General features: G+C 62.5%; 43 protein-coding genes, 1 tRNA gene and 1 pseudogene (1 of these 45 running past the window's edge). 34 read left to right on the forward strand and 11 right to left on the reverse strand.

From position 1 onward, the window contains the following. Positions 1–166: 166 nt before the first annotated feature. Genes U1R88_RS00005 through U1R88_RS00015 form a run of 3 tightly spaced genes read right to left on the reverse strand, consistent with a single transcriptional unit; the run spans position 167 to position 2,873 of the window. Complete coding sequence (locus tag U1R88_RS00005) at positions 167–1,402, reverse strand: NAD(P)/FAD-dependent oxidoreductase (RefSeq protein WP_322429477.1); 1,236 nt, start codon at positions 1,400–1,402, stop codon at positions 167–169. A 4-nt stretch (positions 1,403–1,406) separates the two neighbouring features. Further along, the gene (locus U1R88_RS00010; RefSeq protein WP_068287531.1) at positions 1,407–1,721 is read right to left on the reverse strand and encodes a MocE family 2Fe-2S type ferredoxin; all 315 of its coding nucleotides are present in this window, start codon (positions 1,719–1,721) and stop codon (positions 1,407–1,409) included. A 36-nt stretch (positions 1,722–1,757) separates the two neighbouring features. Then, positions 1,758–2,873, reverse strand: coding sequence for a fatty acid desaturase family protein (locus U1R88_RS00015; RefSeq protein ID WP_322429478.1), 1,116 nt, complete (start codon positions 2,871–2,873; stop codon positions 1,758–1,760). Positions 2,874–3,023: 150 nt separating this feature from the next. Here U1R88_RS00015 and U1R88_RS00020 point away from each other — a divergent pair, with 150 nt between their 5' ends. From U1R88_RS00020 to U1R88_RS00045, 6 genes are all read left to right on the forward strand, one after another. Beyond that, a complete protein-coding gene (locus U1R88_RS00020; protein WP_322430470.1) occupies positions 3,024–4,052 on the forward strand; it encodes a LacI family DNA-binding transcriptional regulator in 1,029 nt (342 codons plus the stop codon). A 282-nt stretch (positions 4,053–4,334) separates the two neighbouring features. After that, on the forward strand, positions 4,335–5,165 hold the full coding sequence (locus tag U1R88_RS00025; RefSeq protein ID WP_322429479.1) for a TIM barrel protein: 831 nt from the start codon (positions 4,335–4,337) through the stop codon (positions 5,163–5,165). 175 nt (positions 5,166–5,340) lie between these two features. Beyond that, complete coding sequence (locus U1R88_RS00030) at positions 5,341–6,267, forward strand: sugar ABC transporter substrate-binding protein (RefSeq protein ID WP_068287544.1); 927 nt, start codon at positions 5,341–5,343, stop codon at positions 6,265–6,267. Positions 6,268–6,406: 139 nt separating this feature from the next. Next, positions 6,407–7,936 carry a sugar ABC transporter ATP-binding protein gene (locus tag U1R88_RS00035; protein WP_068287547.1) on the forward strand — a complete coding sequence of 510 codons (1,530 nt, stop codon included), beginning with the start codon at positions 6,407–6,409 and terminating at the stop codon, positions 7,934–7,936. Between the two features lie 76 nt (positions 7,937–8,012). Further along, complete coding sequence (locus U1R88_RS00040) at positions 8,013–9,059, forward strand: ABC transporter permease (protein ID WP_105865301.1); 1,047 nt, start codon at positions 8,013–8,015, stop codon at positions 9,057–9,059. A 338-nt stretch (positions 9,060–9,397) separates the two neighbouring features. Further along, positions 9,398–10,156: a hypothetical protein gene (locus U1R88_RS00045; protein WP_322429480.1), complete on the forward strand. Its 759-nt coding sequence runs from the start codon at positions 9,398–9,400 to the stop codon at positions 10,154–10,156. 567 nt (positions 10,157–10,723) lie between these two features. On the opposite strand, the gene U1R88_RS00050 is transcribed toward U1R88_RS00045, so the two are convergent. Both U1R88_RS00050 and U1R88_RS00055 read right to left on the reverse strand, forming a co-directional pair. Beyond that, positions 10,724–10,936: a hypothetical protein gene (locus tag U1R88_RS00050; RefSeq protein WP_068287560.1), complete on the reverse strand. Its 213-nt coding sequence runs from the start codon at positions 10,934–10,936 to the stop codon at positions 10,724–10,726. 265 nt (positions 10,937–11,201) lie between these two features. Beyond that, positions 11,202–11,277 (reverse strand) — tRNA-Phe (locus tag U1R88_RS00055). Between the two features lie 356 nt (positions 11,278–11,633). Between U1R88_RS00055 and U1R88_RS00060 the strand changes: the two genes are divergently transcribed. The 8 genes and pseudogenes from U1R88_RS00060 to U1R88_RS00095 all read left to right on the forward strand — a co-directional run bounded on the left by U1R88_RS00060 (position 11,634) and on the right by U1R88_RS00095 (position 26,316). Next, positions 11,634–16,859, forward strand: coding sequence for an alpha-2-macroglobulin family protein (locus U1R88_RS00060; protein WP_322429481.1), 5,226 nt, complete (start codon positions 11,634–11,636; stop codon positions 16,857–16,859). Positions 16,860–16,870: 11 nt separating this feature from the next. Next, entirely contained in the window at positions 16,871–18,991 is a 2,121-nt protein-coding gene (gene pbpC / locus U1R88_RS00065) for a penicillin-binding protein 1C (RefSeq protein WP_322429482.1), read from the forward strand. A gap of 143 nt (positions 18,992–19,134) precedes the next feature. Continuing rightward, complete coding sequence (locus tag U1R88_RS00070; RefSeq protein WP_322429483.1) at positions 19,135–20,292, forward strand: LysM peptidoglycan-binding domain-containing protein; 1,158 nt, start codon at positions 19,135–19,137, stop codon at positions 20,290–20,292. A 356-nt stretch (positions 20,293–20,648) separates the two neighbouring features. After that, on the forward strand, positions 20,649–21,464 hold the full coding sequence (locus U1R88_RS00075) for a GntR family transcriptional regulator (protein WP_322429484.1): 816 nt from the start codon (positions 20,649–20,651) through the stop codon (positions 21,462–21,464). Positions 21,465–21,554: 90 nt separating this feature from the next. Beyond that, positions 21,555–23,101 (forward strand): annotated as a pseudogene (locus U1R88_RS00080) (putative N-acetylmannosamine-6-phosphate 2-epimerase). A 25-nt stretch (positions 23,102–23,126) separates the two neighbouring features. Further along, on the forward strand, positions 23,127–24,470 hold the full coding sequence (locus U1R88_RS00085; protein WP_425545368.1) for an extracellular solute-binding protein: 1,344 nt from the start codon (positions 23,127–23,129) through the stop codon (positions 24,468–24,470). Between the two features lie 155 nt (positions 24,471–24,625). Next, positions 24,626–25,489, forward strand: coding sequence for a carbohydrate ABC transporter permease (locus U1R88_RS00090; RefSeq protein WP_322429485.1), 864 nt, complete (start codon positions 24,626–24,628; stop codon positions 25,487–25,489). Further along, positions 25,486–26,316, forward strand: coding sequence for a carbohydrate ABC transporter permease (locus tag U1R88_RS00095; protein WP_322429486.1), 831 nt, complete (start codon positions 25,486–25,488; stop codon positions 26,314–26,316). Before U1R88_RS00090 ends, U1R88_RS00095 begins: the two co-directional genes overlap by 4 nt. Before the next feature lie 97 nt (positions 26,317–26,413). Here U1R88_RS00095 and U1R88_RS00100 read toward each other — a convergent pair whose 3' ends face one another. Further along, positions 26,414–27,292 (reverse strand): MurR/RpiR family transcriptional regulator, encoded by an 879-nt coding sequence (locus U1R88_RS00100; protein WP_068287580.1) that lies wholly within the window; start codon positions 27,290–27,292, stop codon positions 26,414–26,416. A 119-nt stretch (positions 27,293–27,411) separates the two neighbouring features. On the opposite strand from U1R88_RS00100, the gene U1R88_RS00105 reads away from it, so the two are divergent. The 9 genes from U1R88_RS00105 (at position 27,412) to U1R88_RS00145 (ending at position 40,686) form a co-directional block, all read left to right on the forward strand. Further along, on the forward strand, positions 27,412–28,215 hold the full coding sequence (locus U1R88_RS00105; protein WP_322429487.1) for an N-formylglutamate amidohydrolase: 804 nt from the start codon (positions 27,412–27,414) through the stop codon (positions 28,213–28,215). Between the two features lie 113 nt (positions 28,216–28,328). Then, on the forward strand, positions 28,329–29,921 hold the full coding sequence (locus U1R88_RS00110) for an amino acid permease (protein ID WP_322429488.1): 1,593 nt from the start codon (positions 28,329–28,331) through the stop codon (positions 29,919–29,921). A 99-nt stretch (positions 29,922–30,020) separates the two neighbouring features. Continuing rightward, complete coding sequence (locus tag U1R88_RS00115) at positions 30,021–31,394, forward strand: glutamine synthetase family protein (RefSeq protein ID WP_322429489.1); 1,374 nt, start codon at positions 30,021–30,023, stop codon at positions 31,392–31,394. Between the two features lie 171 nt (positions 31,395–31,565). Next, complete coding sequence (locus U1R88_RS00120; RefSeq protein ID WP_322429490.1) at positions 31,566–32,951, forward strand: aldehyde dehydrogenase family protein; 1,386 nt, start codon at positions 31,566–31,568, stop codon at positions 32,949–32,951. Positions 32,952–33,046: 95 nt separating this feature from the next. After that, positions 33,047–34,213: an iron-containing alcohol dehydrogenase gene (locus U1R88_RS00125; protein ID WP_068287596.1), complete on the forward strand. Its 1,167-nt coding sequence runs from the start codon at positions 33,047–33,049 to the stop codon at positions 34,211–34,213. 136 nt (positions 34,214–34,349) lie between these two features. Further along, a complete protein-coding gene (locus U1R88_RS00130; protein ID WP_322429491.1) occupies positions 34,350–35,243 on the forward strand; it encodes a phosphotransferase in 894 nt (297 codons plus the stop codon). Positions 35,244–35,631: 388 nt separating this feature from the next. Further along, positions 35,632–36,339, forward strand: coding sequence for a hypothetical protein (locus U1R88_RS00135; protein ID WP_322429492.1), 708 nt, complete (start codon positions 35,632–35,634; stop codon positions 36,337–36,339). Positions 36,340–37,063: 724 nt separating this feature from the next. Further along, complete coding sequence (locus U1R88_RS00140; RefSeq protein WP_322429493.1) at positions 37,064–38,347, forward strand: porin; 1,284 nt, start codon at positions 37,064–37,066, stop codon at positions 38,345–38,347. 986 nt (positions 38,348–39,333) lie between these two features. After that, positions 39,334–40,686, forward strand: a complete 1,353-nt coding sequence (locus U1R88_RS00145) for a porin (RefSeq protein WP_322429494.1) — start codon at positions 39,334–39,336, stop codon at positions 40,684–40,686. A 134-nt stretch (positions 40,687–40,820) separates the two neighbouring features. Here the strand turns inward: U1R88_RS00145 and U1R88_RS00150 are convergent, their stop codons facing one another. Next, a complete protein-coding gene (locus U1R88_RS00150) occupies positions 40,821–42,500 on the reverse strand; it encodes an ATP-grasp domain-containing protein (RefSeq protein WP_322429495.1) in 1,680 nt (559 codons plus the stop codon). Positions 42,501–42,798: 298 nt separating this feature from the next. On the opposite strand from U1R88_RS00150, the gene U1R88_RS00155 reads away from it, so the two are divergent. Continuing rightward, entirely contained in the window at positions 42,799–43,992 is a 1,194-nt protein-coding gene (locus U1R88_RS00155; RefSeq protein WP_322429496.1) for a porin, read from the forward strand. 29 nt (positions 43,993–44,021) lie between these two features. On the opposite strand, the gene U1R88_RS00160 is transcribed toward U1R88_RS00155, so the two are convergent. Continuing rightward, entirely contained in the window at positions 44,022–46,100 is a 2,079-nt protein-coding gene (locus U1R88_RS00160; RefSeq protein ID WP_322429497.1) for a lytic transglycosylase domain-containing protein, read from the reverse strand. A 365-nt stretch (positions 46,101–46,465) separates the two neighbouring features. Here U1R88_RS00160 and dapA point away from each other — a divergent pair, with 365 nt between their 5' ends. Further along, positions 46,466–47,356, forward strand: coding sequence for a 4-hydroxy-tetrahydrodipicolinate synthase (gene dapA / locus U1R88_RS00165; RefSeq protein ID WP_322429498.1), 891 nt, complete (start codon positions 46,466–46,468; stop codon positions 47,354–47,356). Positions 47,357–47,492: 136 nt separating this feature from the next. Further along, positions 47,493–47,966, forward strand: a complete 474-nt coding sequence (gene smpB / locus U1R88_RS00170) for an SsrA-binding protein SmpB (protein ID WP_068287624.1) — start codon at positions 47,493–47,495, stop codon at positions 47,964–47,966. Between the two features lie 32 nt (positions 47,967–47,998). Here the strand turns inward: smpB and U1R88_RS00175 are convergent, their stop codons facing one another. Continuing rightward, on the reverse strand, positions 47,999–48,643 hold the full coding sequence (locus tag U1R88_RS00175; RefSeq protein ID WP_322429499.1) for a uracil-DNA glycosylase: 645 nt from the start codon (positions 48,641–48,643) through the stop codon (positions 47,999–48,001). Positions 48,644–48,866: 223 nt separating this feature from the next. Then, positions 48,867–49,535 carry a LabA-like NYN domain-containing protein gene (locus U1R88_RS00180; protein ID WP_082979707.1) on the reverse strand — a complete coding sequence of 223 codons (669 nt, stop codon included), beginning with the start codon at positions 49,533–49,535 and terminating at the stop codon, positions 48,867–48,869. Positions 49,536–49,968: 433 nt separating this feature from the next. Here U1R88_RS00180 and rpoZ point away from each other — a divergent pair, with 433 nt between their 5' ends. Together rpoZ and U1R88_RS00190 are read left to right on the forward strand one after the other, a co-directional pair. Next, a complete protein-coding gene (rpoZ, locus tag U1R88_RS00185; RefSeq protein ID WP_068287631.1) occupies positions 49,969–50,346 on the forward strand; it encodes a DNA-directed RNA polymerase subunit omega in 378 nt (125 codons plus the stop codon). Between the two features lie 179 nt (positions 50,347–50,525). Further along, positions 50,526–52,718, forward strand: a complete 2,193-nt coding sequence (locus U1R88_RS00190; RefSeq protein WP_156771507.1) for a RelA/SpoT family protein — start codon at positions 50,526–50,528, stop codon at positions 52,716–52,718. A gap of 44 nt (positions 52,719–52,762) precedes the next feature. Here U1R88_RS00190 and U1R88_RS00195 read toward each other — a convergent pair whose 3' ends face one another. After that, complete coding sequence (locus U1R88_RS00195; protein WP_322429500.1) at positions 52,763–53,107, reverse strand: hypothetical protein; 345 nt, start codon at positions 53,105–53,107, stop codon at positions 52,763–52,765. A 234-nt stretch (positions 53,108–53,341) separates the two neighbouring features. On the opposite strand from U1R88_RS00195, the gene pyrE reads away from it, so the two are divergent. The 6 genes from pyrE to rnc all read left to right on the forward strand — a co-directional run. Continuing rightward, positions 53,342–53,932 carry an orotate phosphoribosyltransferase gene (gene pyrE / locus U1R88_RS00200; RefSeq protein WP_322430472.1) on the forward strand — a complete coding sequence of 197 codons (591 nt, stop codon included), beginning with the start codon at positions 53,342–53,344 and terminating at the stop codon, positions 53,930–53,932. A 3-nt stretch (positions 53,933–53,935) separates the two neighbouring features. Continuing rightward, on the forward strand, positions 53,936–54,703 hold the full coding sequence (locus U1R88_RS00205) for a pyridoxine 5'-phosphate synthase (protein ID WP_322429501.1): 768 nt from the start codon (positions 53,936–53,938) through the stop codon (positions 54,701–54,703). Then, the gene (acpS, locus tag U1R88_RS00210; RefSeq protein WP_322429502.1) at positions 54,700–55,107 is read left to right on the forward strand and encodes a holo-ACP synthase; all 408 of its coding nucleotides are present in this window, start codon (positions 54,700–54,702) and stop codon (positions 55,105–55,107) included. Before U1R88_RS00205 ends, acpS begins: the two co-directional genes overlap by 4 nt. Positions 55,108–55,484: 377 nt before the next feature. Then, complete coding sequence (lepB, locus tag U1R88_RS00215) at positions 55,485–56,285, forward strand: signal peptidase I (RefSeq protein ID WP_068287645.1); 801 nt, start codon at positions 55,485–55,487, stop codon at positions 56,283–56,285. A gap of 71 nt (positions 56,286–56,356) precedes the next feature. Then, on the forward strand, positions 56,357–57,037 hold the full coding sequence (lepB, locus tag U1R88_RS00220; RefSeq protein WP_322429503.1) for a signal peptidase I: 681 nt from the start codon (positions 56,357–56,359) through the stop codon (positions 57,035–57,037). Further along, positions 57,034–57,671, forward strand: partial view of a ribonuclease III gene (gene rnc, locus U1R88_RS00225; RefSeq protein ID WP_322429504.1) — the 5' portion only. 76 nt of this gene lie beyond the right edge of the window; only the first 638 of its 714 coding nucleotides appear in the window; it begins with the start codon at positions 57,034–57,036; its stop codon lies beyond the right edge, outside the window. Before lepB (U1R88_RS00220) ends, rnc begins: the two co-directional genes overlap by 4 nt.

Raw genomic sequence — 57,671 nt, forward strand, 5'->3', positions numbered from 1 at the left:
AACCGCTAGAAATTATCTCGCCGTCGTAACTCTCGCTGCTACTGTCCTATGGATCAGATAAGTGTCCACAATTCCTAAGGCGTCTTGCGATTTGACGGCATTGCCGGAAATCGCAAAGCAACGTTGAAACAAAGAGGAGGGCAAAGGGGCTGGTAAGCGCTTTGCCCTAGGCGGCGAGAAGGGATTTGAGGCGGGTATTGGGATCGCCAAGCCTGTCCTTGTCAGGATGGGCGCGCTTGGCGATCAGCATTTCGCACAGCCTGATATCGCGGGCGATCGCATTGCCGGGACCGATGCCACTGGCAGCGACCAGGCGCCCGTTATCGTCGAGATGACAGAGGATGAAGGAGCCCTCCGCACCGTCGCGGCGAATGGTGTGACGCCCTTCGTCGACCAGCCCGGCGACCTGCAGGGAGAGGTCATACTGATCCGACCAGAACCAGGGCACGGCGTCGAAGGCGGCTTCCTCGCCCAGCATGGCGCGGGCGGCATGGGCGCCTTGTTCCTGGGCATTGCGCCAGGATTCCAGGCGCACGCGCCGTCCACCATAGACGGGCAGGGGAAAGGAACAGCAATCACCGGCGGCGAAGATGGCTTGGTCGCTGGTGCACAGCCTGGAGTCGACGGCGACGCCATTGTCGATCACAAGGCCTGCAGCCTCCGCCAGCGCCGTGCTGGGCGAGGCGCCGACACCGAGAACGACGAGATCGGCGAGCACCAATTTGCCGCTGGTGAGGCGGACAGCGAGGCCGTCGGGCTCCTCCTCGATGGCGGTGATGCCTTCACCGCACAGCAAGGTGCAGCCCGCGGCGCAATGGCGCTCTTGCACAACCTCCGCGATAGCGGCCGGCACCCCCCGGCTGAGCAGGCGCGGAAGGGCCTCGATAATGGTCACCGCCGCACCGCGCTGGCGGGCGCTGGCCGCAAGTTCCAGGCCAATGAACCCGCCGCCGATGATGGCAATCTCCGCCCCCGGGCGAAAGCGTTCCCGCAGATGCAGGGCATCCTCGAAACGCCGCAGCGTCACGCATCCAGGCCTGTTCGCGCCTGCCAGCGGCAGCCGTCGCGGCGCGGCACCGGTGGCAAGAAGCAGTTTCTCATAGGCTAGGGCATTGCCGTCATCGAACCGAACCAGCCGCCGCTCCGGTTCGATCGCCACCACGCTTCGCTTGGCCAGATGGGTGATGGCTTCGGCCTCGAAACGCTCCTCGGCTACGATATAGCGCGGGGAGGGGCCGGTCTCGTCGAGCAGCGCCGCCTTCGACAAGGGCGGTCGCTCATAGGGGGCGTGAACTTCGTCCCCGACCAGGGTGATGGAGCCGGCCCAGCCGTTCTCGCGAAGGGCGAAGGCTGCCCTGGCGCCTGCCTCGCCGGCGCCGACGATGACCATGCCCGGCTGCATCGGATCAACCCAGCTGGATCTGAAGCTTGCCGTCGGCGAGCCGGACGGCATAGGTCTTCAGGTTGATGCAGACCGGCGCGCCCTTGGCTTCGCCGGTCTTGTAGTTGAACCGGCCATTGTGCTTGGGGCATTCGATGATGTCGTCCATCACCAGGCCGTCGGCCAGGTGGATCTGCTCGTGGGTGCACAGCCCGTCGGTGGCAAAATATTCGTCGTCCGGACTGCGGTAGAGCGCATAGGTGCGGCCGCCATGATCGAAGCGCAGAACGTCTTCCTGCTCGATATCGTCGGCATCGCAGGCGTCGATCCAGTTGCTCATTTTCTCCTCCCGATATGGTCTTGTGTCTTTTGTCTGTCAGTGGTGCTGGCCGGCAAAGCGGGCACGCGGGTCGTCGGGCATGACCACTTCACCATGTAGATCAGGGCGATAGGGGCGAGCGCTGGACGGCAGCATACGGCGCACGAAATACTCCGGATCCTTCATCTGGCGGCGCAGGGCCGGGATGATCTCGCGATAGGCCTGGATCGTGCTGCGATAGGGCGTCGGCGTGTCGGCCAGCATGGCCTTATGCAGTTCCGGCAGCGCGTGATAGGGCACCATCGGGAACATGTGGTGTTCGACATGATAGTTCATGTTCCAATACACGAAGCGGAAGAACGGGTTCATGTAGACGGTGCGGGAGTTCAGGCGGTGGTCGAGCACGTTCTCGGCCAGGCCGGCATGCTGCGTCAGCCCGAAATAGAGGGTCAGCCAGCCGCCATACATGGTGGGCAGGACACCGACGAACATCATCGGCAGCCAGGAATGCAGTGCCAGCGAAAGCGCGACGGTGGCGGCGTGAATGGCGAGCCAGATGCGTGCGACCAAATAGACCTTGCCGCGTTCCATCTCCGGCACGAAAGTTTCTTCCTCCTGGCTGAGCCGGCCTGTGGCATGCAGGACCAGGCCCTTGAGGGCAGCCCAGGTCGAGGCGATCGCGAAGATATTGCAGAGGAGGCGCAAGATTGCCGGTGGGCGCATGGCGGCGATCTCAGGGTCGCGGCCGACGATGATGGTGTCGGTGTGGTGACGTGTATGGCTCCAGCGCCAGATCGTCGGCTCGCGCATGATCATGAAGCAGGCGATATGATAGACGACGTCGTTCATCCAGCGCGTGCGGAAGGCGGTGCCATGCCCGCATTCGTGCCAGCGCGAGTCCGAGGCCGAGCCATAGAGAATGCCGTAGAGCGCGAAGAACGGCACGCACCACAAGCTTCCCCATAGCAGCCCGGCGGCGAGGCCGCTCAGCAGCAGGCCGGCAAGCCATAGGGCGGTGTCGCGGATCGCCGGCGCGTCCTTGCGCTGCATGAGTTCCTTCATGCGCTTGCGGGGAATGTCGCACCGATACCACTCGGCGGCGGCAAGGCCGCTCTCGACGGCGGCCTGGGCATCGCGTCCGATCAGACTGTAGTCGCGCCGGGTCGGCCTCATCGCATGCTCCCTTGTCCAGCCTGGTTTCGACCGGGCCTCATCCTTGGTTCCGATGCTATGTCGCACCGGTTCGGGGCTCAATGGGGTGTTGACAGTTTCTATCAAAGTGCATCAGAACGACTATCATCATGATGTAATTTCATCAGAGCTATCATGGCCAGGCCGACGATCCAGGATGTCGCGAGGGAGGCGGGCGTCAGCCCCGCGACGGTCGACCGCGTGCTGAACGGCCGGCTTCCGGTCCGGCCGGAGACTGCCCGTCGCGTAGCGGAGGCAGCCAAGACGCTGGGCTATTACGCCGCCGGCCTGATCCAGCAGCGCCTCGACCGCGACATGCCGCATCTGCGCTTGGGATTCCTGCTGCTCAAATCCGCCTCGCCCTTCTACGGCCTGCTGGCGCAATCCATTGCGGAGGCCGCAGCCTCGGCATCGGGCTTTCGCATCTCCGCCATCATCGAGCACCACGGCGACACCTCGCCGGCGGCCGTGGCCGAGCGGATGCATAGCCTCGCCGAGCGCTGCCAGGCCTTGGCGGTCGTGTCCGTGGACCATCCCCTGATTACTGTGGCGGTTGCGGAACTGAAGGCCCGCAACGTACCCGTCTTCGCGCTGCTGTCGGATTTTGCCGCCGAACATCGAGCCGGTTATGTCGGCCTCGACAACCGCAAGGCCGGCCGGACGGCGGGCTGGCTCATCGCCCACACCGCTCGCCAGCCTGGCAAGATCGGCATCATCCTTGGCAGTCATCGCTTCCATGGTCACGAGCTGCGCGAGATCGGGTTGCGCAGCTATTTCCGCGAGCATGCCCCGGATTTCGAAGTGCTGGACAGCCGCGTCAATCTGGAAGAGTCGAGCATAGCCTATGAAGCGACCTTCGGGCTGATCAGGCGCTATCCGGACCTAGCCGGTCTCTATGTGGCCGGAGGCGGCATGGAAGGGGTGATAGCCGCCCTGCGGGAGGAGAAGGCGAAGGGACTGGTGGCCGTTTGCCCGGAGCTGACGCCGGATTCGCGCCTTGCCTTGAGCGAAGAGGTGATTTCCTTCGTCATCGCGACACCGCTGCCGCAACTGCCCGTGGAACTCGTCCGCGTCATGGCACAGGCCTGCCTTGCCGGCAGCGTGGAAGGAACCGGACAGAGCTTCCTGCCCTTCAATCTCTATCTTCCCGAAAATATCTGAAAAGGCTGAGGCTTGCCTGATCTTGCATGGCGCAGCCCAGGAGATTGCCGGGTTCTGTCACCTGCAAGGCGCATTGTCGGGCCCGATAGCGGCCGCGCGCGAGCGAGCGCGCGACTGAAATGCGCACTTGACAGGGCAGTGCAAAAATAGAATATTAATTCCAATTAAGTTCAAAAACGGTCCAATCATTCTATTTTTGATGATCGGTACCGGAGCACATGGCGCTACAAACGGCGCCGGCGTGGTTGGAAATAGGGCGCTTGCGCCTGCAAGGAGTGTTTCATGACAAGCGGAGCCGAACCCTTCGCTCTCAACCATATGGCCGCGCCGAAGCTACGGCCTGCCGAATTCTTCGCACTTGCCCGCAATCTGGGAATTGCCAGGGTCGAGATCCGCAACGATCTTGCCGGCAACGCCATCCTCGACGGGACGCCAGCAGCCTCGGTAAGGGAGGAGGCGCAGCGCGCCGGTGTCGAAATCCTGTCGATCAATGCCTTGCAGCGCTTCAACGATTGGAGCGAGGCACGCGCATCGGAAGCCGAAGAGCTTGCCGATTATGCGGCCGGTGCGGGCGCCAGGGCCCTGGTGCTCGTGCCCCGCAACGATGGCGAAGGGCGCGGCGACGAGGAGCGCCTTCCCCGCCTGATCGAGGCTCTGGCAGCGCTGAAGCCGATCCTGTTGGAGCGCAGGCTGACCGGCTTCGTCGAACCCCTCGGTTTCGAGATCTGTTCCCTGCGCTTGAAGTCCGAAGCCGTCGCCGCCATCGATGCCGTCGATGGTGCACAGACCTTCAAACTGGTGCATGATACGTTCCATCATCATCTCGCGGGCGAGGCGGCGTTGTTCCCGGACCGCACAGGGCTGGTTCATATCTCCGGCGTGGACGATGCGTCCGTGGCAGTGGGGGAGATGCGCGACAGCCATCGCGGTCTCGTGGGAGCGGATGATCGTCTGGGCAATGTCGCTCAGATCGAGGCGCTGCGTGCCGGCGGTTATGCCGGTGCGCTCTCCTTCGAGCCTTTCGCCGAAAGCATCCAGCAAATGGACGCCAAACAGGTCCAGGCTCGCCTTGCCGCGAGCATGGCACTGATTACGGCGGGCTTGGTTTCCTAGGGCAAAGCGCGTTCATCCGTGGACGCGTTTTCCAATTCTTTGTTTCTACGCGTCTTTGCGATGCCGGGCCATCCCGGCGAACCGCAAACGCTCCAACGATCCACCAATTCCCCGCGAGGGGATTATCCGGAAAATGACGGGTGCTGCCGGACATCCGACCCAGGGAGGAGACACGATGAAACGGACCCTTTTCGCGCTTGCCGCAACGGCCTTGCTGTGTGGCACGGCCTATGCCGAGAATATCGGTGTCAGCATGGCCAAGTTCGACGACAATTTCCTCACCGTGCTGCGCAACGGCATGACTGACTATGCCAAGACCAAGTCCGGCGTGAACCTCCAGATCGAGGACGGCCAGAACGACGTCAACAAGCAGCTCAGCCAGATCCAGAACTTCATCGCCCAGAAGGTCGATGCCATCATCGTCAATCCGGTCGACACCGACGCAACTCCGCAGATGACCAAGCTCGCCACCGAAGCCGGCATCCCGCTCGTCTATGTCAACCGCATGCCCTCCGAAGAGAAGCTGCCCGAGAAGGTCGCCTTCGTCGGCTCGAACGAGGTTGATTCCGGTACGCTCGAAACCAAGGAGATCTGCAAGCTCCTCGGCGGCAAGGGCGATATCGTGGTGATCATGGGCGAATTGTCGAACCAGGCCGCCCGCCAGCGCACGCAGGACGTCGAGGACGTGATCGCCAAGGAGCCCTGCACGGGCATGAAGATCCTGCAGAAGCAGACGGCCAACTGGGACCGCACCCAGGCGATCGACCTGATGACCAATTGGCTGACCTCGGGCATCAAGCCGGCTGCCGTGATCTCCAACAATGACGAAATGGCGATCGGCGCCATCCAGGCGCTCAAGCAGGCCGGCCTCGCCGGCGGCAAGACCCTCGTCGGCGGCGTGGACGCCACGCAGGATGGCCTCGGCGCCATGAAGGATGGCGACCTGCAGGTCACCGTGTTCCAGAACGCCGCCGGCCAGGGCCAGGGCGCCGTCGATACGGCCCTGAAGCTTGCCAAGGGCGAGAAGGTCGACGCCATGGTCTGGGTGCCTTTCGAGCTGGTGACCCCGGCCAATATAGACAACTACCTCAAGAAGAACTGATCGAACTGCATAAGGGCCCTCCGGCCCAAGGCCGGGGGGAGCTCACGATCTTCTCGCCAGACGCGGCAATGACCGGACCCTGGTTCCGGGCCGATGAAACACGTCGCCAGATCCGGCGCCGGCATGAGGGAGAACAAGGATGGCTGTAGTGCAATCGGCGGCGCCGAGCCGCGGTACCTCGGACTCCGCCTATCTCATCGAGGTGGAGGGCGTACGCAAGGGCTTTCCCGGCGTGCTCGCACTCGACAATGTCTCCTTCAAACTGCGTCCCGGCACGGTGCATGCCCTGATGGGCGAGAACGGCGCTGGCAAGTCGACGCTGATGAAGATCATTGCCGGCGTCTATCAGCGCGACGGCGGCGTGATGAAGCTGCGTGGGCAGGAGGTGCAGTTCTCCGGGCCTCTCGATGCGCTCCAGCAAGGCGTCGCCATGATCCATCAGGAGCTGAACCTGATGCAGTACATGACGGTGGCGGAAAACGTCTGGATCCGGCGCGAGCCTTTGACCCGGCTGGGTTTCGTCGACCATGGCGAGCTCAACCGCCGCACGGCCAAGCTGTTCGAGCAGCTCAAGATCAGGATCGACCCCACCGTGCCCGTCGGCTCGCTATCGGTGGCCAATCGCCAGATGGTCGAGATCGCCAAGGCGATTTCCTACAATTCCGACGTGCTGATCATGGACGAGCCGACCTCGGCCCTGACCGAGACGGAAGTCGCGCATCTGTTCGAGATCATCCACGACCTCAAGGCTCAGGGTAAGGGCATCGTCTACATCACGCACAAGATGAACGAGCTCTTCGAGATTGCCGACGAGGTCTCGATCTTCCGCGACGGCAAATATATCGGCACGGACCTTGCTGCCAATCTCACGCGCGACGAGATCATCCGCCGCATGGTCGGCCGCGAGATCACCCAGATGTTCCCCAAGGAGACGGTGCCGATCGGCGACGTGGTCCTGTCGGTGAAGAACCTGACGCTCGACGGTGTCTTCCACGATGTCTCCTTCGACCTGCGTGCCGGCGAGATCCTCGGTTTCGCCGGGCTGGTCGGGGCAGGGCGCTCCAATGTGGCGGAGGCCCTGTTCGGCGTGACGCCGGCCTCCTCCGGCACGATCGAGATCTTCGGCAAGCCCGTCTCCATCTCCTCGCCTGCGGTCGCCATGCGCCAGGGCATGGCGTTCCTCACCGAGGACCGCAAGGATACCGGCTGCTTTCTCATCCTCGATATCCTCGAGAACATGCAGATGGCGGTGCTGACGCAGCGCTACGTCAAGGCTGGCTTCGTCGCCTCGGGCGAGGTGACGCCGGCCTGTACCGAGATGAGCGCTGCGCTGCGCGTCAAGACGCCGAACTTGCATGAGCGCATCGAGAACCTGTCCGGCGGCAACCAGCAGAAGGTGCTGATCGGCCGCTGGCTCCTGACTAAGCCGAAGATACTCATCCTCGACGAGCCGACGCGCGGCATCGATGTCGGCGCCAAGGCCGAGATCCACCGCCTGATCAGCAAGCTGGCGGGCGAGGGCGTGGCGGTGATCATGATCTCTTCGGAACTGCCCGAGGTGCTGGGCATGAGCGACCGCATCCTCGTCATGCATGCCGGCCATGCCACCGGCATCCTCGATCGCTCCGAGGCGGACCAGGTCAAGATCATGGAACTGGCCGCGCGCTGAGGCGCGAGGCCCTGGAATTGGAAGAACCCCGATACGATGCGCCGTGAGGCGCTTAGCGATAGAATTGGAGGATCCCATGTCCGCGAATGAGGCTGCCGGCAAATCGCCGCAAATATCCAGCGTCAAACCGCATCGCCGGCTGCCGCAGGAACTGAGCATCCTGGCGGTTCTCGCCGTCATCGTGGCGATATTCGAGCTCATCGGCTGGCCGCTGAAGAGCCAGAGCTTCTTCTTCAATGCGGGGCGACTGAGCATCATCTTCCTGCAGGTGGCGGTGATCGGCATCATTGCGGTGGGCGTGGCGCAGACCATCATCACCAGCGGCGTCGACCTGTCCTCCGGTTCCGTAGTGGGCGCTACCGCCATGATCGCCGCCTCGCTCGCGCAGGTGAGCACGGCCCGCTCCGTGGTCTATCCCCACCTCACCGACCTGCCTTTCATCATTCCCGTGCTGGCGGGCCTGGCGACGGGGCTGCTTGCCGGTGTCATCAACGGCGCGCTGATCGCCTACGCCAATGTGCCGCCCTTCATCGCCACGCTCGGCATGATGGTCTCGGCGCGCGGCTTCGCCACCTGGTACACCAATGGCCAGCCCGTCAGCACCTTCACGCCCTCCTTCCGCGTCATTGGTTCGCCGGTGGAGCTCTTCGGGTTCTCCATCGACGTGCCGACGGTGATCTTCCTGGTGGTGGCGCTGATCTTCCACATCGCCATGTGCTACACGCGCTACGGCAAGTTCACCTATGCCATCGGCTCGAACATGCAAGCCGCCCGTGTTTCGGGCATCGATGTGAAGTGGCACCTCGTCAAGGTCTACGGCTTCGCCGGCCTGCTTTCGGGCCTGGCCGGTGTGGTGCAGATCGCCCGGGCCGGCTCGGGCCAGGCCGGTGCAGGCCTCGGCTACGAGCTGCAGGCCATCGCGGCGGTGGTGATCGGCGGCACCTCGCTCTCCGGCGGCGTGGGACGTATCACCTCCACGGTGATCGGCCTCCTCATCCTCTCGGTGGTGACCTCGGGCTTCACCTTCCTCGGCGTTCCCGCCTCCCTGCAGCAGATCGTGCTCGGCGCCATCATCGTGGGCGCCGTGGTGATCGACCAGTATCGCCGGCGCCGGAAGGTCTGAGGCGAACGGCACGACGATCGAACGGCCCGTCCGCGAGGACGGGCCGTTCTCATTTGTCCAGCCCTGTCGTCCCCGAGGAGGCATACACGATTGGTTGCAGTCAAGCGCGCCCTCGCGAACAGGCCCGTTGCCTCGTCGCTGACTTACTATATGTAGTCGATCCTTGTAGTGACTGCCGATGGCCCATCGGTCTAGTAATTGTCTGGCTGGGGCGGCACAGAAGATCGAATGACACCATGGTCAATGCGGCACGAAAGTTCCCCTGGCCAAGAAATGAGGGGTGAGAGGGTCAACTCTTCCGGCCGGTGCCGGGAGGAGGCTGAGCCTGGCGAGACTTGATGAGCAGCAACACCACCGTCTATCTCTTTCCGCATATCCTGAAATGCGCCGGCCTGAGCGTGAGGGACTATCTCCTGCACGATGTTCCGCCGCGCGGTTCCGCCGTGATCTATTCCAAGCCCGAGCAACGGCCTTGGCTCGATCCTGCGAACCGCGTGCCCCAAGCCGATCGCGACGAGATCCGTATCCTGTTCGGCCACAGATTGCCGCGCACGGCCGCCCGGGGATTCGAGGGCCGCATCATCCGGGAGGTCGGCCTGCTCCGGGAACCGGTGTCCTTCTATGTCTCGCTCTACAATTTCCTGCAGAAGACGCCCGAGAGGCATCGGATCGTGGGCATGTCCTTCGAGCAATGGTATCCGACCAACAAGCACAACCGCATCAGCCGCTTCTATTTCAGGCATTATTTCGGCCTGTCCTCCCTGGGCATCCGCAAGATGAGCCAGCGCCAGAGGTTCGAATTCCTGTCCAGGCAATTCGAGACGTTCTGGTTCGTCGGTGACTATCGCAATTGCGATGCGGTGATGGAGCAGATGACCCAGGATATCGGCTGGAAGTTCGAGAAACTGCCCCATGAGAATGCTGCGCCCACCAATGCGCTGCGCAGTCAGGATATTGGCGAGGCACTGCGCCGGAAGATCCTGCAGGACAATGCGCTCGATCTGGCCCTTTACGAAACCTGGGCCGAGCGCAAATGGGGAGACAACCCAACGCTGGAGCGCGGCGAGGCGCTGAACAATCGTTGGACCTGGCAATAGCTGCGACGGGGCCGCACCCATCGGGCGCTCCGTGCGTTTCAAACTCTTGCCCTGATCCTGTGCTAAACAGGTGACAGGCTGGCGTCCGCGAGGCCTGCGAAGAGCAATCCTCGGCTTTTATCGGATGGCCGGCCAGGCCCGAGCGCACGGATCCGCCCATGGCCGAGGCGCCCGGGCCGATGACCCCTAATCAAACTTCGCTCCCCGATCAGAAGGGCTGAGTTCTTTCTGACCGGGGCTTTGTTCGCCTCTCCCATGATGTAAATGCCTGCGAGCGTGGCGGTCCGGGATTGCGTTGTGCAGCATGGGCTGAAAACGGGTCCGGCGATATCGTGCCGATACAGGCGTATCACCTCCCACTTGCCTCCGATGGACCTTTTCGCCACTCGATCAGTCGAGCAGGCAGCGGAGGGCTCGGTGCTCTTCCGCATGACGCGGCCCATTCCCAACAGGATCTACGGTCTGGACTGGTGCATAGCAGACGGAGCGGGCGCTCGCGGAATGACGGGCATCGTGCAGGTCAATTCGCATTGCTCACGGCTATCGGTGCATCTGGCGTGTGACCAGCTAGATTTGTTGCGACCGGGGCGGTGCGATCGTTTCAACGCTTGATTGGCTCGCAGCGGCCTTGGCTTGGCGGTAGGCGGACAGATCTGCCGGCGGCGAGCCGCCCGAGGTTGGCGCAGCATATCCTGGCGGGAGGCGGCAGATGAAATCGAACTCGGCATCGAGAAACGCCTGGCGCGCATCAATCACGTTCGCCGCGTTGCGTAAGTCCATGTCAGCCCCCACCGTTACGCTTTCCGGTGCAGTGTTCGGGCGTGGGGTTAATGTTCGGTTGTGGGTGCGCACTTTGCCGGGCCTTGCCGGCGGGCTGCCTGTTTCGCGTTGAGGATCACCGCGTCCCTGTGGAAGGTCGCAATGCGCAGACCATTGCTGACTTTCGCATCTGCGAGCGGATGGATTGGGTACGCAAGAACGCGCGCTTTGGCGTTGAAGCGTTTTCAGGGATTTCGATGATTTTGGATGTTTGCGGAGAGGGAGATGGTGCCTAGGGGCGGAATCGAACCACCGACACTGCGATTTTCAGTCGCATGCTCTACCAACTGAGCTACCTAGGCATCCGGCGAGTCAGCCGAGGCCGCCGCGAGACCGCGGGTGTATAGCCAGCGCCTCCGTGGTTGTCCAGCCCTCTTGCACGGAAAAAATAAGCCGGCTGCAAAAACACCGGTACGCACGCTGTTTCCACCGGTACAGATGGTAAAAACTCTCTGAATCATGATTGCCGCCGACCCAGGGCGCCCTTAGTCTTGCGGGCTCGGTGGCCCGTTCCCTGTGCATATCGCGTGATCCGGGCGTGTCGTCAGTTATGGATGGGACCCAATCGATAACTGGCGACACGCCCCGGTCACGCCGACTCGCTAGCGTGGACAGGACCGCCGCAACAAACCCAGGGGCGGGTAAGAGGACAGGCAACATGGTCAGGCAGGCAGCGCGCCAAGGCGTCTTCGTGCGGTTTTTCTCGGCTTTCGTGCTCATGCTCGCCCTGCTGGGCTGGGTGGCGGCCGGCCCGGTGCAGGCGGCGCCGCTTTTCCAGGCCGACAGCTATTCCTATGCGGCTGACAGCTACAAGGACAGCATCGCCAAGCTGGCCAAGACCATGAAGAAGAGCGCGCCGCAGCTCCAGGAAGAGCTGAAAGCGGCTATCAGCTCCGACAATGCGCGCAACACCGCCGTGGTGGTGGAGCAGTTCATCGCCCTGGCTCCCAATGACGGAGCAATGTGGAAGCGCCTCGCCGATTTGCTGCTGGTGGCCGAGCCCTTTAACAGCCAGGACGGCTACGAACTGCCCTACAAGGCGCTCGGCGCCTCGATTCGCGCCTATCAGCTTGCCAAGACGCCGCAGGAACAGGCCGATGCGCTCAACGATGTCGCCCAGGCGCTGGTCAAGCGCGAGGATTGGCGGCCGGCCCTCAACGCCTATCGCGCCAGCCTCGACCTGGTCAACAATGCCGAGATTCGCGAAGCCTATGAGGAAGTGCGCAAGGATCATGGCTTCCGCATCACCGACTATACGGTGGAAAGCGACGCGCCGCAGCCGCGCCTGTGCTTCCAGTTTTCCGACCCGCTGAGCAATGCGGTCGCCGATTACGCGCCCTATTTCACCCAGGAGCCCGGACCCGTCTCGGCCGTCACGGTCGACGGCACCAAGCTTTGCGTCGAAGGCCTGAAGCATGGCGGGCGCTACAAGGTCACCGTGCGCCAGGGCCTGCCTTCGGCCGTGGATGAGAGCCTGCTCAAGAACGCCGACTATGAGATCTATGTGCGCGACCGCCTGCCATCCGTGCAGTTCGTCGGCAAGAGCTATGTCCTGCCGCGCACCGGCCAGAACGGCATCCCACTGGTCTCGGTCAATTCCACCCAGGCCAAGCTCGCGCTCTACCGGGTCGGCGATCGCAGCCTGATTTCGGCGGTGATCGATTCCAATTTCCTCGACCAGATCTACGGTTCCCAGGCCAGCGAGATTGCCCGCACCAAGGGCAAGAAGGTCTGGGAAGGCACGATGGACCTCACCAGCACGCCGAACCAGGACGTCACCACCGCCTTTCCGGTCGACGAGGCGCTCGGCAAGATCGAACCCGGCCTTTATGTGATGACGGCCCAGCCCGGGGAAGTGAAGGAAGACGAGGACAATCAGCTCGCGACGCAATGGTTCGTGGTTTCCGATCTTGGCCTGTCGACGCTGAAGGGCAAGGACGGCCTGCACGTCTTCCTGCGCTCGATCGCCTCGGCCGAGCCGCTTGCCAATGTCACGGTCCGCCTGCTTGCCCGCAACAACGAGATTCTCGGCTCGGTGAAGACGGGGGCCGACGGCGCCGCCTTCTTCGATGCCGGCCTTACCAAGGGCAATGAGGGCCAGGAGCCGGCTCTGGTGGTCGCCTCTGACGACAAGAGCGACTACGCCTTCATCGATCTGACCCAGCAGGCCTTCGACCTCACCGACCGCGGCGTCACCGGCCGTGACCCGCCGGGGCCGGCCGATGCCTTCGTCTATGTCGAGCGCGGCGTCTACCGCCGCGGCGAGACGGTGCATGCCGCCATCCTGCTGCGCGACGGCAATGCCAATGCCCTGGCCGACGTGCCCGTCACCATGGTGGTGCAGCGCCCGGATGGCGTCGAATATTCGCGCACAGTGCTGAAGGACCAGGGCGCCGGCGGCCGCACGGCCGACATCGCCATCATTCCCTCTGCCGCCAGCGGCACCTGGCGCGTCGTCGCCTATACCGATCCCAAGGCCGCTCCGGTCGGCGAGACCACCTTCCTGGTCGAGGATTATGTGCCTGATCGCATCGAGTTCGACCTCGCCACCTCGGGCACCCGTATCGACCGCACCAGCGGCGCCAACCTGAAGGTGGACGGGCGCTATCTCTTCGGCGCGCCGGCTGCCGGGCTCGACATCGAGGGCGACGTCTCCGTCTCCACCGACAGCCAGCCTTTCTCGCAATGGAAGAACTATGCCTTCGGCCTGTCGGACGAGAATGTCGATACGGTGCAAAACACCGTCGACGATCTCGCCCAGACCGACGACAAGGGTCACGCCGAATTCACCGTGCCGCTGCCGCAGCTGCCGACGACCACCCGTCCGCTCAAGGCCAATTTCGTCATCCGCATGAAGGAAGGCGGCGGTCGTGGCGTGGTGCGCAGCGCCTCCCTGCCGATCGCCTCCACCGGCCCGATGCTGGCCTTGAAGCCCGGCTTCGCCGAGGGAACGGTGCCCGAGGGCCAGCAGGCCCTGTTCGACGCCATTGCCGTCGATCCCCAGGGCAACCAGGTAGCGGCCAAGGGCGCGACCTGGACGCTCAAGCGCCTGACGACCACCTACCAGTGGTACAAGAGCAATAATCGCTGGAACTACGAGGCTGTCACCACCGCCCGCAAGGTCGGCGGTGGCACGGTCGATCTCTTGGCCGACAAGCCCGCGCAGATCTCCGCACAGGTACAATGGGGTCAATACCGCCTCGAGATCTCGGCGGACGGGTTGGCCTCCTCCTCCAGCTCCTTCTATGCGGGCTATTACACCAGCGAGAAGGCCGATACGCCCGACATGCTGCCGGTGGCGCTCGACCAGACCAGCGTCAAGACCGGCGATACGCTGCAAGTGAAGATCGATGCCCGTTTCGCTGGCAAGGCCTCGGTGCAGGTGGTCGGCGAGAAGCTGCTCTCCTCCACCCTGGTCGACGTGCCGGAGAAGGGGACGACCGTTCCCGTCACCGTCGGTAAGGATTGGGGCACAGGCGCCTATGTCGTGGTCACCCATTTCCGGCCGATGGACGTTGCTGCCAAGCGCATGCCGACGCGCGCGATCGGCCTCGCCTGGTTTGGCATCGACCGCAACGAACGCACGCTCAAGGTCACGCTCACGCCGACCGAGTTGATGAGGCCGCGCCAGCCTCTCAAGGTGCCGGTGAAGGTGGAGGGCCTTGCCGGCGAGAAAGCCTATGTCACCCTGGCAGCCGTCGATGTCGGCATTCTCAACCTGACGGGCTACAAGCCGCCGGAGCCGGAGACTTTCTATTACAGCCAGAAGCGCCTTTCGGCCGAACTGCACGATCTCTACGGCCAGTTGATCGACGGCATGGAAGGAGCGAAGGGACGGATCCGCACCGGTGGTGACGGCGGAGCCAATTTCAACAGCCCGCCGCCGACGCAGGCGCCCCTGGCCCTGTTCTCCGGCATGGTCGAGGTCGGTGCCGACGGCACGGCCGAGATCAGCTTCGACATTCCCGCCTTCAATGGTCTGGTGCGGGTGATGGCGGTGGCCTGGACGCCGACCAAGGTCGGCCATGCTTCAGCGGACGTCAAAGTGCGCGATCCGGTGGTGATCGCCGGCACCTTGCCGCGCTTCCTTGCCGTGGGTGATCAGTCGCGCTTCCGCCTCGATCTCGTCAACGCCGAGGCCGCGCCGGGCGACTATACGCTCGCCGTCACCATGGAAGGGCCGATCGGCGCCCAGCCGTCAGCCCTCTACCAGACCGTGAAGATCGGGGCGGCGGGCTCGCGCACGCCGGTGAACATTCCCATCACCGCCAACGGCATCGGCACCGGCAAGCTGGTTGCCACTTTGGCGGGTCCCGGCAATGTCGCCATCGACCAGAGCTTCACGCTCGGCGTCCTGCCGGCCAATCCGCCGGTGACGCGCCGCACGATCCAGACCATCGCCGCCAATGGCGGCGGCATCACCGTCAATGCCGACCTCGTCGCTGAAATGGTGCCCGGCACCGGCGCGGTCTCGCTTTCGGTGGGGCCGTTCAGCGCCCTCGACGTGCCCGGCCTGCTGCGCGATCTCGATCGCTATCCCTATGGCTGTTCGGAACAGCTTGTCAGCCGGGCGCTGCCGCTGCTCTATCTCAGTGAGCTCGGCGGCAACGCCATCGATCTCGACGGCACCGTGAAGGAGCGCCTGGGCGATACGGTACAGCGCCTGCTCGCACGCCAGGATTCCAATGGTGCCTTCGGCCTGTGGAACGCCGACAGCGGTGAATTGTGGCTGTCGGCCTATGTCACCGACTTCCTGCTGCGGGCTCGCGAGAAGGGCTTCGCCGTGCCGGAACTGGCGCTCAACCAGGCCGTCGACTATCTGCGTAACCGCGTCGGCAATGCGCCTGACGTGGAAGAGGGTAAGGGCGAGGACATCGCCTATGCCCTCTACACGCTGGCCCGGGCCGGCAGGGCGCCGGCGGGTGATCTGAAATATCTCGCCGATACCAAGATCGGCCAGTTCGGCAGTGCCATGGCGCGGGCCCAGATCGCCGCCGCCCTCGGCATGCTCGGCGACAAGCCGCGGGCTGGCGAGGCGTTCGGCTCGGCTGCCGAGGCGCTCCAGAAGGAGACCAGCGATACCAGCCTGGCCTATCGCAATTACGGTTCGCCGCTCCGCGACGCCGCGGCGGTGGTGGCGCTTGCAGGGGACAACAATGCCAGCCTGCCGGTGATCAAGACCGCGCTCAAGGTCATTACCGATGCGCGCTCCAAATCCCGCTATGCCTCGACCCAGGAGATGACCTGGATGGTACTCGCGGCCCGCAGCGTCGCGGACCAGGCCCGTTCCCTCAAGCTGATCGCCGATGGCTCGGAGCAGCAGGGCGCCTTCTACAAGGTCTATCGCGGCGAGGCGCTCAAGGCCCCGCATTCGGTCTCGAACCCCGGCGCTTCGGCCCTGCAGGCCGTGGTTGCGGTTTCCGGCTCGCCCGTCGTGCCCGAGCCCGCTGGCAATAACGGCATGAACCTGACGCGCGACTACTTCTCGCTCGACGGCAAGGCCGTGGATCCCGCCGAGGTGAAGCAGAACACCAGGCTGGTGGTGGTATTGAGCGCCAGCCGCAGCGGCGACAACCAGACCGGCAACTTCCTGCTCGTCGATCGCCTGCCGGCCGGCTTCGAGATCGAGAATCCGAACTTGGTCGTCACTGGCGAGACCGGCAGCATGTCCTGGCTCAAGGATCTCACCGAGGTCACCCATTCGGAGTTCCGCGACGACCGCTTCGTCGCCGCGTTCACCGATCAGGCCGCCAAGGTAGCGTATGTCGTCCGTGCGGTGGCACCGGGCCGCTATATCCTGCCCGGTACCACGGTGGAGGACATGTATCAGCCCGAGCGCAACGCCACGCTTGCCACCGGCACGCTCAGCGTCACCGAGAAGTAGAGCGGACCGAGATGACCGCCCGGCGCGTCCATATCCTCTGCGCGCTTCTGTTCACGGCCATTGTCGCCGTGAACGCCGGTGGCTTTGCGCTGTCGGAGGTGCTCCGGCGCCTCGGCCCGGTGCCGCTGGGCGAGAGCGTGACCTATTCCCCGCTGGTGGTGGATCGCGACGGCCGGCTGCTGCGCCCCTTCACCACGGCGGACGGCTATTGGCGCCTGCCGGCCAAGCCGGAGGAGGTCGACCGGCGCTTCCTGTCGATGCTGGTCGCTTATGAAGACAAGCGCTTCTATTCCCATCACGGCATCGATCCGGTGGCGATGGCCCGCGCCGCCTGGCAGATGTTGAGCCGGGGGCGCATCGTTTCCGGCGGCTCGACCTTGACCATGCAGGTCGCCCGCCTGCTCGAGCCGCGTCCCGATCGTACCTTTGCCGACAAGGCGGCGGAGATGATCCGTGCCGTCCAGATCGAGAATCGACTGAGCAAGGAGCAGATCCTCGGCCTCTATCTGGCTTTGGCGCCCTATGGCGGCAATCTGGAAGGAACGCGGGCGGCCTCGCTCGCCTATTTCGGCAAGGAGCCTAAGCGCCTTTCGACGGCGGAGGCGGCCATGCTCGTGGCCTTGCCGCAGGCCCCTGAATCGCGCCGCCCGGACCGGGCTCCGGCCGCGGCCAAGGCGGCCCGAAACCGGGTCTTGCGGCTTCTCGCCGGCAAGGGGGCGCTTCATCCCGATCAGGCCGAGGCCGCCACGCTGGAAGCGGCACCGCAGGGGCGCAAGCCCTTTCCGATCCTGGCGGCCCATGTCGCCGAACGGCTGGTGCGCCAGGACCTGCTGCTTCAGGCCCAGGCCGGCAAGAGCGAGCCCAATCCGGTGGTGACCACCACGATTGCACGCTTCCTGCAGGAGCAACTCGAAAACCTGGCGCGCGAGCGTGCGACCGCCTTGGGCGGCGGCGTCTCGGTTGCCATCGTTGCCGTTGACAATGCTAGCGGCGAGGTGAGGGCACATGTCGGCGGCGTCGGCTATTTCGACAAGGCGAGGGCAGGCCAGATGGATCTTGCCGAATCCTCGCGTTCGCCCGGGTCCACCCTCAAGCCGTTCATCTATGGTCTTGCCTTCGAGGATGGCCTCGCCCATCCCGAGACGCTGGTGGATGACCGTCCCGCGCGCTTCGGCGTCTACAAGCCCGAGAATTTCGACGATGCCTTCCAGGGCACCGTCACCATGCGCCGTGCCTTGCAGCAGTCGCTCAACGTGCCGGCGGTGATGCTGCTCAATTCCATCGGCCCGAACAGGCTGATCGCCCGCATGAAGAATGCCGGTGCCGAGCCATCCCTCCCGCCCGATGCGGTGCCGGGACTTGCCGTCGGCCTCGGCGGAGCTGGCGTCAAGCTCACCGACCTCGCCACGCTCTACCTGGCGCTGGCTCGGGACGGAGAGGCACTGCCACTGATCTGGCGGCCGCAGGACCGGGCGCTCGGCGTACAGCCCCATCGCCTGTTCGAGAAGGCCGCGGCCTGGCAGGTCGGCAATGTCCTGATCGGCGCGCCGCCGCCGGAGAACGCAGTTGGCGGCAAGATCGCCTACAAGACCGGTACTTCCTATGGCTATCGCGATGCCTGGGCGGTCGGGTTCGATGGTGCCAACACGGTCGCCGTCTGGGTCGGGCGGCCCGATGGCGCGCCCGTCTCGGATCTGGTCGGGCGCAAGGCCGCCGCTCCCATCCTGTTCGATGCCTTCCAGCGCATTGGTGAGAAGCGGGTGCCGCTCAAGCCCCCGCCGTCGGGCGTGGTGTTTGCCAAGACCTCGGAATTGCCGCCGGCCCTGCAGCGTTTCCGTCCCGGCGCCTTGCCCGAAATCGCCGCCGCCGGTTCGGGCGATGCCCCGCTGGTGATTTCCTTCCCGCCCGATGGCGCCCGGGTCGAGGTTTCCGGGGGTGAGCCGGATGCCGCCTTGGCTCTCAAGGCGATGGGAGGCGCCCCGCCCTTCACCTGGCTTGCCGATGGCCTGCCTATCGTGATTGGCGAAGAACGCCGGGAGGCCGTTTGGGACAAGCCGGGCAAAGGCTTCGCCCGCCTTTCGGTGATCGATGCCAGGGGACATACCGCGAGCGTCCAGATCAGGCTGGATTGACGGTAGGTTTGTTCGGCGTCTCGATGACCCAGTACGAGTTTTTCCGGCCGAAACCATAATATTCCTGTCAAGAAGTGGGCCTAGCCTCAGATGCCGGGCATTCCTTTCATTGGCTGAAATCCATTTTTCCGGGAGAACGCATCGTGCAGGCAGGGCGTTACGTGATCAAGCAAGGCGATACCTTGTGGGGAATCGCCGGCCGCTACTACGGCAATCCGGTGCGCTGGCCGGAGATCTATGCCTACAACAATGAGCCGGCGATCGTGGCCAAGACCGGACACGGCATCGTCAATCCCGATCTCATCAAAGCCGGAGCGGTGATCTACCTGCCGAAGCAGCATCGTCGCGTGGTTCTGCGCGGTACGTCGACAGGCCCGGCTCCGACGGCGAAGCCACAATCCGCCAATCCGCCCGCCCCCAGCTCACCCACGCCCGCCCCCACTCCGACAAGGGGCGGCACGACTCCGTCCCATTCCCATACGCGCACTCAGCCCGATGCTGGCAGCAACCCGGCGGCCAGGACGCTCGCGAACAATTTCGGTTTCGGCTATCAGCTCGACGACCTGCCGATCATCGAGATCAAGGGCAATGGCTTCTCGGCCAAGGTCAAGCTGAAGGGGGCGATCTTCCTGCAGCCGACCGACAAGGTGCCGCTTCTCGTCTACAGCAATAAGGGGCTCGAGTCGCAGGCGCGCCAGCAAACCTCGACCGTGCTCGGCGAGCTGGTATCCGGCGGCAAGTTGAGTTGGGACCGCAAGTCCAACAGCGTCACCTATGAATGCCAGCTCACCTTGCGCGCGAATGCGCATTCGCCGGGTGCCCAGTTCTCTGCCGGCATATCGAGCGCGGGCGAGCCGGTGCTCAAGGCCACCTTGACCTATCCGCGCATGACCGGGCGAATCCGCGACTATGTCTATGTCGCCAGCGAGTTCAAGGTCGAGATCGAACTGAAGCCGGACCAGCATTTGCGTCCGCCGCTGCCCGAGCCGGTCCTGGTACCGAGCTATCGTCCCGTTCCCGATGCAACGCGGGTGTGGCGTCCCCAGCCTGTGCACACCGATCGCAAGCCTCCGGCATCCCCGGAACCCTCGTCGGGTATTCATTGGGGTAAGGCGACGGTGGCCATCGTCGGGGCCGTGGTCATCGTCGGGCTGACCCTGCTCGAGGACGCGGCCACCGCTGGCGGCGGTGTGGCCGATGACCCGGCGAGCTTCGCCGCTGCTGGTGCTCTGCTGCGCTGGGGTTTGCGCCGGGCGGCCGTACAGGCGGCGCCGAGGCTTGCGCCGGCGCTGGCCTATTAAAGCAAAGCGCGTTCACGGCTGGACGTCCCCTTATCGAGATTCTCGCTTTTTGAGCACGAAATCTGTTCTTCGATGCGGTTTCAGAGTTTTGCAGGCCGGTCAGCAGTGCTGACCGGCCTTTTCTTGTCGTCGATGCGTCAATCGAGATTGCGTGTTAGACAGGTCCAACGGGGCAAGAGCGACGCTGCGCACCGGTTTGCGGAGGTGCAGTCGCGCCCTTGCGATCGCGTTCATGCGAGCGCAGCGGGCTTGAGCGAGGATGCCTTGCCCGTTCTTTTCGCCGTGGCGCGCCTTTGCAATCGACGGCCGCTCCGCGAAATCGCGCTGTGTCCTGGCCTGAAAATACCGGTGTATGCATGCCTTCATCTTTCTCGTCCGACCAGACCGCCGATCTTGCCGAACCGACGGAGAGCCCGGAAGTGGTGCGCCTGATCGAATATCTGCAGCGCAAGGGACGCTTGGAAGCCGAAAGCCCTACGGCCCTGTATCGGCGTCTCCAGGAAGCTCTGCGCAGTGCCATTTCGGAAGGCATCGTTCCGGCGGGCGCCATGATCCCGGGTGAACGTGAACTGGCCCAGCGCCTCGATCTGTCGCGCGTGACCGTGCGCAATGCCATCAAGGGACTGGTCGAGGAACGGCTGCTGGTGCAGCGCCACGGCGCGCGAACCAGTGTGGCGCTGCGCCTGGAAAAGCCGATGACGGTGTTCACCAGCTTCTCCGAGGACATGGAGGCGCGCGGCCGCGTGCCCGGCACGACATGGCTTTGCCGCGAGGTCGGCGTGGCCGACACGGCCGAAGCCATGGCCCTGGGGCTCTCGCCGGGGGCACGGGTGTGCCGCTTGCATCGGCTCCGGTTGGCGGATCGCGTCCCGATAGCGATCGAATATTCGGTCCTGCCGGCAGAGTTCCTGCCGAACCCGGACCTGATCGAAGGTTCGCTCTATGTGACGCTCGAGCGGCGCGGCTGCCAGCCGGTGCGCGCGCTCCAGCGGGTCAGGGCCGATGTGGCGACCGCCCATGAGGGGCGCCTGCTCGAGATCGAGACGGGAGCGCCCATTCTCGAAATGGAGCGCCGCTGCTCGCTTGAAAACGGGCGGGTGGTCGAACTGACCCGCAGCCGCTATCGCGGCGATGCCTATGATTTCATGGTCGAACTGGCCCGACGTGGTTGAAGCATGAATGATTTCGCAACTGGTATTAAACAGGTTGCATTCTGGTTCTATTGATGTCAGGCTTCCTCATCAGCAAGCGAGGAGCATTGGGTGGCATCCGCAGTTGAACGAGCGCTCGGTGGATTGATCGTGTCCTGCCAGCCGGTGATCGGCGGCGCCATGGACCGTACCGAGATCGTCGTCGGCTTCGCCCTGGCTGCCGTGGCGGGCGGCGCCGCGGCCTTGCGCATCGAGGGCCTGGCCAATGTCCGGGCCGTGCGGGCGGCAACCTCGCTGCCGGTCATCGGCCTGATCAAACGGGCCGAGGCGGACACGCCGGTGTTCATCACGCCTCTGCTGAAGGACGTCACCGATCTGGCGGAAGCCGGTGCCGACATCATTGCATTCGATGCCACGCAGCGCTCGCGCCCCGTCCCCGTGCCGGCGATGATCGCCGCCATCCATGCCGCCGGACGCCAATCCATGGCCGATTGCGCCGATCTGGCGGATGCCGCCGCGGCCGTGGAGGCAGGGGCATCCGTGATCGGCACCACCCTGTCCGGCTATGTCGGCGGGCCGGTGCCGGAGGAGCCGGATATCGACCTCGTGCGCCAGGTCGCGGCTCTCGGCAGGCCGGTTTTTGCCGAGGGGCGCTATCGCACGCTGGCACAGGTGCAGGCTGCACGTCAGGCTGGTGCCGATGCCGTCGTGGTCGGGTCCGCGATCACCCGCCCCGAGCACATCACCAGTTGGTTCGTCGAGGCGGTAAAGTCGCCGTCCGCCCCATCCCCCTAGGAACGCCCATGCAGCGACGGCCCGTCCTTGCGATCGATATCGGGGGTACCAAGACCCTCTCAGCCCTGGTCGACGGCGACAACGTGCTGGCGCAGCGCCGTGTCGAAACCGCGCGCGACAGCGGCCCGCAGGCTTGGCTCGATGCTGTCGTCGCAAGCACAGCCGAGTGGCGCGGACGCTTTGGCGCGGCCGGTATCGCTGTCACCGGCCGGATTGCGGAGGGCCGCTGGTCGGCGCTGAACCCGGCCATCCTGCCGGTGCCGGATGGCTATCCTCTCGTGGCGGCTCTTACGGAGCGCCTCGGTGTGCCCGTCACAGCGGTCAACGATGCCCAGGCCGCCGCCTGGGGCGAATATCGCTTCGGTGCCGGACGGGGCGCCGACATGGTGTTCATGACGGTATCGACCGGCGTCGGCGGTGGCCTGGTCCTGGGCGGGCGCCTGCTGACTGGCCGCAACGGCCTGGCTGGGCATGTCGGCCAGATCCTGATCGATCTCATGGCAGGCGAGCAGCGGTTGGAGGATGTCGCGGCCGGTTCCGCCCTGGCGCGATTGGCGGCTGGCAGCGGGCAATGGCTCGACCCGCCGGCTCTGCTGGCAGCGGCCCGGGCCGGCGATCGGGCGGCGGAAGCCCTGATCGATGGGGCGGTATTCCCGCTGGTCCGTGCCACGCGTTCCTTGCAGATGCTGGTCGATCCGGATTGTTTCGTCATTGGTGGCGGCCTCGGCCTGGCCGATGGCTTCCTTGAGCGGTTGCGCCGCCATGCCGCGACACTTCCTTCCCCATACCGTCCCGAATTCCGTGCTGCCGCGCTCGGCGCAGAAGCGGGACTGATCGGCGTGGCTGATCTCGTCGACCCATAATCAGAAAGCGCATCGGAGGTGGATCATGTTTGAGATGAAGCGAGGCCGAAGGAACAGATACAGAGCGCTGCTGGCCGGTCTGGCGCTGGCGCTGGCGGGCAGCACCAGTGCCCTGGCGGAGGTCACGGTCCTCGGCTGGCCGGGTGGGCCGGAGGAGACCGCCCTGCGTGCAACCGCCAAGGCCTATAACGCGCGCTCCGGCCTCGCCGAGGCCGACAAGGTCAAGCTCATCTTCTTCAACCGTGAGGGCTTCTGGGACAAGTTGCAGGCCGATCTCGCGGCGGGTTCGACCGAATTCGATCTCAACCTGGTCGCCACCTATTCGCTCGGCAAATATGCGCCCTTCATGCAGCCGGTGGATCTGCCTGCCGATAGCGCCAAGGTCTTCGGCGAGAAGGTGCTGAAGACCATGCAGTTCGACGGCAAGCAATATGGCGTGCCGACGGACCTGTCCTTGCATTTCATGTATGTGCGCAAGGACTTGATGGAAAAGCTCCTGGCCGATGACGGCTGGAAGAAGACCTATGGCGAGATCGCCCAGAAATATCTCGGCAAGCCGCTGCAGCCGGTGAAGCCGGACGAATGGACCTGGGACGACTATGCAGCGACGGCCCTGTTCTTCACCAAGAGCATCAATCGCGCCAGCCCGACGCGCTACGGCACCGTGCTGCAGATGAAGAACCTGCTGTTCAACATGATGGTGTTCCAGACCATGGCGCGCTCCTATGGCGCCGATTGGCAGGACGCCACCGGCAAGATCACGGTGGATTCGCCCGCCTACCGCACCAGCCTGGAGCTCTACAAGAAGCTCTATGATGCCGGTGCCAGTCCGAAGGATTCGCTCTCCTACGAATATGCCGAGGCCAATGCCGCCTTCGGTGCCGGGCAGGTCGCCACCATGCTGCAATGGAACGCTGCGGCGGCCGATCTCGACAATCCAGCCAAGAACGCCGTGGTGGCAGGGAAGATCGATGCGCTGGCTCCGCCGAAGGGGCCCGAGGGGCGCACAACCCATATCCACGGGCTCGGCTTCGGCCTCAACAAGGCCTCGACCCACAAGGATGGGGCGGTCAAGTTCCTGACCTGGCTCGCGGGGGCGGAGGCGATGAAGATCTATGCCGAGGCGGGCGGTTCGCCGGCGCTTGATGCCAGCCTGACATCCTCCCTGCCGAAACGGCCCGATCTTGCCAAGATCGGCGACTTCGCCGGCCAATACGGTTTCGTGATGACGGGCGGCTCCTCGGCCGGTGCCCTGCAGGTCTATGAGGCCCAGGCCAAGAATTTCACCGGCTATTGGGCGGGGCAGGCCAATCTTGATGCGGCGCTGAAGGAAACAGCTGCCAAGATGCAGGAATTGTTGAAGAAATAACCGGTCTTCTTGCGCGGGGCGATAGCTCTGACCATCGCCCCGCATAAGGGACTCGTTCAGGTGGAGCAAGGCGGCTGCAATAGGCGGAGCAGCATTTCCATGCTGCCTGCCGTTATGGCCGCCCTGTCGAGCGGCCTCTGTCCGGAGACAGCCTGATGGCGCTCGCCAAGAGCAAGACACCCTATCTGCTCATCGCCCCGATGACCGGATTCCTGATCTTTCTGGTGGCGCTGCCGCTTTGCATCGACATCGTCTATGCGCTCTCGAACGTGACCTTCGAGACCCTGCGCAGCCCGAGCCTGCAAGGCTTCGGTAATTTCCTCATCGTGCTACAGGATGGCGCCTTCTGGAAGGCCATGGGCTTTTCCCTGAAATTCGCCGTCGTCGCCTCGATCGCCCAGATCCTGCTCGGCCTGTTCCTTGCCATCTTTCTCAGCCCGTTATTGGCCAAGCGCTCCTGGCTGATGGCCGTCCTGATGCTTCCGATGATGCTGGCCCCGGCCCTGGTCGGCCTGATGTATCGCCTGGTGCTGCAGGAATTCGTCGGCGTGGTTCCCTATTATTTCCTGCTCTTCACCGGCGACAGCCCGGCCTTCCTCAGTCCGGACAACGCCTTCACCACGCTGGTGACCATCGAGGTGTTGCAGTGGACGCCCTTTGCCCTGCTGATCCTCTATTCGGCTTATCAGGCGATCCCCATCGAGATCCGGGAAGCGGCCGCCATCGATGGCGCCGGCTATTTCCGTCGGCTGCGCTGGATCGACCTGCCCTATATGGCGCCGACCATCGCCATCACCTTCTTCTTCCGCTTCATCGACAGCTTTCGGGTGTTCGACAATGTCTACGTCCTGACCGGCAGCGGTTCCGGTGGCAGCACGACCACCATCAGCATCTACATCTACGAAGCCTTCTTCCGCGGCAGCAATATCGGGGTGGCCGTCGCGGCATCCCTCATCCTGCTCGTGCTGTCCTATGCCGTCGTGGCGGGATTGTTGAAGCTGGCGGAGCGTCGAGCATGACACGGCTTCTCACCCCGCTGCGCTGGATCGTCTTTGTCCTCGCGGCCTTCGCGCTCAATTTTCCGCTGATCGCCACCCTGATCGCGGCCTTCAAGAGCGAGGCGGAAATCGCCGAGAATCCCTCCCTGCTGATCGAGGCACCGACGCTGGAGAACTTCGCCAAGGTGCTGGAAATTTCCGACCGCTTCGACATTGCGCACTATCTCGTCAACAGCCTGATTGCCGCCTCACTGGGCTCGCTTTTTGCGATCCTGCTCAGTTTTCCGGCAGCCTATGCCATCGTACGCCATGGCATCGGCCAGCGCTGGCTGCTGCCCGGCGTGACCAATCTGCGCGCCATCCCGCTGATCATCTTCTCCATTCCGATCTATTTGATCTATCAGCGCCTGGCCCTGCTCGACACCCGGTTCGGGCTCGCCCTGATCTTGTGCCTCGTCAACCTGCCCCTGGTGCTGGTGCTGATTGCCAACGCGATCAGGGACCTGCCGATAGAGATCGAGGAGGCAGCGTTGGTCGATGGCGCGAGCACCTTCTACGTGCTGTGGCGGGTGGTGCTCCCCTTGACCGCGCCGGCCATCGCCTCCTCGCTGATCCTTGCCTTCATCTATGCCTGGAACGAATTCCTGTTCGGCCTGATGCTGACGACGCAGAGCGCCGTGCCGATCACCGTCGGAGCCTCGTTCTTCTTCGCGGCGAGCGGGGGCGGGGTGCAATGGGGCACGGCGGCGGCGGTGATGATCCTCTCCGTGCTGCCGCCTCTGCTGCTCAGCCTGCTGGCCTATCGCTATATCGGGCGCTCGCTGACCGCCGGTGCCGTGAAGGGCTAGAGTGTTTTCCAGAGAAGTTGATAGACATTTCGATCAAGAAAGCACGTCAAAACAAAAGGTTAGAGCAAAGTGCAATTCGGAGAAATCGCACTTTGCTCTAACCCGGGCGCTGGCTGTTCTTGCGCAGGATCTCCAGGGCTTCCATGCGGGCCTTGGAGAGATCCCACAGCGTCTTGGTGGCCGCGGACATCAAGGCCTCGATGATCGCCAGGATCGCCGCGTTGGAATCCCAGTTCGACGGCACCCCCGTGCGCGCCGAAATGACATGGCGGGCAAAGCGGGCGATCGGCGACAGCCATTGGTCGGTGAACAGTACAATGGTTGCGCCGCGCTCGGTTGCCTCCTGCGCGAGGAGCACGACGTCGTCCTGGTAACGCCGGATGTCGAAGACGATCAGGACGTCACGCTTGCCGAAATCGATGACCTGGTCGCGCCAGGTTGCCGCCTGTCCCTCCACCAGCGTGACATCGGGGCGGATGACCCTGAGATGGCGCACAGTATAGAGCGCCACAGCTTCGGTGAGGCGGCCGCCAACGACATGCAGCCGGCGTTTGGTGTCGGTGATGATCGCGAGAATCGCATCGAACTCGGTTGGCGCCATCGCTTCGAAGCTGTGGGTGATGTTGGCGACCACCGCAGCGGCGAAGGCGGAGAGCGGAGATGCATTGGCCTGCTCCGGGGCCTGCTTCATCAGCGGCGACTGCAACTGCGCTTCAAGCTCGTCCTTGAGATGACGCTGGAAATCGGCATAGGCGCCGAAGCCGAGCCGGGCGATGAAACGCAGGATCGAAGGCGCGGAGATGCCGGCGCGCGAGGCAAATTGCGCAACGGTTTCAAGGCCTGCGAACGGATAGTTCGACAAGAGGACATGGGCGGCGCGCCGCTCCGTGGGGGTCAGCGAACCGAGCTTGCCGCGGATGGTCGTCGCCAAGGTCTCGTCGCTTGCCGTGGCCGCCGCGTCTGGGCTTTTGGTCATCAGGCGACTCCCTCTGGAAAAACGAGAGTGGAAGGTGGACACAATTTTCACAATTGACAAGTCGGCTACGGCTGTACTCAAAATAACACTCAATACAAAAACAAGCTCGGACGTAATGAATGTTAGAATCGCTCGCCGAGAGAGCCGCCGGAGGGACATCGGACGGGGAAACCCAGCCCGAAACCGCTATCCTGGACAATGGTCGGGGTAGGGGAGCCTATGTCCTCGTCTGCGAGCACGCCTCCAACTTCGTTCCTGCGCGTTATGGCAAGCTCGGCCTGTCCGACGCCGACCTGCAACGCCATATCGCCTGGGATCCCGGCGCCCTCGGCGTTGCCCGTGCGATGGCACGCGAACTAGATGCGCCGCTGGTCTCTTGTGCCGTCAGTCGCCTCGTGATCGACTGCAACCGTGATCCTTCGGTCTTCGATGCCATTGCCCTGAAGAGCGAGGACACGGTCATTCCCGGCAATGTGGATCTCAGCGAGGCCGAGCGCGCGCGGCGGGTGCATGAGGTCTATGAACCCTTCCATGCCGGAGTTGCCGCCGCGGTGGGGGCCAAGCGGCTGGATGGACCTGCAGCCGTCGTCGGCATTCACAGCTTCACGCCGGTCTACAACGGCATCCAGCGCCCCTGGCACGTCGGTATTCTCTTCGATCGCGACGAGAGTCTGTCGGGACCGATGATTACAGCTCTGCGCGAGGACGCAGACCTGGTGGTCGGGGTCAACGAGCCCTACAGCCCGGGGGACCGGGTCTATCACACGCTCGATCGCCATGGCCAAAGCCAGGGCCTTCCCAGCGTGATGATCGAAATCCGCAACGATCTTCTGGCAACGCCGAATCAGCAGGAAGAATGGGGCATGAAACTTGCTACCATCCTCAAGCGGATCGGGCTGCAGGGAGGCGATTCGCCAAAATGAGAGAGCCGGGGCGCCGGCCGGAAACGACAGCAGTGTGAAAGGCAATATCCATCGGTCCAATGTCTATCGGTCCAATGTCGACCGATCCTGGACCATAAGTCGGGGGACTTTCTATGAGTGGATCGACTGACGAGGACGTCAAAGTCCTCCATTCCATGGGGTACGCGCAGGAGTTGGCGCGCCGCATGGGCGGCTTTTCGAATTTTGCGATTTCCTTTTCCATCATCTGTATCCTGGCGGGCGGCATCACTTCGTTTCCGCTGGCGATGGGCACCGGCTCCGGCTTCGAGGCGACGATCGGCTGGGTCATTGGCGGCGTGTTCGCCTTGGTGGTCGCCGCCTGTCTCGGGCAGATCGGTTCGGCCTATCCTACGGCGGGTGGCCTCTATCACTGGTCCTCGATTCTCGGCGGTCGCGGCTGGGGCTGGGCAACGGCCTGGATCAACCTTCTCGGCCTGATCTTCGTGGTTGCCTCGGTCAATGTCGGCGTCTGGCTGCTGTTCAGGGACCTGGTACTCTCGGGCGTCTTCCATGTCGACGTGACGGCATGGACTTCCGTGACCACCGATCCCTTGCCATCGGGCATGACGGCCGAACAGGCAGCGGCAATCAATAGTTCCGCCTATACCGCGCAGGTCGTTGCGGTTTGCCTGATCACGCTGGTCCAGGCTCTGATCAACCATTTCGGCATCAAGCTTACCACGCTGCTGACCGATTTCTCGGGCTATCTCATCCTGGTGATTGCGGTGGTGCTGACCCTGACATTCCTGGGCTGGGGCGCTGGCTGGGACTTCTCGCGTCTCACCACCTTCGTGAACAACACGGGTGATCCGGGCGGCAATTACGTGCCTGAGGCACGGCCTGCCTTCATCGCCTTCCTGGTCGGTCTCCTCTATCCGCTCTACACCATCACCGGGTTCGACGCTTCGGCGCACACTTCGGAGGAAACCCAGAATGCCCGCGTAGCCGTACCCAGGGGCATGATCCATTCGGTGTTCTGGTCGCTGGTATTCGGCTTTGCGATGGCCGTGTCCTTTGTGCTGGCCAGCCCGGATCTGGCCCAGACTGCCAAGGACGGTGGCGCCGGCTGGTTCAACCTGTTCAACAACCTGCCCGCGCCGGGCCTGCTCAAGGATGTCCTGGCCATTGGCATCGTGCTGGCCAATTTCATCTGCGCCCTGGCTGGCCTGACTTCGACCTCGCGCATGATCTATGCCTTTGCCCGTGACGGCGGCCTGCCAGCTTCCGGTATCTGGAAGGGGGTGAGTCCGACCTGGCGCACCCCGGTGGCAGCGATCTGGCTCGGAGCGGTGCTCTCGGTCGCCGCGACGCTCTATTCGCCGGCCTTCGCGGCGCTGGCGGCGGGCTGCGCGCTGTTCCTCTATGTCTCCTATGCCATGCCGATCGCTGCAGGCCTGCTGGCGGAGGGCAAGACCTGGACCGAGTTCGGACCCTTCCGCCTCGGCATCTGGTCCAAGCCTCTCGGGGCGATCGCCGTGCTCGGCGTGCTCGTCCTGATGTATGCCGGAATCCAGCCGCCCTTCGATATCCTGATCAACTACGCCATCGGCCTGCTGGTGCTGCTGCTGGTGTTGTGGTTTGGCATCGAGGCTCGCCGGTTCAAGGGCCCGCCGATCGGCGGCGACATCGCCAGGCGAGCCAGCGAGATCGCCGAGGCCGAGAAGGCGGTCGGCCAGAGCACCTGATCGCAACGACGGCCGGCCCTGGTCGCTGCCGGGGCCGGTCGATCGAATGCACTGAACCATCCACCAAGAATAAATCTAGAGAGACGGAACTAGCGGATCATGGCGAACCCAGCGAGACCAACCAATGCGGCCGAGGCGATCGCCTATGTGCGCGAGCACGGATTTTCGGATGTGAAAGTCGGTGTCTTCGACATAGACGGCGTCTTCCGCGGCAAATACATGGCTCGCGAGAAGTTCGAGAGTGCGCTCGAAAAGGGCTTCGGCTTTTGCAACGTGGTGCTCGGCTGGGACTCGAACGACCAGCTCTACGACAACACTTCGTTCGCCGGCTGGCACAATGGCTATCGCGATGCCGAGGCCCGTTTCCTGCCCGAGACCATGCGTGTCATCCCGCTCGAAGACGGCATGCCGCTGTTCATCGGCGAGTTCGCCGGCGAGGCCGAGGCCTATTGCCCGCGCGGCACGCTGCGCCGGGTGCTCAAGCGTGCCGCCGACATGGGCTACAAGGTCTCGGCTGCTGCCGAGTTCGAGTTCTTTGTCTTCGACGAGACCCCGCACAGCGTGCGCGAGAAGCGCTTCCGCAATCTGAACAACATCACGCCGGGCTTCTTCGGCTATTCCATGCTGCGCGCCGGCGTGCATGCCGATTTCTACCAGGATCTCCTGCAGATGTGCCGGGAGATGGATATGGAAATCGAGGGCCTGCACACGGAGACCGGCCCCGGCGTGCTCGAGGCTGCGCTCAAGGTCGACGAGGCCCTGGCCATGGCCGACAAGGCCGCTTTGTTCAAGACCTACACCAAGATCCTGGCGCAGAAGCGCGGCTGGATGGCCACCTTCATGGCCAAGTGGTCGCATGACTGGCCGGGGCAGTCGGGCCATCTGCATGCCTCGCTCTCGCATCTGAAGACGGGCAAGGGGGCATTCTACGATCCCTCCAAGCCGCATGCGATGTCGGACGAGATGCGCTGGTTCGTCGGTGGCCAGCAGGCGCTGATGCCCGAATTGCTGGCGATGATCGCCTGCACGGTGAATTCCTATACCCGCCTCATCCCGGGCTTCTGGGCTCCGACCGATGCGAGCTGGGGGGTGGAGAACCGCACCTGCGCCCTGCGCGTCATTCCCGGTTCCGAGAAATCCCAGCGCGTCGAGTATCGAGTCGCGGCCGCCGACATCAATCCCTATATCGCGCTCGCGGCGGCGATCGGCTCGGGCTTGTGGGGTATCGAGAACCGTATCGAGCCCGACGCGCCGGTGCAGGGCTCGGCCTATGACAAGAAATTTCCCAAGGCACGCCAGTTGCCGCGTTCGCTTTGGGACGCGGCCCAGCGTCTCAAGGCCTCCAAGGCGGCCCGTTCGCTGTTCGGCGATGCCTTCGTCGAGCATTATGCCGCTACCCGCGAATGGGAGGAGCGTGAATTCCGCCGGACGATTTCGGATTGGCAGCTGGAACGCTACTTCGAAATCATCTAGATGTGATCACAAAGTGGGCATGTCATCCCGGCCGCATTGCAGCATGAAATGATGCGATGCAGATCCGGGATCGCTCGCCAGCACGCGTTTGTTTGACGGTCCCGGATCTGTGAAGCGGCACTTCGCGCCGCATCGCGTCCGGGATGACCTGACGTTTAGAGGTTCTCAATCATGTCCGATATTGTCTGTATCTCTCCCATCGATGGCAAGGAGCTGGTGCGTCGCCCGGCGGCCAGTGCCGCCGAGATCGACGCGGCGCTGGCCGCGGCCCGCAAGGCCCAGAAGGAGTGGCGCCGGCTCTCCATCGAGGAGCGCAGCGCCTATGTCCTGAAATTCCTCGACGCCATGCTGGCGATGAACCAGGAAGTCGTGCCCGAGCTCGCCCAGCAGATGGGTAGGCCGGTGCGCTATGGCGGCGAATTCCGCGGTTTCGAGGAGCGTGTGCGCTATATGGTGCGCATTGCCAAGGACAGTCTGGCGCCGACCATTCCCGATGACGACCGCCCCGGTTTCAAGCGCATGATCAAGCGCGAGCCGCTCGGCCTGGTCTTCGTGGTGGCGCCCTGGAACTATCCGTTCATGACCGCCGTCAATACGGTCGCCCCGGCCCTGATCGCCGGCAATGCCGTGATCCTCAAGCATGCGGCGCAGACTATCCTGGTCGGCGAACGTTTCCAGAAGGCGATGGATGCGGCCGGCCTGCCCAAGGGCGTGTTCCAGAACCTGGTGCTGACCCATGAGCAGACCAGCGACATCCTAGCCAAGGGGCTGGTCGACCACACCAATTTCACCGGTTCCGTCGCGGGCGGCCGTGCCATCGAGAAGGCGGCTGCCGGCACTTTCATGACCCTGGCACTCGAACTCGGCGGCAAGGACCCGGCCTATGTGCGGGCCGACGCCAATGTCGAGCACGCGATCGAAAACCTGGTGGACGGCGCCTTCTTCAATTCGGGCCAGTGCTGCTGCGGCATCGAGCGCATCTATGTGCATGAGAGCCATTACGACCGCTTCGTCGACGGCTTTACCAATCTCACCAGCCAATATGTGCTCGGCAACCCGCTCGAGGAAGCAACGACGCTCGGCCCGATGGCGAATGTCCGTTTCGCAGACTGGGTGCGCAAGCAGACGGCCGAGGCCCTGGCCAAGGGCGCCAAGGCCCATATCGATACGTCGAAGTTTGCGGCCAACGCTGCCGGCACGGCCTATCTCGCCCCGCAGGTTCTCACCAATGTCGATCACTCCATGTCGGTGATGATGGAAGAGAGCTTCGGTCCCATCGTCGGCATCATGAAGGTGAAGTCCGACGAAGAGGCCGTCGCCCTGATGAACGACTCGCCCTACGGCCTCACGGCGGCGATCTGGACCCAGGACCTCGACGCGGCCGAGCGTATCGGTGGCGAGATCGAGACGGGCACCATCTTCATGAATCGCTGCGACTACCTCGATCCCGGCCTGACCTGGACCGGCGTGAAGGATACCGGCCGCGGCACCGGCCTTTCGCGGCTGGGCTACGACTCGCTGACCCAGCCCAAGAGCTATCACCTCAGGACGATCTGACCTGGTGTGCCGGTCTTCAGACCGGCATTGTTCTCGACCCGTGCCGGTCTGAAGACCGGCACACCGAATCCCGCCCCACTTCCCGGACCCCGCCCATGACCACGACGTCCCCCCGCGCCAATTGGAGCTACCCCACCGCCATCCGCTTCGGCGCCGGCCGCATCTCCGAGCTGGCGGAAGCCTGCAAGAGCGCCGGTATCACCGCGCCGCTGCTGGTGACCGACCCGTTCCTCGCGACCCAGAAGATGACCAAGGACGCGCTGGAGAGCCTCAGGGCGGCCGGCCTGCATGCTGCCATCTTTTCGGACGTGAAGCCGAACCCGATCGAATCGAACGTCTATGCCGGCCTGGAAGTGCTGCGCAAGGGCGGGCATGACGGCGTCGTCGCCTTCGGTGGCGGCTCCGGCCTCGATGCCGGCAAGGTCATTGCCTTCATGGCCGGCCAGAAGCGGCCGATGTGGGACTTTGAGGACATCGGCGATTGGTGGACCCGGGCCGATCCCAATGGCATCGTGCCGATCGTGGCGGTGCCGACCACGGCGGGCACCGGTTCTGAAGTCGGCCGGGCAGGGGTGATCACGCAGGAGAAGACCCACACCAAGAAGGTGATCTTCCATCCCCTGATGATGCCCAAGGTGGTGATCTGCGATCCCGAGCTGACCGTCGGCATGCCCAAGCATATCACCGCCGGCACCGGGCTCGATGCGCTGGCCCATTGCCTGGAAGCCTATTGCTCACCCTTCTACCATCCCATGGCCGAGGGCATGGCGGTGGAGGGCGTGCGCCTGGTCAAGGAATTCCTGCCGCGCGCCTATAAGGACGGCACGGATCTGGAAGCCCGCGCCCATATGATGTCAGCCGCGGCGATCGGCGCCACCGCCTTCCAGAAGGGACTGGGCGCCATCCATGCGCTCTCCCATCCGGTCGGCGCGCTCTACGACACCCATCACGGCCTGACCAATGCAGTGTTCATGCCCTATGTCATCGCCTTCAACAAAAAGGCAGTGAAGGAGAAGATCGAGCGTCTGGCCGCCTATATCGGGCTGAAGCCGCGCTATTCGGCCTTCCTCGACTGGACGCTGGCGCTGCGCGAGGAACTCGGCGTGCCGCACACGCTGGCGGGCCTCAAGGTCGACGACCAGAAGTTCGACCTGATGTCCAAGATGGCGCCGAAGGATCCGACCGCTGGCGGCAATCCCGTCACGCTCACCAAGGCTGGCGCCCTCAAGCTCTATCGCAAGACGCTGGAAGGGGCTATCTAGCCTGATCTGGCGGTGCTCGGCGGGGTGGCGGTGACTTCCGCCTCCCGCAACGGGGCGCTGACAAATGGTACAGCAAGGCGCGTCACTCGCATGCGCTTTGCCTTCGGCGTGAAGGGATGGTCGATCCCGAGGCGCTATGTCTGAAACTGTCATGCCGAGCAAGCTCGATCACCACGAACGCCTCGCAGCCTTGCCCTTGTGGGAAGGTGCCATCGCCGTCGAGCCGATTGCGGGCGGGCTGACCAATCGAAATCTTTTGGTTACTGCGCGGCACGGTCGCTTCGTGGCTCGTATTGCCGGCGACAATGCGGCGCACGACATCGACCGAGCGGCCGAGCAGGCCGCCACGCGTGCCGCGGCTGCAAGCGGGCTCGGGCCCGATGTGGTCTGGGCCGAGCCCGGATTGATGATCCTGCGTCATATCGAGGGGCGCACCCTCGGCGGAGCCGATTTGCGCGATCGGACCCGACTTCGACAAGTGCTGGCGTTGCTGGACAGGATCCGGCGAACCTTGCCGGAACATTATCGGGGACCCACGCGCGACAGAAGCCCGCTCGCCATCCTCGAGGGCTACCTCCAGAGGCTGTCTGCGGAACCCAATCGTTGGCAGCAAGCCGCCGGTCGCTACCGTCCGTTGCTCGACAGTCTAGCCGCACGACTTGCCGACGTGCCTGCCGGCTTTGCCCATAACGATGTCCATGGCGATAACATCATCGACGATGGCCAACGCCTTTGGCTGGTCGATTGGGAATATGCCGGACGTGGCCAGCCCCTGGTCGATCTCGCCAGCCTCTTCAACAATGCCGGCCTGGACGGCGGGATGCCCCATGACTGCCTTGCCGATTGGCTGGGGCGTCCGCCGACGGGCGAAGAGACACAAGGTTTCATGGCCATGCGTCTGGCTGCCGCTATGCGCGATCTGTTCTGGGGCTATGCCCAGGACGGCCTGGTGGCAAGTCAGCCGGGCAAACTCGACCGCTATATCGCCATCAACGAAAACCGGGTGCGCGCCGCTGCCGCGGGCCTTTGATCATCCGACCTTCTGCCCCAGGCGAGATGGCGCTCGGCGTCTTACATGCAAGCCGATAGTTCTGTTTTTGCCATTTGTTTCATTTGTAAGAAGGCCGCGAAGACGGTGCCTATTTACCGCTTCACTATTAAGTGATGTCCGCGTGAGTTCGATGATTTAATGTTGTCTGGCGAGGTTGTTTTCGTTATCTGTCAAATAAATATATTTGATTCTATGTGTGCAATTATTGTAAATAAGAAAATTTGTAAATTCAACTTTTGGTTGAGTTGTCGAATTGTAAAAAATTGTGAAGTTATTCTAGGCTTATATTGTGGGTTGTGTCGCGATGAAAAGGACCAGTATTCTTATCGCTTGTGTCTGTGGAAATCGTTTTGTCGATATCGATGCCGTGCGCTCTTTTCTCAGTATTGCCCTGGACCTGAAGGAGCGGAAGGTCGAGGTCGACTTCCTCGGGCAGTCTGGCATCCCGCATCTGGAGCATGCGCGGAACGCGGTCGTCAGCTATTTTCTCGAAGGTCGCAGCGACTATCTCCTTTGCCTGGATTCGGACATGGAGATATTGCCCAAGACGATCGGACGATTGCTCCAGTTCAGCCAGCTTCACGACAAGCCGTTCACGGCCGCGCCCTATGTGTCGAAGGGCTACGACAATGAGAAGACCAGCAGGGTTTTCGCCCGTGATCTCGACGATTTTCACGCCGCCGCGTCACGCTGGAACGTCATGTTCGAGGATCCCAAGGCGCTGACGGGGCAGGGGCGGCTGGAGGTGCGCAACGGCTTCGCGCGTGCCATACGCGTCGGGGCCGGCGCCATGTTGTGCCGTCGCGACATGTTGGAGACAATGGTCGCCCATTGTCGCGACCAGGGCTATTCCTATCACAATGTGCCGTTCCGCTTGTTTCCGCTGTTCAATATCCCGGTGGTGAACGGCGAGGCGGTCGGCGAGGACTATGCCTTTTGCGATCGTTGGCGCGCTTGCGGCGGCGAGCTTTGGGTCGATACGACGGCGACCATCCGGCACAATGGCCATCATTCCTATCGGGGCAATCTGGCCGAGACACTCGACCTGCGCAGACGTGCTCTGCCTCAGGTTTAGTTGTTCACCTCGGGGTTCGACCGAAGGCTGACGCGGCCTTCTCAATCAATCGCTCTGACGTTCTGGTTTGAACGCCTCGTTCTCGAAGCATCGGGTGAGAGCCCGTCGAATTTTTTCTGGAGCTTCTCTTCCGCCTATAGGACAGGGCGGCAAGGGGCCCGGGCCTTGTCCTCCACGAAGCGCGTTGTGGCGAGATAAATGCTCGCGCGAAACTTCAGCGCGGTGACTGTCGTTCAGTGCCGTTCGCAATCGGCCGGGATCGCGACGTAATGCGTCCGCTTGGCCATCCCTTCAGCGTACACTCGCTAAAGCTGTATCGCTTGATTTATGTAACTTACAGTATGTATCCTATTTATTATAGCAACCAAACTTATGCGTGCAATAATTTTGGCATTAATTCGGCATATTTGTGAGAGTTTATGCTGCTTCTTAAAGTTGATATGGTAGCATTAATGCAACTTAAGATTGATTTTTTGACGGCATGACTCTAGTTTGTAGAAAAAGTTGTGTCTTTTGGGTGACATGTATTGGGCAAAACAGTGTGTGCGCCTTGGATTTGGTCGTTTTCGCGTTGTGGATCGACGGCGACTGTCGCACTGTCACTTTCAACGATTCACGCAATGGGTCGTCTCCGGGCCGCCGCCAGAGGTTGGGGCCGGGGTCTCGCGAGCCGGTCGGAGAGGTCAAGTTTCCGACCGAGTAAAAATGTCTTGGAGGTCATCTCATGACGATGAAGTCAGTTCTTCTCGGCGCCGCCGCCGGTATCGCCGCCATCGGCGCTGCCCAGGCCGCCGATCTGCCCATGACCAAGGGCGAAGCCGTTGAATATGTGAAGGTCTGCTCGGCCTTCGGTGAAGGCTTTTTCTACATTCCCGGCACCGACACCTGCCTGAAGATTGGCGGTGAAATCCGCGCCAAGTACTATGCTTTCGGCGGCACCGGTTACAACCGCAACGACAACCGCTCGGCTTTCGATACCCAGGCTCGCGTCTGGTTCGATGCCCGCACCGAGACTGACTGGGGCTTGCTGCGCTCCTACTTCCAGATCAACGCTGACTCTAACCGGCTCGTGGGCCGCGGTGGCGGTGACGGTCGGCGCAACGACTTCACCATCGACAAGGCCTTCATCCAGTTCGGTGGCCTGACGGCTGGTTACGCCCATTCGTTCTTCGGCTTCTACGACAACGAATATGGCGATACCCTCGAGGGCAATTACTATGCCCAGGTCAACACCGTTAACCTGCTCGCCTACACCGCCCAGTTTGGCGGCGGTTTCAGCGCTACGCTGTCGATCGAAGACGGTCGTGACCATCGTGTTCTTGGAACGAGCACGCCGGTTGATATCAACGGGACGCTCTATGGTTACCGTGAAGGTGGCCAGCAGGTTCCCGATGTCGTCGCCCAGTTGCGTTGGGATCAATCCTGGGGCTCCATCGCTGTTCAGGCGGCTGGTCATCAGTCTCGTTCGGGAACCGGTTACAGCATCGACACGAATGATGATGGTATCGCGGACACTGACGTCGTCGTTCGGCGCAGCAATAAGTATGGCTATGCCGTCGGTGCCACCGGCTTGATCAAGATCCCCGCGATCGATGGCTGGTTCGTCGTGGAAGGTCAGTATGCTGACGGTGCTCTGGACTACCTGGGCGCGAACAACACCTTCGTGGCTCAATCCGACCGCTTCGTGAACGCTGCGGGTCGGGTCGATGCCGGTAAGGGTTGGTCGATCACCGGTGAATTGGGCGGACGCATCACGCCGCAGTTGCAGGCCGTTCTGGTCGGCAGCTATATCGATACTTCGTTCGACAGGCTCTCGTCTCTGGGTGACTACGGCATCAAGGAATTCACCGTCAGCGGCAACCTGACCTACACGGTTGTCAAGGGCCTGAAGGTCGCCGGTGAAGTTGGCTACACCCATGGCAAGGTAGACCACGGTATTGATCCTCTGCCGGGTCATGACAGCTACAACAACTGGCTGGCCGGCATGCGCATCACGCGCCAGTTCTGATCATTCAACTGGAATATTCGAGGAAAGGCCCGGCGAAAGCCGGGCTTTTCTTTTTTGAGCGAGACATTTAGATTGCCTTGCGGGTTTGTGGCATCGATCGATCTCATCTTACGATGATCGACATATGTTAGTCGCCCTCTTGTCAAAGGCATGAGCCCGTTGCGGACGCCTCAGGCACCGATACAGGTGATCGTCGAGAGCACCGGGAAATATCGCCTATTGTATATTCTATTCGGGACGATGGTGTCGTGGTCCCGTTGCCTGTTTTCCGATGTGAGCTGAACGCCACTTTGCGATCGCCTGGGGGCATGTGCCATGTGCCATGTGCCCGTTCCAATTTAATCCTCACCACCGAAACGACGCTACGGCCAAGAGGCAGGCCATAGCGGACGTATACGTATACCTGAGCGGCATAGGCGATCCCAAACCCCAGCGTCCAACGAATGCGCGTTCCATGTGGCCGATTCCTCCGCCGGATGAGGTTCGCTTGAATCACGCCTCAAGCGCGACGGCGCGAAGCTCGATAATTCGACCGCCTTGATTCCAGATCGATGTCTCGGAAAAGGGGAATCGATCTGGATGACTGATCAGAAGAGGCGCAAAGCGATCATGTCCCCCTCGAACTTCCGGAAACCCCGCCGCCGTACAACTGGATGCCGGACCCTAACTTTATGCAGCGAAATTATGTCATTCGAGCGCGAGGAGGGTCTGAAAAGTCCAGATTTTCGCTGAAACCGAGCCTAATTGTGGCGAAAATGCTGCGTGTGTCCTTTTTGCTACACAGCTTCGCCAAAATGTTACGACCCCAGGTTGCTGGGTGTAATCGCTATTGTACAACCAGAGGCAGTGAAGCAATGTCATGACAACGATTCACTCGATGGGTCGTGTCCAGATTGCAAGTTTAACGTGTGATCGGGGTCTCGCGAGTCGATCGGAGCACCAAGCGGCGCTTTCGATCAAATAATAACTGTCTTGGAGGTCATCTAATGACGATGAAGTCCCTTCTCCTCGGCGCCGCTGCTGGTATTGCCGCCATCGGCACTGCCCAGGCTGCCGATCTGCCCATGACCAAGGGCGAAGCTGTTGAATATGTGAAGGTCTGCTCGGCTTTCGGTCCCGGCTTCTTCTACATTCCCGGCAGCGACACCTGCCTCAAGATCGGCGGCGAAATCCGCGCCGACTACCGCGCCTTCGGCGGCAAGCGTCCTTCGGAGTTCGCTGCTGCTCGCAAGTTTAGCCGCGATGACAATCGCACGGCTTTCAACACCCAGGCTCGTATCTGGTTTGATGCCCGCACGGAGACCGAATGGGGTCTGCTGCGTTCTTACTTCCAGATCAATGCCGATTCGCATCCGATCAGCTCCGGCGGTCGCAACAGCGCCTATAACGGCAACACCTTCTCGATCGACAAAGCTTTCATCCAGTTTGGTGGCCTGACCGCTGGTTATGCCCACTCGTTCTTCGGTTTCTACGACAATGACTACGGTGACACCATCTGGGCGCCGTATTACGCCGAGAGCAACACCGTCAACCTGCTCGCCTATACCGCCCAGTTTGGCGGTGGCTTCAGCGCTACGCTGTCGATCGAGGACGGTCGCGATCATCGTGCCGGCACGCTGCCTCCGTTCCGCAATGCGGCTGGTGACCTGATCGGTTTCCGCCAGGGTGGTCAGCAGTATCCGGACATCGTTGGTCAGCTGCGTTGGGATCAGTCTTGGGGCTCGATCGCAGTGCAGGCTGCTGCTCATCAGTCTCGCTCTGGTGAAAATTACGGGGTCGACAACAACGGCGACGGTGTTGTGGACGAAACCGTGATTGTCCCGCACAAGAGCAAGTTTGGTTATGCAGTCGGTGCTACTGGCTTGATCAAGCTTCCCTTCATCGACGGTGGTCATTTCATTGTTGAAGGTCAGTATGCTGATGGGGCTACCGACTATCTCGGTGCAGGCAACAGCGTACTGGGTTCGGGCGATTACTTCATCAATAATGCCCTTCGTTCGGACGCCGGTAAGGGTTGGTCGATCGTTGCCGAACTCGGTGGCAACATTACCCCTGTCCTGAATGCTAACCTCGTCGGCAGCTACATCGACACCAAGTATGATCGGTTCTTTGTAACCAGCGCTGGCGCCAGTGCTGACTATGGCATCAAGGAATTCACGATCGCTGGTAATCTGACCTACACGATCGTGAAGGGGCTGACGATCGCTGGCGAAGTTTCCTACACTCGCGTTCAGCAGGACAATGGTATTGCGATCACTGACGGTGAAACTGTCACCGGCTTCCGCGACGACAAGGCCAATGTCTGGCAGGCTGGTATCCGCCTGAAGCGCGTGTTCTGATCGTTCTTCGATCATTCACAAAAGAGACCCAGCTGCGCAAGCAGCTGGGTTTTTTGTTGGCGAGTACCTAGCTCAGCAGTTTGACTGGGATCACGGATTGGCGCCAATATTGCTCTTGCCAAGGATCGGTTATTTCATTTTGTTTTCTGCACGAAGAAATCCTCAATATAATGCAAGAGTTTTTTCTCACTCTCTCTCGGGTATTCAAGTCCGGCAGGTGAAGTCGAAAGCAGATTCATCGTCGCGTTGATCTCGAAGATCAGCAGACTGCCGTCTTCTGCGAGATCGAAATCCATGCCGAAAATCTCGAGCGGCATTATTTCCGCGATTGTTTGAAGCTTGCTATGGATACTCTCGCCCAGTTCTCGCTCCGGATCGAGGACGATACGATTGGCAACATCCAGGAGATGCGGGTTTTCACGATAGAAAGCCTGCCGATCGGGTGCGCGACGGGCCCGCACGTTCCAATGGCTGCTGTAATCGGCGCGGACGATGATGGGGCGCTTGTTGACGAAAGCCGCGCGCAATGAGCGGAAACCGCCGTCAGTATGGCCAGTCTGAATATAGGTGATTGCGTAAAATTGCAGGCCGTCAAGCTTGTCCAAGGTTTCACGAAGGGCCTGTCGATCATCGATGCGCCACGTCCCCGCGCCCATCTGCTGGAAGACCGTGCGAATGATGACCGGATAACCGCAGCGGTTCTCGATATCCTCGATCAGAGCGGGCCTCTGCTCCTTGTCGCTTTGATAGCGATGGACTTTCGGAAAGATGATCCCGGGGATATTGGCGAAGCGCTCGGAATTCTTCTGGCGCGTGGCTTGCACGGCAAGTCTGGGGTGATTGATTACCTTGATATCGAGGCTATCCTCCAGTGCGCTGACACGCCGCAGCGTGTCCTCAACCATCAATTGTTCGGCATTGACGACATTGTTCAGGGCCAGAGCCGGACGTGGCATGCCGCGCAACGCCTCTCCAGCCGTGGGAGAATCCACCAGAATTGACATGAAGCGAAAACGTTCGGCAAAAGCCCGTGCCAATTGCGAGGGGAAGTTGCTGCTGTAATGGTGGTCATGAGGCTGCCGGAAGTCGGTGATGAGGCCAGGCGAGCGGTTGAATACGGCAAGCACGAATTGCTGGGAGGGGGAGGCTTCGGCGAGCAGGACGGGCATGCTGGCAACGAAGCGCTGACTGCTTTGGCCGCAGGCGGCACGATCATTACGCTCATACGCAAGTGCAGCGCGAACCGCATGCAGGTTGGGTAACGCCTCTCCCGGACCGAAATTCCGGTCCAGCGCGACGAAGGCTTCGTCATTCCGGCCGGCATCGTGCAGCATTTCGGCGATCAGCAGTGCAAATTCGACGTCCTCTCCCATCGTGGACAGGTGGGGGAAACCGGTCGCGAGCGCCCGGTCGGCAAGGCCGATGTCTTTGAGGGCGCTGACAAGACTGGCGATGGTACCCTGCTCGACGGCGTCCGGGACGCGCCCCGAGGGCCAGGCACCTGGCAAATAGGTCGCGGCGGCTGCCTTTGCTTCTTCCTGTCGGCCAGATTCAATCAGGAGACCAAGCAGATTGTTGAGATTTCGATAGGCGAGAGGAACCGTTGTGCGATCCTGCAGACTCAAGCGCAGCAGGCGTTCGGCTTCTTCGGGGGCTCCGCCCTGTTCCCTGGCGACGCCGAGAAGGCCGAGAAGATCGACGCTGTCGGGCTGCTGCTTCAGAAGTTCCAGATAGGCCGAAATCGCCTGGTCGATATGCCCACTGCGATGCAGCGCGACGGCATGGTCACGGCTGACTTGAAAAGGCGTCGACATTCGGGGACCTCTAGCGGGGCAGTACTTCTCTCCTAGCGTAGCGAGGGTTCCAGCCAAACGGAACTACTTCCGCCTGCAGGGCGAAGAATTGATCATACTGCGTCACGACCCTCTAACGCGACTTCAGGCAGAATCGCCTTGACGTTGCGGCGTGCTCTTTTTGCAACGCGTCGTGTCAATAGTCGGTTTGCGGAGGTTCGGTCTGCTGCATTTCATTGAGTTGCCTTGGCTTTTGCCGCACTCTGCAGCCAAAGGTTGTGCGGCTGGAGCTGGGAGTCGTCACCTTCGGGGGAGAGCGATGAAGGCAGTGGCGATCAGCCTTGCCGGTGCAATCTTGGGGGCTGGTGCTGCCCATGCGCAGGATTTGCCGGTCGGCAAGGGGGCGCCGGACAGCTATCTTCAGGCCTGCGTCGACATGGGGGTGGGGTTCTGGCGGCTGCCGGGCAGCGATACCTGCGTGAAGATCAGCGGCGAAGTGCGGGCCGACTATGTCGTGAGCCGCCAGCGAACGCGCGAGGATGACTTCAGCGGGTTTTTCACGCGCGGCCAGATCGGTTTCGACGCCCACACCGATACCGACTACGGCCTGCTTCGTTCCTTCTTCCTGATCGATGCCTATGTCGGCCCGAGGACGACCACCGAATTCGTGATCGACAAGGCCTTCCTCCAATTTGGCGGGCTGACGGCCGGCTATGCCCATAGTTTCTTCGGCATCTACGACCTCGACTATGGAAATGATCTCCTGCAGCCCTATTTCGGCTATGCCGCCACCACCAACCTCATCGCCTATACGCAGGAATTCGGCGGCGGCCTTTCGGCGACATTGTCGCTCGAGGATGCGCGCGGTACGCGCAGCGATGTGCTGAATTTCTTCGGTTTTCCCGAACCGCGACGCCCTGCCGGCGGAACCGCGATGCCCGACATCGTTGGCAATATCCGCCTCGATCGCGATTGGGGCACGCTGGCCGTATTCGGCGCCGGCCACCAGATCCGCTATCCCGGGCCGCCGCAGATCGGCGGTTCCGACTATGGCTATGCCGTCGGCGGAGCCTTCGGTCTTAACCTGCCGATACGTTCCGGAGCCCATATCGTCGTGGAGGGGACCTACGCCAGCGGGGCCTCTGCCTATCTCGGTTGGCAGCAGATCGATGCCGCCTACGAGAATTTCAGTGGGCGCAAGGATATTGGCCGCGGCTGGACCATTACCGGCGAGGCAGGCATCAATATCACACCGGCGCTGACCCTGAACCTGCTCGGTTCCTACCTCGACTACAGCGCGGCGACCACGCGGGACTATGCCAATCCGGCGGCGCCGGATGTGCGGGGATGGGTGGCGGGCGGCAACGCTGTCTATACCGTAACCCGTGGTCTCTCCTTCGGCATCGAGGGCTTCTATTCATCCTATCGGGCCAAGGGCGGGCGGGACTTCTTTCCCTATGAAGAGGACATCCGGGGCTGGACCGGCGTGCTGCGCGTTCGCCGGACATTCTGAGCCGGAAATCTATTCAAAGCCTCTCGGTATCACCGGCTCTTGCCGCGAAGATCGTCCTCGATCAGCAAAGTGCTCTTGGTATCGAGGCGCGAGCGGTAGACCTGCACGTTCTCCAGCACGCGCTGCACGTAATTGCGCGTCTCCGTGTACGGAATACGCTCGACCCAGTCGATCGGGTCGACCTTTGGATCGCGCGGGTCGCCATAGGCCTTCACCCATTCGGCAACTTTGCCGGGGCCGGCATTGTAGGCAGCGAAGGTCATGATGTAGGAGCCGCGGAAGCGGCCGATCAGATCGCCCAGATGAGCCTCGCCCAGGCGCGCATTGTAGACCGGATCGCTGGTCAGCTTCTTGGCATCGAAGGCGATACCGGCGAGGCGCGCAGTCGCCTTGGCGGTCGAGGGCATCACCTGCATCAGGCCGCGAGCGCCGGCGCTGCTGACGACCTCGTGCCCGAACTCGCTCTCCTGCCGGGCTATGCCGTAGACGACGGCGCGTTCGACATTGCCTGAACTCTCGAAGCCGGGAATGGCGCCGATCGGAAAGGCGATCGCATCGAGCGGCAGGCCGCGCTGGGTGGCCGACTTGCCGACCGTGAGGGCCGTCTTGGTGTCCAGATTGTCGAGAGCAATCTGGCCGAGCAGGGCCAGTTGCTGGCTGTCCTGGAGTTGTCGACCCATGTCAGCCACGAGAATACGGGCATAGTCGCGCTTGCCGAGCGTGTAGAGCTGGTTGATGGCACGTACCGCCAGGAGGTCTTCGAAAGCCGCGCGGCTGGCGGGCGTGGCCTCGGGGAGGGCATTCAGGTCGAGCGTGCGCAGCCCCAGGCGAGCCCGGGCGATCTGGCCGTAATAGGTGATGGGGTAGCGCGCGGCTGCCTGGTAGAATCCGGTCGCCCCGGACTTGTCGCCGGCTGCTTCGGCAGCACGGCCCTGCCAGTACGCGCCGCGCGCAACCGAAATCGGCCGCTGGGAATCGGCGCTCAGATTGGCAAAATGCCGGGCGGCACTGCGAGGATCGTTCAGGAAGCGCAGGGCGATCCAGCCGCAATGGAACTCGGCCTCCATACGGGTCGTATCGCTTTCGGCGGTAAAACCGGCAACCACCGCATAGGCGGTACGGGCATCGCCTTGATCGAGCAAGGCGCGGGCCACGAGGCGCCGCTCCGTCCACCACTGGTCGGGGCGCACCAGTGCGGCGGCGTCGCGAGGGGCCTTCAGCAACAGGGCGGCGGCATCACGCGGCTTCTTCTGGCGCCTGAGATAGGCAACGCGCGCAAAGACATAGGCCGGGTCGGTGGAAACATTGGCGGCCAGCAGGGCGCCGGCATTCCTGGCCTGCCTGGCCACCGCAATGCGCTGCTTGGCGAGCGTCACCACATCCGGGCCTGCGCGGGCCGCAACGAGCAGGCCATCATCATAACTGCCATCATAGATCAGGCGGTCGGCGCGATATTTATGGTCGGCGGATGACAGCAGGGCGCCGTAGTCGCGCAGGATATCGCCCTCGAGCTGGCCGGACAGGCTGTCGTTGCGATAGGCGTCGCGAATGAGGGCGGTTGCACCCGTCTGGTCACCGTCGCGTTGCAGCACGGCGGCGAGGGCGACCTTGCCCTCGTCGGTCTCGGGCTGGGACGAGGCGAAGAAGGCACGCACCGCGTCAGCATCGGCTCCCTCATTGTAGAGAGCCTCCTCGCCGCGCCGCCGGATCAAGCCATTGCCGGGCCAGCTCGGATAGGCGGCAAGGAACGCCTTGATTCGGGTGAGGCCAATATGGCGGGCGGCGCTGCGGATGGCGATCCATTCTGCGGCGGCCTGGCTGGCCGGATCGGTAAGCGACCGGGCGAGGGTGTCGCCGCCGGAGCGGTCGCTACCCTCGTAGGCGGCAATCACTTGGCGCAGGACGTCGAGCTGGTTTACCAGCGGCGGGGGAACGATGATCGAACCGGTGATTTCGGTGTCGGGGCGGGCCGAGACCGCCGGGGGGACGGCGTCCGTGCGCAGCGCGACCGTACGAGACGAGTGCTTCAGGGTGGCATCGCCAGGCCGCGTGACCGGGGCGGCAAGTGCGCCGGTCAGCACCGCGACGAAGAGGGATGTACCCGTCATGAACCGCAAGAGCATTGCCGCCACGCCAATCCAGGTGACCCAGTTTGGCGATTGTCGCGTCCTCTGATTGACGAACCGTGAATGACGACGTCGGAATGCCGCATTCTCGCCATCAGTGAGGCACGAGGAAAAGGTGATTTTCAAGGCCCGAAGGCGGCGGATTCGGGGCTGCTGCCTTAAAAAGTGGCAATCTGGGGCCGACTCATTCCATTAACCAGAGCGATGCGAAGATCATCCCGTTGAAATGGGGCGTTTTCGGCCCCCAATCGGCGCCAATGCTCTTTTCGTGACCGGGTGGCTCGTATATGTCTGGCCCCGGCTGAGATCATCAGGGCAGCCATCCGATTGGAATCCGTGGAGTTGAGATGATGTCGAAGGCAAAGTTCAGAGGGTCGCTCACCGCTTTGGTGACGCCGTTCCGCGACGGCGCCATCGACGAGAAAGGCTTTCGTGACTTGATCGACTGGCAGATCGCCGAGGGCACCAGCGGCCTCGTGCCTGTCGGCACCACCGGCGAAAGCCCGACGCTTAGCCATGCCGAGCATCACAGGGCGGTGGAGATCTGTATTTCCCAGGCGAATGGTCGCGTGCCCGTGATTGCCGGCGCCGGCTCGAACAATACCGTCGAGGCCATCGATCTGGCGCGTCATGCTGAAAAGGCCGGCGCCGATGCCGTGCTGGTGGTGACGCCCTACTACAACAAGCCGACCCAGGAAGGGCTCTACCAGCACTTCAAGGCTGTCAACGACGCCATCGGCATTCCGATCTTCATCTATAACATCCCGCCGCGTTCGGTCGTCGACATGTCGGTGGAGACGATGAAGCGCCTCTACGAACTCAAGAACATCATCGGGGTGAAGGATGCCACCGGCAATCTCGCCCGCGTGTCGCAGCAGCGCCAGCAACTCGGGCCGGATTTCATCCAGCTCTCCGGTGAGGACATGACGGCTCTCGCCTTCAACGCGGCCGGTGGCCAGGGCTGCATTTCGGTGGTTTCCAACATCGCGCCGCGGCTGTGTGCGGACTTGCAGGAGGCGACGCTGCGCGGAGATTACGCTTCAGCCCTTGAAATTCAGGACCGCCTGATCCCACTTCATGGGGCGACCTTTCTGGAGCCGGGGCTTGCCGGGGCCAAATGCGGCCTGGCCATGCTGGGGCGCCTGAAGGAAGAGGTGCGGCTGCCGCTGCTGCCGGTAACGGATGGGGCACGTACCCAGATCCGGCAAGCGATGGTGCATGCCGGGTTGCTCAATTGAAACACTGAAGCGGGGGAGGCAATCCCTCTCCGTCCGAAATGGTCAGGCACTCTGCCTGATCGAGGAAACGCTTCGAAAAACAAGAAGGTAGAGTCTATTTCGAGCATTTTGCTTGAAGACTCTCTCCAGGTGATACGTGGCGGACAAGAAGGACGGTGCTCGCAAGCTGGTTGCCGACAACCGCAAGGCTCGGTTCAACTACGAATTGATCGACACCTTCGAGGCCGGGATCGTGCTGGCCGGAACCGAAGTGAAATCTTTGCGCCTGGGCAAGGCGACGATCGGCGAATCCTATGCCGGACCATCCGGCGAAGAGTTGCTGCTCTTCAACGCGGACATTCCCGAATATCTGCAGGGCAATCGTTTCAACCATGAGCGCAAGCGTCCGCGCAAACTGCTTTTGCATAAACGCCAGATCAACAAGTTGATCGGTGCCGTGCAGCGCGACGGCCTGACGATCGTACCCACCAAGCTCTATTTCAACGAGCAGGGCAGGGCCAAGATCGAGCTGGCTCTCGCCCGCGGCAAGAGCCTGGGCGATAAGCGTGAGACCGAGAAGAAGCGCGATTGGCAGCGCGAAAAGGGACGTCTGCTGCGGGACAAGGGCTGACGGCCAATAGACCGGCGTCCGGAAGGGACTTTTCAGCGGTCGAGAATGTCGCGGACGGTCTCGAAGACCGCGCGGAACATCGGTGTGGTCAGGCGGCCGGTATTGGTGTTGTAGCGGGAGCAATGATAGCTGTCGACGAGCTTCAGGCCGTCGATGTCGTGCTGCGCGTGATGGGCAAAGGGAAAGTGGGCTGGCCTGCGGCCGAGGGCCGTGACCACGCTGTCATGCCCGATCTTGCCGAGTGCCAGGATGACCTTGAGCTTCGCCATTTCCTTGACCGTATTGGCCAGGAAGGGACGGCAGGCGGCGATTTCGCTGCCGATCGGCTTGTTCTCGGGCGGCACGCAGCGCACGGCGTTGGTGATGCGGCAATCGACGAGTTCGAGGCCGTCGTCCGGGCGCTCGTCATAGGTTCCGGTGGCAAAGCCGAAATCGCCCAGTGTCTCGTAGAGCAGATCTCCGGCCCAATCGCCCGTAAAGGGTCTTCCGGTCCGGTTGGCGCCCTGGAGCCCCGGCGCTAGGCCGGCGATCAGCAGCCGCGCAGAGGCCGGACCGAAACTGGAAACCGGCGCATTGTGCCAATCGGGATGCTTGGCACGTGCCTGCAGGCGGAAGGCGACGAGCCTCTCGCAGAGCGGGCAGTCGCGCCCAGGTTCTTGGAATTGGCTTGCGGTCATCGACTACTCGAACAAAAGGCGTCTGGAAGAAAGCGCAGCTTGTTCTCGCTCCCTGTTTCCAAGCCTATCAGAAGGATTGGCTCGAGCGTCTTTGCGGTTCTCGCCGATTCCGTCAAATCGCAAACGCCCGGGCCCCGGAACGAGACCCTGGTGCGGACGGAGCCAGCAGGCAGGCTCCCGCCAATGGAACGCACCAATCAATCGTGCGAGGCGAGTTCTCGACCTATTGATCGTCTGATTGGCCACTCGAATTCGCCGACATGAAGCCAGGGGTCTGGCCGGCGAAGCCCTGCTGGGGCGGCTGGCGGGTCGGCGCGGGACCGGCCGGGAAATTGCCGCCGGCCTGTCCGCGCACGGCACGCTCCGACGGATCACGACCGATCTTGCTCTGAAGCGTGACGAGGTCAACGAACTCGTCCGCCTGGCGGCGCAATTCGTCAGCGACCATCGGCGGCTGGGTCGAGATGGTGGAGACCACGGAAACGCGCACCCCCTTGCGCTGCATAGCCTCGACCAGGGAACGGAAATCGCCGTCGCCGGAAAACAGGATCATATGCGAGATGTGATCGGCCAATTCCATGGCATCGATGGCAAGCTCGATGTCCATATTGCCCTTCACCTTGCGGCGGCCGGTGGAATCGACAAATTCCTTGGTCGGCTTGGTGACGACGGCATAGCCATTATAATCCAGCCAGTCGATCAGCGGACGGATCGACGAGTACTCCTGGTCCTCCACCAGGGCGGTATAATAGAACGCTCGCACCAGATAGCCGCGGCTGTGGTACTCCTTGAGCATTTTCCGGTAGTCGATATCAAACCCCAAGCTTTTCGCCGTTGCGTAAAGATTGGCGCCGTCAATAAAGAGAGCGATGCGTTCCTGGGTGTTGTTCATTCTTCTGCCAGTTGAGGTTCGTTCTGCTGATGCTCGGTTTGATCGAATGCGATTGAAATCGGTCTAAATTACAGTCTAGAATTAATCCCAAGGGCAACATCGAGAGGAGGCCCTCTGTGTAATCCCAGCGGAACGGCAGCAACGGCAAGTTTAGGTCCGATACATTCAGCTTGTGCCTATCGCGGTATAGAATGTCAAGGCTATCAGCATTGTCGTTAGATTGAGTGTTTTCCAATGAGAGTGTTGACAGGATTATTGCAATATCGAGACGAGCAGCCTCGATATGTAAGTCGAATGAGGTAGAACTTGTGGTCAATCTCGCGACCTCGAAGGCGGGAGGATACCACGGATTGGCCTTTTGGGGTTGCACAAACTTGGTTGACGGTGTAGTTGGCGCGCTTGATCCCAAAACACGGTACAGAAAGGCGTCGCCATGGCCCGCGTCACGGTGGAAGATTGCATCGACAAGGTCGAGAACCGCTTCGAGCTGGTTCTGCTGGCCAGCCATCGCGCCCGCATGATCGCCGGCGGCGCTGCGCTGACGGTCGATCGCGATCGTGACAAAAACCCGGTGGTGGCTCTGCGCGAGATCGCAGATGAAACCCTGACCCCGGACGACCTCAAGGAAGACCTGATCCACTCGATGCAGAAATATGTCGAGGTGGACGAGCCCGAATCGGATCCGGCCGCTCTCACCGCCGGCGATTCCGACGACAACGTCGCTTTCGACCGCATGTCGGAAGAAGACCTGCTGCGCGGCCTGGAAGGGCTGGTGCCGCCGGCCAACAACGGCTCGGACGACGAGGAATAAGCACTTCGCTTCCTCCCAGGCAATTTCAGCGGGCCGGCACCACCGGCCCGCTTTTCTTTTGCGCTGCACCCGTATTGAATAGCGTGATGCTTCGGTTCGACCGAAGCGCGGTAACGAGGTGAGCCGGGCGCGGCAACGCCGCCGGCGGGAGACTGTGAGTGACGGCGCCATTTCGCCTGATGCGGCAATACGAACTCGTCGACAAGGTGCGGGCCTATAACCCGGCCGTGAACGAGGATCTTCTCAACGCCGCCTATGTCTATGCCATGCAAAAGCATGGTGCCCAGTTTCGCGCCTCAGGCGATCCCTATTTTTCCCACCCCTTGCAGGTGGCCTCGCTTCTCACCGATCTCAAGCTCGACGACGCCACCATCGCGGCCGCCCTGCTGCACGACACCATCGAGGATACCGACGCCACGCGCGGCGAGATCGAACGCCGCTTCGGCAAGGAGATTGCGGCGCTCGTTGACGGGCTGACCAAGATCAAGAAGCTCGATCTGGTTTCCAAGGAAGCCAAGCAGGCGGAAAACCTGCGCAAGCTCCTGCTGGCCATCGTCGAGGACGTGCGCGTTCTCCTCGTCAAGCTCGCCGATCGCCTGCACAACATGCGCACGCTCAACTTCATGCGGGCCGAGAAGCGCGCCAGGATTGCCCAGGAGACGCTCGACATCTACGCCCCGCTTGCCGGGCGCATGGGCATGCAGGACATGCGCGAGGAATTGGAGGACCTCTCCTTCCACGAATTGCAGCCGGCCCATTACGAAACCATCGTCCGCCGCCTGGAAGGCTTGAAGCGTCGCAACGGCGCGCTGATCGCGGAGATCGAGAACGATCTGCGCGAGCGGCTGCAGGAGCGCGGCATCGAGGCGACGGTCAAGGGGCGGGAAAAGCGGCCCTATTCGATCTTCAAGAAGACCGAGCAGAAGCAGGTCGCCTTCGAGCAACTCTCCGATATCTTCGCCTTCCGCGTGCTGGTGAACAAGGTGGAGGATTGCTATCGCGCACTCGGCCTCGTCCACACCAAATGGCCCCTCGTACCGGGCCGCTTCAAGGACTACATCTCCACGCCGAAGCAGAACGACTATCGTTCGCTGCACACCACGGTGATCGGTCCGGGCCATCAACGCGTCGAGTTGCAGATCCGCACCGAGGAGATGCATCGCATCGCCGAGTTCGGCATCGCCGCCCACGCCCTCTACAAGGAGAACAAGGCTGGCGATAGCCTGCGTCTGGAAGGAGAGAGTCGAGCCTTCGCCTGGCTGCGCCGAACCATGGCGATGCTGGCCGAAGGCGACAATCCGGAAGAGTTCCTCGAGCACACCAAGCTGGAGTTGTTCCAGGACCAGGTGTTCTGCTTCACGCCGAAGGGCAAGCTGATCACCTTGCCGCGCGGGGCCAACGCCATCGATTTCGCCTATGCCGTGCATACCGATGTCGGCAACACGGCGGTGGGCTGCCGCGTCAATGGCCGCACCACGCCGCTGGTCTCCGAACTCTACAATGGCGACGAGGTTGCCATCATCACCGCCAAGCAGCAGACGCCGCCGGCGGCCTGGGAGACGTTGGTCGTCACCGGCAGGGCTCGGGCCGCCATCCGCCGCGCCACGCGCACGGCGGTGCGTGCGCAATATGCAGGGCTCGGCCAGCGCATCATCGAGCGCGCCTTCGAACGGTTGGAGAAGACCTATAGCCCCGATGCCTTGCAGGGGGCGCTCAAGCGGCTGGCCCGCAAGAGCGTCGACGATGTGCTCACCGCCGTCGGCCGCGGCGAAATGCGTTCGCAGGATGTGGTGCGGGCGGTGTTCCCGGACTTCAAGCTCGAACAGTCGAGCCATGCCGCCGCCGGGCTCGACGAGACCTGGTTCGGCCTGCAGGGCGGCCAGAATCTGCGCTTCAAGCTGCCTGGGGGCGGGGATCCGGCCAAGGCTGCCATTCCGGTGCGCGGTCTGATGGGCGATCTGCCGGTGCGCTTTGCCGAAGGAGGGGCGGTACCCGGGGACCGTATCGTGGCAATCCTCACGCCGGGCGAGGCGATCACCATCTATCCGATCCAGTCGCAGGCGCTCGCCGATTTCGAGGACAGGCCGGAACTCTGGCTCGACGTGCGCTGGGATCTGGAGGCGGCGCGCGCCGAGCGCTATCCCGCCCGGATCCAGGTAGTTTCGATCAACGAACCGGGCACGCTCGCGCAGATAGCCCAGGTGATCGCCGAGACAGACGGCAATATCGATAATCTCGCCATGCAGCGCCGTTCCTTCGACATGACCGAGATGATCATCGATATGGAAGTCTACGACCTCAAGCACCTGCTGGCCATCATCGATGGCCTGCGAGCCCGCAAGGTGGTGAGCGAGGTTCAGCGCGTGATCTGACGACGGGCCCCGCCTTCGATCGACTCTGCTTTACGGATGCGGGGTTAGCTGCATTGTCCGCCGATGCTGGTCATCCCGATCACCCGCCCGAACATCAGGCTGACGAGGACGGCACAATTGCGGTCATAGGCCAGGCCATAGCGGGCCAGGATCCGCTTCTGCTCGGGCAGAGGAATGGGCGGCGTGTCGCCGCGCTGGCGGAAGTCGAGACGATTGCCGAGATAGACCAGGCGAACGGCGCCCCCTTCATCGGCGCGAAAATCGGGCTTGCCGTAGCGCTCGACGAAAGCCTGTTCCGACGAGCCCATCGAAAAGAGCGGCCGGATACCGTCGTCACCGATCGTGCATCCGGTGAGCAGCAGCGACAGGCAGAAGATCAGTTTTCTCACGGCACTCGCACTCCGCATCTCGGGAAACAACGGGAAGTTGGCGGCTGAACCATGTTGCGATTAGACGAAGTCTCCCGAATGCGCAAAGGCATGTCCAAAACTCCCGTTGCCAATCCAAGAGCGGGACACCGCCGTTGGGCCTTCACGAAATTTTCGACCTCCAACCGGTGTCGGCCATTGATCTGTACGCCCCGGAAGCGTAGCCCGTACAACCGGAAAAACGAGGAGACGATGATGACGCAGGATGAGGTGCTGGCAGAATTCAGGGCGGCGGATGCCTTGCTGGAGGGACATTTCATCCTGACGTCGGGGCGTCATTCGGCCGTCTATCTGCAGAAAAACCTGGTTTTCACGGATCCGCCTCGTACCGAGCGCCTGTGTCGCGCCCTGGCCGAGCGTATCCGCGCGGCTTACGGTCCCATCGACATGGTGGTGTCGCCGGCCGTCGGCGGTATCGTGCCGGGCTATGAAACGGCGCGCGCGCTCGGCGCCAAGACGCTGTTCGTCGAGCGCGAGAACGGCCAGTTCCAGCTGCGGCGCGGTTTTGCCATTCCCAAGGGCGCTCGCGTGGTGATGGTGGAGGATATCATCACCACCGGGCTGTCTTCACGCGAATGCCTGGCCGCCATCGCCGACCAGCCGGGTGAAATCGTCGGCGCGGCCTGCCTGATCGATCGTTCGGGCGGCAAGGCCGACCTCGGCAAGCCCCTGGTGGCGCTTGCCACACTCGACATTCCCACCTTCGAGGCCGACAAATTGCCACCCGAACTTGCCGCCCTGCCGGCTGTCAAGCCCGGCAGCCGCTCTCTCTCGAACCAGGCCTGAACCATGTCCGCGACCGCCCTGCCCAAGGTGCTCCGCCTCGGCGTCAATGTCGACCACGTCGCCACCGTGCGCAATGCGCGCGGCGGCCTTTGGCCGGATCCGGTCCGCGCAGCGCATTTGGCGGTCGAGGCCGGTGCCGACGGCATTACCGCCCATCTGCGCGAAGATCGCCGCCATATCCGTGATGCCGACATCCGTCGCATTCGCGCCGAGGTGAAGGCGCCGCTGAATTTCGAGATGGCCGTGACCGACGAGATGCTGGCGATCGCGCTGGACGTGAAGCCGCATGCGGTCTGCCTGGTGCCGGAGAAGCGTGAGGAGCGGACTACCGAGGGAGGGCTGGACGTCAGGGCGGCAGAGGCCAATCTGCGGGCGGCGATTCCAAGGCTGAAGGGCAGCGGTATCCGCGTCTCGCTGTTCGTCGAGCCGGACAGGACGGTGCTGGAAACTTGCGCAGCCCTGGGAGCCGATATCGTGGAACTGCATACGGGCACCTGGTGCGAAGCCGTTGCCTCGGGCGAGAGCGGTCACGCCGCCGCCGAATTCGAACGCCTGAAGCTCGGCGCGTCCATCGCCGCCGGCCTCGGCCTCGAAGTGCATGCGGGGCACGGGCTCGATTTCGAGACCTCCGAAATCCTGGCTGTTGTGCCCGAATTCACCGAGTTCAACACCGGGCATTTCCTGATCGGAGAGGCTGTATTCGTCGGGCTCGCCGAGAGCATCCGCACTGTCAAAGCGGCAATGGCGGCTGGACGGAGCCGTGCCGGATGATCATCGGCATCGGCAGCGATCTTTGCGACATCCGGCGGATCGAGGATGCACTCGCCCGTTTCGGCGAGCGCTTCGAACGACGCTGCTTCACCGAAGGCGAACGGGCCAAGGCCGCGGGCCGGGCCGACAAGGCCGGTACCCTTGCCAAGCGCTTCGCTGCCAAAGAGGCCTGCTCCAAGGCCCTGGGAACCGGCGTCAACGGTATGGCGGGCATTCACTGGCATGACATGGAAGTCCTCAATGCCGAGAGCGGTCGGCCCGAATTGCGGCTGAGCGGCGCGGCCTTGCGCTGCCTTGGCGAGATGCTGCCCGAGGCGCATGAGGCCCATCTCCATCTCAGCCTGACCGACGAGCATCCCCTGGCGCAGGCCTTCGTGGTGATCGAGGCCCGGCCACGAGCTTGAGAGGAAAGGTTGTCCGCCGCCGTGCAATTGCCGAAATCATGCTGTCTCTGGCATCCGTCATTCCGGCGAATGATCGATGCTGCCCGGGCGTTTCGTCAGGCAAGGTATGGCGCTCGACGAGGAGGGACCCCGCTCTCGTTCGGCGCATGACCTTGCTTCACCAGACGCCCGGCCGGCAGGCTCTGTCGTTGCACCCTCAATCCGCAGGGGTTATAGCAGCCGCAACAGAGTTGTTTCGTTACAAAGCTTCCGGAGCTTGCCTCAGGGCCGGCTCCGGAAGCTTTGCGTAATTTCAAGGTTCTTGTGGGATCTTGGATCGGGGCAATATTTCGAGGCTCCGGTCCCCGCAAAGGACCGCCTCCAAAGATGGAAGATCGATGAGCGTGGCCAGCCAACCGAACAAGACGCCCGACACCAGCGGCGCCGCCAAGAAGACGTCGAAAGATGGCGGTATCGGCGAGCTCATCAAGATCATCGTTCACGCGCTCATCATCGCGCTGGTGGTCCGCACGGCCCTGTTCCAGCCGTTCAACATTCCGTCCGGCTCACTGATACCGACACTTCTGGTCGGCGACTACGTCATGGTCTCGAAGTACAGCTATGGCTGGTCGCGCTATTCAGTGCCGGTGATTTCCAGCATTCTGCCATCGGGGCGCCTGTGGGCCGGCGAAGGCCCCAAGCGCGGCGACATCGCCGTCTTCAAGCTGCCCAAGGACAATTCGACCGATTTTATCAAGCGCGTCATCGGCCTGCCCGGTGACCGCATCCAGATGCGTCAGGGCCGACTGTTCATCAACGGTACCTTGGTTCAGCGCGAGCAGGCCGGGACCTATCTGGTCAAGGATGAATTCGGGCGCGACAAGCAGGTGCCGAAATATATCGAGACCCTGCCCAATGGCGTGAAGCACGAGGTCATCGAGATCCAGGGCGACACTGGCTACTATGACAATACCGACGAATATGTCGTGCCGCCAGGCAACTACTTCATGATGGGCGACAACCGCGACAATTCCGATGATTCGCGCGATCTTGCCGCCGTCGGCTATGTGCCGCTCGACAATTTCGTCGGCAAGGGGCAGATCATCTTCTTCTCCGTCGCCGATGATGCCTCGCCACTCGCTTTCTGGCAGTGGCCGTGGACCGTGCGCGGCAGCCGGTTGTTCTCACTCATTCGATAGGCCAGGCCGATGGCACGAGGGGCAGTCCAGGCCCGGATGCCATCGAGCTCCACCAAGCACCGAAAGCATCCGTGTTGAAGAAGCTATTGTTCGGCATCGCCGGTATTCTCGGCCTCGTGCTCGCGGTTGGCCTGGGCACATTTCGGTTCTTCAACGTTCCGTCCGGCTCCAACCTGCCGACGCTGCGGGTCGGTGAATACATCCTGACTTGGCGTTTTGCTTATGGCGTGTCTGCGCGCACCCTTCCCCTACCGCCTGACAGTTTCAGGGGGCGGCTGCTGGCAAGTAACCCGCAACAGGGCGATATGGGCGTCTTTGCGACGCCCAAGGATGGCAGAACGATTTTTGTCAAGCGTGTCATCGGCCTGCCGGGTGACCGTGTCCAAATGCGCCAGGGCCGGCTGTTCATCAATGGCACCGTGGTTCCGCGCGAGCAGGCCGGGACTTATCTGACCAAGGATGAGTTCGGGCAAGACAAGCAGGTTCCGAAATATGTCGAGACTCTGCCCAACGGCTCGCAACACGAGATTATCGAAATTCAAGGCGACGGCGGTTATTACGATAACACCGCTGAATATGTCGTGCCGCAGGGCAGCTATTTCCTGATGGGCGACAATCGCGACAATTCCGACGACTCGCGCGATTTGGACACTATCGGTTATATACCGGCTGACAATTTTGTCGCAGAGGCCTGGAGAATTCTCGTCTTGGCGGGCAAGGACGAACAGCGGCAGTTTAAAATCATACAATGAGTTCGAAGAAGAAACCTCCGCTCGAAACACTGGAAGCCGCGCTCGGCCATGTCTTTGCCGATCGCTCTCTTCTGGAGCGGGCGTTGACCCATATCAGTTTCCTCGATGGGCCAGGCCGGCTCGCGAGCTATCAGCGCCTTGAATTCCTCGGCGACCGTGTGCTCGGGCTGGCGGTCGCGGACATGCTCTACCGCGTCTTCCCCGATGACGAAGAAGGCGCCATGTCGCGCCGGCTTTCAGACCTTGTGCGCAAGGAGACTTGCGCAGCCGTCGCCACCGACTGGGGCGTTGGTCCGCACGTCAAGCTTGGCCTCGGCGAAGCCCATTCGGGCGGGCGCAAGCGCGTCACCACGCTGGGCGACGTCTGCGAGGCCCTGATCGGCGGCGTCTTCGTGGATGCCGGCTACGAAAAGGCGCGCGCCGTGGTCGAAAAGGCTTGGCGCGAGCGGCTCCACGCCCCCGTTCGGCCGCCCAGCGACGCCAAGACGGCGCTGCAGGAATGGGCTCAGGGCAGGGCCCTGAAGGCGCCGACCTACCGCCTGGTCTCGCGGACCGGACCCGATCACAATCCGCGCTTCGTGATTGCCGTCGACATAGAGACGCTGACGTCGGCCGAAGGCGAAGGCAAGTCGAA

Source organism: Labrys sedimenti (assembly GCF_034424805.1).
Classification (GTDB): Bacteria; Pseudomonadota; Alphaproteobacteria; order Rhizobiales; family Labraceae; genus Labrys; species Labrys sedimenti.

What these genes read in the sequence shown, in the direction of transcription:
- U1R88_RS00090 (WP_322429485.1), top strand. Translation starts at nt 24,626, where the DNA reads ATGGCGCTCGCCAAGAGCAAGACACCCTATCTGCTCATCGCCCCGATG.
- U1R88_RS00005 (WP_322429477.1), bottom strand. Translation starts at nt 1,402, where the DNA reads ATGCAGCCGGGCATGGTCATCGTCGGCGCCGGCGAGGCAGGCGCCAGG.
- U1R88_RS00085 (WP_425545368.1), top strand. Translation starts at nt 23,127, where the DNA reads ATGTTTGAGATGAAGCGAGGCCGAAGGAACAGATACAGAGCGCTGCTG.
- U1R88_RS00100 (WP_068287580.1), bottom strand. Translation starts at nt 27,292, where the DNA reads ATGACCAAAAGCCCAGACGCGGCGGCCACGGCAAGCGACGAGACCTTG.
- lepB (WP_068287645.1), top strand. Translation starts at nt 55,485, where the DNA reads ATGAGCGTGGCCAGCCAACCGAACAAGACGCCCGACACCAGCGGCGCC.
- U1R88_RS00150 (WP_322429495.1), bottom strand. Translation starts at nt 42,500, where the DNA reads ATGTCGACGCCTTTTCAAGTCAGCCGTGACCATGCCGTCGCGCTGCAT.
- U1R88_RS00010 (WP_068287531.1), bottom strand. Translation starts at nt 1,721, where the DNA reads ATGAGCAACTGGATCGACGCCTGCGATGCCGACGATATCGAGCAGGAA.
- U1R88_RS00205 (WP_322429501.1), top strand. Translation starts at nt 53,936, where the DNA reads ATGTCCGCGACCGCCCTGCCCAAGGTGCTCCGCCTCGGCGTCAATGTC.
- U1R88_RS00160 (WP_322429497.1), bottom strand. Translation starts at nt 46,100, where the DNA reads ATGACGGGTACATCCCTCTTCGTCGCGGTGCTGACCGGCGCACTTGCC.
- U1R88_RS00045 (WP_322429480.1), top strand. Translation starts at nt 9,398, where the DNA reads ATGAGCAGCAACACCACCGTCTATCTCTTTCCGCATATCCTGAAATGC.
- acpS (WP_322429502.1), top strand. Translation starts at nt 54,700, where the DNA reads ATGATCATCGGCATCGGCAGCGATCTTTGCGACATCCGGCGGATCGAG.
- pbpC (WP_322429482.1), top strand. Translation starts at nt 16,871, where the DNA reads ATGACCGCCCGGCGCGTCCATATCCTCTGCGCGCTTCTGTTCACGGCC.
- U1R88_RS00130 (WP_322429491.1), top strand. Translation starts at nt 34,350, where the DNA reads ATGTCTGAAACTGTCATGCCGAGCAAGCTCGATCACCACGAACGCCTC.
- U1R88_RS00140 (WP_322429493.1), top strand. Translation starts at nt 37,064, where the DNA reads ATGACGATGAAGTCAGTTCTTCTCGGCGCCGCCGCCGGTATCGCCGCC.
- U1R88_RS00030 (WP_068287544.1), top strand. Translation starts at nt 5,341, where the DNA reads ATGAAACGGACCCTTTTCGCGCTTGCCGCAACGGCCTTGCTGTGTGGC.
- U1R88_RS00125 (WP_068287596.1), top strand. Translation starts at nt 33,047, where the DNA reads ATGACCACGACGTCCCCCCGCGCCAATTGGAGCTACCCCACCGCCATC.
- U1R88_RS00110 (WP_322429488.1), top strand. Translation starts at nt 28,329, where the DNA reads ATGAGTGGATCGACTGACGAGGACGTCAAAGTCCTCCATTCCATGGGG.
- U1R88_RS00175 (WP_322429499.1), bottom strand. Translation starts at nt 48,643, where the DNA reads ATGACCGCAAGCCAATTCCAAGAACCTGGGCGCGACTGCCCGCTCTGC.
- U1R88_RS00115 (WP_322429489.1), top strand. Translation starts at nt 30,021, where the DNA reads ATGGCGAACCCAGCGAGACCAACCAATGCGGCCGAGGCGATCGCCTAT.
- U1R88_RS00180 (WP_082979707.1), bottom strand. Translation starts at nt 49,535, where the DNA reads ATGAACAACACCCAGGAACGCATCGCTCTCTTTATTGACGGCGCCAAT.
- U1R88_RS00145 (WP_322429494.1), top strand. Translation starts at nt 39,334, where the DNA reads ATGACGATGAAGTCCCTTCTCCTCGGCGCCGCTGCTGGTATTGCCGCC.
- U1R88_RS00105 (WP_322429487.1), top strand. Translation starts at nt 27,412, where the DNA reads ATGTTAGAATCGCTCGCCGAGAGAGCCGCCGGAGGGACATCGGACGGG.
- U1R88_RS00095 (WP_322429486.1), top strand. Translation starts at nt 25,486, where the DNA reads ATGACACGGCTTCTCACCCCGCTGCGCTGGATCGTCTTTGTCCTCGCG.
- pyrE (WP_322430472.1), top strand. Translation starts at nt 53,342, where the DNA reads ATGACGCAGGATGAGGTGCTGGCAGAATTCAGGGCGGCGGATGCCTTG.
- dapA (WP_322429498.1), top strand. Translation starts at nt 46,466, where the DNA reads ATGATGTCGAAGGCAAAGTTCAGAGGGTCGCTCACCGCTTTGGTGACG.
- U1R88_RS00015 (WP_322429478.1), bottom strand. Translation starts at nt 2,873, where the DNA reads ATGAGGCCGACCCGGCGCGACTACAGTCTGATCGGACGCGATGCCCAG.
- U1R88_RS00155 (WP_322429496.1), top strand. Translation starts at nt 42,799, where the DNA reads ATGAAGGCAGTGGCGATCAGCCTTGCCGGTGCAATCTTGGGGGCTGGT.
- rpoZ (WP_068287631.1), top strand. Translation starts at nt 49,969, where the DNA reads ATGGCCCGCGTCACGGTGGAAGATTGCATCGACAAGGTCGAGAACCGC.
- U1R88_RS00075 (WP_322429484.1), top strand. Translation starts at nt 20,649, where the DNA reads ATGCCTTCATCTTTCTCGTCCGACCAGACCGCCGATCTTGCCGAACCG.
- U1R88_RS00190 (WP_156771507.1), top strand. Translation starts at nt 50,526, where the DNA reads ATGCGGCAATACGAACTCGTCGACAAGGTGCGGGCCTATAACCCGGCC.
- U1R88_RS00060 (WP_322429481.1), top strand. Translation starts at nt 11,634, where the DNA reads ATGGTCAGGCAGGCAGCGCGCCAAGGCGTCTTCGTGCGGTTTTTCTCG.
- U1R88_RS00050 (WP_068287560.1), bottom strand. Translation starts at nt 10,936, where the DNA reads ATGGACTTACGCAACGCGGCGAACGTGATTGATGCGCGCCAGGCGTTT.
- U1R88_RS00025 (WP_322429479.1), top strand. Translation starts at nt 4,335, where the DNA reads ATGACAAGCGGAGCCGAACCCTTCGCTCTCAACCATATGGCCGCGCCG.
- U1R88_RS00035 (WP_068287547.1), top strand. Translation starts at nt 6,407, where the DNA reads ATGGCTGTAGTGCAATCGGCGGCGCCGAGCCGCGGTACCTCGGACTCC.
- U1R88_RS00040 (WP_105865301.1), top strand. Translation starts at nt 8,013, where the DNA reads ATGTCCGCGAATGAGGCTGCCGGCAAATCGCCGCAAATATCCAGCGTC.
- U1R88_RS00120 (WP_322429490.1), top strand. Translation starts at nt 31,566, where the DNA reads ATGTCCGATATTGTCTGTATCTCTCCCATCGATGGCAAGGAGCTGGTG.